The 50,721-nt window shown below is 31.4% G+C and carries 47 protein-coding genes (1 of these 47 cut by a window edge); 23 read left to right on the top strand and 24 right to left on the bottom strand.

The features are described from left to right. Positions 1-3,619, bottom strand: a 3,619-nt coding sequence (locus MHM83_RS09130; RefSeq protein WP_239179346.1) for a beta strand repeat-containing protein, incomplete at its 3' end; no start/stop codon positions are given. Between the two features lie 720 nt (positions 3,620-4,339). On the opposite strand from MHM83_RS09130, the gene MHM83_RS09125 reads away from it, so the two are divergent. The 9 genes from MHM83_RS09125 to MHM83_RS09085 all read left to right on the top strand — a co-directional run bounded on the left by MHM83_RS09125 (position 4,340) and on the right by MHM83_RS09085 (position 13,713). After that, complete coding sequence (locus MHM83_RS09125; RefSeq protein ID WP_239179344.1) at positions 4,340-4,786, top strand: protein-disulfide reductase DsbD domain-containing protein; 447 nt, start codon at positions 4,340-4,342, stop codon at positions 4,784-4,786. Between the two features lie 18 nt (positions 4,787-4,804). Then, entirely contained in the window at positions 4,805-6,802 is a 1,998-nt protein-coding gene (locus MHM83_RS09120) for a protein-disulfide reductase DsbD family protein (RefSeq protein ID WP_239179342.1), read from the top strand. Positions 6,803-7,343: 541 nt separating this feature from the next. Next, positions 7,344-7,781 (top strand): GNAT family N-acetyltransferase, encoded by a 438-nt coding sequence (locus tag MHM83_RS09115; RefSeq protein ID WP_083574767.1) that lies wholly within the window; start codon positions 7,344-7,346, stop codon positions 7,779-7,781. A gap of 1 nt (position 7,782) precedes the next feature. Next, positions 7,783-8,646: a sigma-70 family RNA polymerase sigma factor gene (locus MHM83_RS09110; protein WP_047788651.1), complete on the top strand. Its 864-nt coding sequence runs from the start codon at positions 7,783-7,785 to the stop codon at positions 8,644-8,646. A 57-nt stretch (positions 8,647-8,703) separates the two neighbouring features. Further along, complete coding sequence (rpsU, locus tag MHM83_RS09105) at positions 8,704-8,898, top strand: 30S ribosomal protein S21 (protein WP_073181894.1); 195 nt, start codon at positions 8,704-8,706, stop codon at positions 8,896-8,898. A 3-nt stretch (positions 8,899-8,901) separates the two neighbouring features. Beyond that, positions 8,902-10,335, top strand: a complete 1,434-nt coding sequence (locus MHM83_RS09100) for a sodium:solute symporter family protein (RefSeq protein ID WP_239179340.1) — start codon at positions 8,902-8,904, stop codon at positions 10,333-10,335. Beyond that, on the top strand, positions 10,323-11,459 hold the full coding sequence (locus MHM83_RS09095; RefSeq protein ID WP_239179338.1) for an amidohydrolase: 1,137 nt from the start codon (positions 10,323-10,325) through the stop codon (positions 11,457-11,459). Before MHM83_RS09100 ends, MHM83_RS09095 begins: the two co-directional genes overlap by 13 nt. After that, positions 11,459-12,613: an alanine racemase gene (gene alr / locus MHM83_RS09090; RefSeq protein ID WP_159493279.1), complete on the top strand. Its 1,155-nt coding sequence runs from the start codon at positions 11,459-11,461 to the stop codon at positions 12,611-12,613. Before MHM83_RS09095 ends, alr begins: the two co-directional genes overlap by 1 nt. 2 nt (positions 12,614-12,615) lie before the next feature. Beyond that, positions 12,616-13,713, top strand: coding sequence for an alanine racemase (locus tag MHM83_RS09085; RefSeq protein WP_047788646.1), 1,098 nt, complete (start codon positions 12,616-12,618; stop codon positions 13,711-13,713). Between the two features lie 18 nt (positions 13,714-13,731). On the opposite strand, the gene MHM83_RS09080 is transcribed toward MHM83_RS09085, so the two are convergent. After that, a complete protein-coding gene (locus MHM83_RS09080; RefSeq protein WP_125064429.1) occupies positions 13,732-15,072 on the bottom strand; it encodes a S28 family serine protease in 1,341 nt (446 codons plus the stop codon). A gap of 97 nt (positions 15,073-15,169) precedes the next feature. On the opposite strand from MHM83_RS09080, the gene MHM83_RS09075 reads away from it, so the two are divergent. Together MHM83_RS09075 and MHM83_RS09070 are read left to right on the top strand one after the other, a co-directional pair. Further along, on the top strand, positions 15,170-16,123 hold the full coding sequence (locus tag MHM83_RS09075) for an ornithine cyclodeaminase family protein (protein ID WP_047788645.1): 954 nt from the start codon (positions 15,170-15,172) through the stop codon (positions 16,121-16,123). Next, positions 16,123-17,196 carry a proline racemase family protein gene (locus MHM83_RS09070; RefSeq protein ID WP_047788644.1) on the top strand — a complete coding sequence of 358 codons (1,074 nt, stop codon included), beginning with the start codon at positions 16,123-16,125 and terminating at the stop codon, positions 17,194-17,196. The genes MHM83_RS09075 and MHM83_RS09070 overlap by 1 nt, the downstream gene beginning before the upstream one ends. A gap of 11 nt (positions 17,197-17,207) precedes the next feature. Here the strand turns inward: MHM83_RS09070 and MHM83_RS09065 are convergent, their stop codons facing one another. The 5 genes from MHM83_RS09065 to MHM83_RS09045 form a co-directional block, all read right to left on the bottom strand. Beyond that, complete coding sequence (locus MHM83_RS09065) at positions 17,208-18,995, bottom strand: aminopeptidase P family protein (RefSeq protein ID WP_239179336.1); 1,788 nt, start codon at positions 18,993-18,995, stop codon at positions 17,208-17,210. Positions 18,996-19,005: 10 nt separating this feature from the next. Continuing rightward, positions 19,006-20,250, bottom strand: a complete 1,245-nt coding sequence (locus tag MHM83_RS09060) for an NAD(P)/FAD-dependent oxidoreductase (RefSeq protein WP_239179334.1) — start codon at positions 20,248-20,250, stop codon at positions 19,006-19,008. Between the two features lie 59 nt (positions 20,251-20,309). Then, on the bottom strand, positions 20,310-21,317 hold the full coding sequence (locus MHM83_RS09055) for a 4-hydroxyproline epimerase (protein ID WP_239179332.1): 1,008 nt from the start codon (positions 21,315-21,317) through the stop codon (positions 20,310-20,312). 156 nt (positions 21,318-21,473) lie between these two features. Further along, on the bottom strand, positions 21,474-23,060 hold the full coding sequence (locus tag MHM83_RS09050) for an aldehyde dehydrogenase (NADP(+)) (RefSeq protein WP_239179330.1): 1,587 nt from the start codon (positions 23,058-23,060) through the stop codon (positions 21,474-21,476). A gap of 22 nt (positions 23,061-23,082) precedes the next feature. Next, complete coding sequence (locus MHM83_RS09045; protein ID WP_239179328.1) at positions 23,083-24,006, bottom strand: dihydrodipicolinate synthase family protein; 924 nt, start codon at positions 24,004-24,006, stop codon at positions 23,083-23,085. A gap of 155 nt (positions 24,007-24,161) precedes the next feature. On the opposite strand from MHM83_RS09045, the gene MHM83_RS09040 reads away from it, so the two are divergent. Both MHM83_RS09040 and MHM83_RS09035 read left to right on the top strand, forming a co-directional pair. Next, the gene (locus MHM83_RS09040; RefSeq protein WP_073181883.1) at positions 24,162-25,007 is read left to right on the top strand and encodes an AraC family transcriptional regulator; all 846 of its coding nucleotides are present in this window, start codon (positions 24,162-24,164) and stop codon (positions 25,005-25,007) included. Positions 25,008-25,102: 95 nt separating this feature from the next. Beyond that, the gene (locus tag MHM83_RS09035; protein WP_239179326.1) at positions 25,103-26,083 is read left to right on the top strand and encodes a PorP/SprF family type IX secretion system membrane protein; all 981 of its coding nucleotides are present in this window, start codon (positions 25,103-25,105) and stop codon (positions 26,081-26,083) included. Here the strand turns inward: MHM83_RS09035 and murI are convergent. From murI to MHM83_RS08995, 8 genes are all read right to left on the bottom strand, one after another. Then, positions 26,080-26,868: a glutamate racemase gene (gene murI, locus MHM83_RS09030; protein WP_239179324.1), complete on the bottom strand. Its 789-nt coding sequence runs from the start codon at positions 26,866-26,868 to the stop codon at positions 26,080-26,082. The genes MHM83_RS09035 and murI overlap by 4 nt on opposite strands. A 74-nt stretch (positions 26,869-26,942) precedes the next feature. Continuing rightward, positions 26,943-27,452, bottom strand: a complete 510-nt coding sequence (locus MHM83_RS09025; RefSeq protein WP_047788636.1) for an OmpH family outer membrane protein — start codon at positions 27,450-27,452, stop codon at positions 26,943-26,945. A gap of 37 nt (positions 27,453-27,489) precedes the next feature. Continuing rightward, positions 27,490-28,293: an OmpH family outer membrane protein gene (locus tag MHM83_RS09020; protein WP_047788635.1), complete on the bottom strand. Its 804-nt coding sequence runs from the start codon at positions 28,291-28,293 to the stop codon at positions 27,490-27,492. A 63-nt stretch (positions 28,294-28,356) separates the two neighbouring features. Next, a complete protein-coding gene (bamA, locus tag MHM83_RS09015) occupies positions 28,357-30,900 on the bottom strand; it encodes an outer membrane protein assembly factor BamA (RefSeq protein WP_239179322.1) in 2,544 nt (847 codons plus the stop codon). Further along, the gene (locus tag MHM83_RS09010) at positions 30,893-31,645 is read right to left on the bottom strand and encodes an isoprenyl transferase (RefSeq protein WP_167713082.1); all 753 of its coding nucleotides are present in this window, start codon (positions 31,643-31,645) and stop codon (positions 30,893-30,895) included. Before MHM83_RS09010 ends, bamA begins: the two co-directional genes overlap by 8 nt. A gap of 2 nt (positions 31,646-31,647) precedes the next feature. Further along, positions 31,648-32,328: a DUF6089 family protein gene (locus MHM83_RS09005; RefSeq protein ID WP_239179320.1), complete on the bottom strand. Its 681-nt coding sequence runs from the start codon at positions 32,326-32,328 to the stop codon at positions 31,648-31,650. A 104-nt stretch (positions 32,329-32,432) separates the two neighbouring features. Then, positions 32,433-33,329: an NAD kinase gene (locus MHM83_RS09000; protein ID WP_239179318.1), complete on the bottom strand. Its 897-nt coding sequence runs from the start codon at positions 33,327-33,329 to the stop codon at positions 32,433-32,435. A 31-nt stretch (positions 33,330-33,360) separates the two neighbouring features. Beyond that, positions 33,361-34,020, bottom strand: coding sequence for a CBS domain-containing protein (locus MHM83_RS08995; RefSeq protein WP_047788630.1), 660 nt, complete (start codon positions 34,018-34,020; stop codon positions 33,361-33,363). Positions 34,021-34,079: 59 nt separating this feature from the next. On the opposite strand from MHM83_RS08995, the gene MHM83_RS08990 reads away from it, so the two are divergent. Then, positions 34,080-34,793: a pyridoxine 5'-phosphate synthase gene (locus tag MHM83_RS08990; protein ID WP_073181874.1), complete on the top strand. Its 714-nt coding sequence runs from the start codon at positions 34,080-34,082 to the stop codon at positions 34,791-34,793. A 2-nt stretch (positions 34,794-34,795) separates the two neighbouring features. Further along, on the top strand, positions 34,796-35,563 hold the full coding sequence (locus tag MHM83_RS08985) for an alpha/beta fold hydrolase (RefSeq protein ID WP_239179316.1): 768 nt from the start codon (positions 34,796-34,798) through the stop codon (positions 35,561-35,563). 75 nt (positions 35,564-35,638) lie between these two features. Here MHM83_RS08985 and MHM83_RS08980 read toward each other — a convergent pair whose 3' ends face one another. After that, positions 35,639-35,896, bottom strand: coding sequence for a hypothetical protein (locus MHM83_RS08980; RefSeq protein WP_047788627.1), 258 nt, complete (start codon positions 35,894-35,896; stop codon positions 35,639-35,641). Positions 35,897-36,041: 145 nt separating this feature from the next. On the opposite strand from MHM83_RS08980, the gene MHM83_RS08975 reads away from it, so the two are divergent. Then, positions 36,042-36,413: a hypothetical protein gene (locus tag MHM83_RS08975; RefSeq protein ID WP_047788626.1), complete on the top strand. Its 372-nt coding sequence runs from the start codon at positions 36,042-36,044 to the stop codon at positions 36,411-36,413. Positions 36,414-36,422: 9 nt separating this feature from the next. Here the strand turns inward: MHM83_RS08975 and MHM83_RS08970 are convergent, their stop codons facing one another. The 4 genes from MHM83_RS08970 to MHM83_RS08955 form a co-directional block, all read right to left on the bottom strand. Then, positions 36,423-36,845 (bottom strand): TlpA family protein disulfide reductase, encoded by a 423-nt coding sequence (locus MHM83_RS08970; RefSeq protein ID WP_239179358.1) that lies wholly within the window; start codon positions 36,843-36,845, stop codon positions 36,423-36,425. A 53-nt stretch (positions 36,846-36,898) separates the two neighbouring features. Continuing rightward, positions 36,899-37,393, bottom strand: a complete 495-nt coding sequence (locus MHM83_RS08965; protein ID WP_053056652.1) for a DUF2867 domain-containing protein — start codon at positions 37,391-37,393, stop codon at positions 36,899-36,901. 122 nt (positions 37,394-37,515) lie between these two features. Next, entirely contained in the window at positions 37,516-38,094 is a 579-nt protein-coding gene (locus MHM83_RS08960) for an NAD(P)H-dependent oxidoreductase (protein WP_159614069.1), read from the bottom strand. 62 nt (positions 38,095-38,156) lie between these two features. Next, on the bottom strand, positions 38,157-38,723 hold the full coding sequence (locus tag MHM83_RS08955; protein WP_047788623.1) for a Crp/Fnr family transcriptional regulator: 567 nt from the start codon (positions 38,721-38,723) through the stop codon (positions 38,157-38,159). Between the two features lie 196 nt (positions 38,724-38,919). Here MHM83_RS08955 and MHM83_RS08950 point away from each other — a divergent pair, with 196 nt between their 5' ends. The 4 genes from MHM83_RS08950 (at position 38,920) to clpX (ending at position 42,793) form a co-directional block, all read left to right on the top strand. Then, on the top strand, positions 38,920-39,267 hold the full coding sequence (locus MHM83_RS08950) for a phage holin family protein (RefSeq protein ID WP_047788622.1): 348 nt from the start codon (positions 38,920-38,922) through the stop codon (positions 39,265-39,267). Positions 39,268-39,398: 131 nt separating this feature from the next. Next, on the top strand, positions 39,399-40,721 hold the full coding sequence (gene tig, locus MHM83_RS08945; RefSeq protein ID WP_047788621.1) for a trigger factor: 1,323 nt from the start codon (positions 39,399-39,401) through the stop codon (positions 40,719-40,721). A gap of 129 nt (positions 40,722-40,850) precedes the next feature. Continuing rightward, a complete protein-coding gene (gene clpP, locus MHM83_RS08940; RefSeq protein WP_047788620.1) occupies positions 40,851-41,510 on the top strand; it encodes an ATP-dependent Clp endopeptidase proteolytic subunit ClpP in 660 nt (219 codons plus the stop codon). A 44-nt stretch (positions 41,511-41,554) separates the two neighbouring features. Further along, on the top strand, positions 41,555-42,793 hold the full coding sequence (gene clpX, locus MHM83_RS08935) for an ATP-dependent Clp protease ATP-binding subunit ClpX (protein WP_047788619.1): 1,239 nt from the start codon (positions 41,555-41,557) through the stop codon (positions 42,791-42,793). Between the two features lie 73 nt (positions 42,794-42,866). Here the strand turns inward: clpX and MHM83_RS08930 are convergent, their stop codons facing one another. Continuing rightward, positions 42,867-43,784: a leucine-rich repeat domain-containing protein gene (locus MHM83_RS08930; RefSeq protein WP_239179313.1), complete on the bottom strand. Its 918-nt coding sequence runs from the start codon at positions 43,782-43,784 to the stop codon at positions 42,867-42,869. A gap of 137 nt (positions 43,785-43,921) precedes the next feature. Here MHM83_RS08930 and dnaG point away from each other — a divergent pair, with 137 nt between their 5' ends. Further along, positions 43,922-45,931 carry a DNA primase gene (gene dnaG / locus MHM83_RS08925; protein ID WP_239179311.1) on the top strand — a complete coding sequence of 670 codons (2,010 nt, stop codon included), beginning with the start codon at positions 43,922-43,924 and terminating at the stop codon, positions 45,929-45,931. Between the two features lie 47 nt (positions 45,932-45,978). Here dnaG and nadE read toward each other — a convergent pair whose 3' ends face one another. Continuing rightward, on the bottom strand, positions 45,979-46,767 hold the full coding sequence (gene nadE / locus MHM83_RS08920) for an NAD(+) synthase (RefSeq protein WP_047788616.1): 789 nt from the start codon (positions 46,765-46,767) through the stop codon (positions 45,979-45,981). A 92-nt stretch (positions 46,768-46,859) separates the two neighbouring features. Here nadE and gldB point away from each other — a divergent pair, with 92 nt between their 5' ends. Together gldB and gldC are read left to right on the top strand one after the other, a co-directional pair. Next, positions 46,860-47,822, top strand: a complete 963-nt coding sequence (gldB, locus tag MHM83_RS08915) for a gliding motility lipoprotein GldB (RefSeq protein ID WP_239179309.1) — start codon at positions 46,860-46,862, stop codon at positions 47,820-47,822. Next, the gene (gldC, locus tag MHM83_RS08910; RefSeq protein ID WP_047788614.1) at positions 47,822-48,160 is read left to right on the top strand and encodes a gliding motility protein GldC; all 339 of its coding nucleotides are present in this window, start codon (positions 47,822-47,824) and stop codon (positions 48,158-48,160) included. Before gldB ends, gldC begins: the two co-directional genes overlap by 1 nt. A 28-nt stretch (positions 48,161-48,188) precedes the next feature. Here gldC and folK read toward each other — a convergent pair whose 3' ends face one another. Further along, entirely contained in the window at positions 48,189-49,319 is a 1,131-nt protein-coding gene (gene folK, locus MHM83_RS08905; protein WP_239179307.1) for a 2-amino-4-hydroxy-6-hydroxymethyldihydropteridine diphosphokinase, read from the bottom strand. A gap of 276 nt (positions 49,320-49,595) precedes the next feature. Continuing rightward, on the bottom strand, positions 49,596-50,721 hold the 3' portion of the coding sequence (locus MHM83_RS08900; protein WP_047788612.1) for a polyribonucleotide nucleotidyltransferase. It continues 1,103 nt past the right edge of the window; the window shows 1,126 of its 2,229 coding nt (coding positions 1,104-2,229); its start codon lies off the right edge, out of view; it ends in the stop codon at positions 49,596-49,598.

Below are 50,721 nucleotides of genomic sequence, written 5' to 3'. Positions count from 1 at the left end.
CGGTATCAGTGGTAAAGTTATCGGTAGAACTTTCCCAACGGATGATATTTCCTGTCTGTCCACTTAGGGTCAATGTTGTTGAATTGGTTCCGGTACACACATTGGTACTTCCCGCAATGCTTCCTCCTACCGAAGTAGGATCTACAGTAATGGTTGCTGTAGCAGAAGTCGCTTCTGCACAGGCACCACTTTGTACGATTGCACGGTATTGCGTGGTGGTGGTAAGGTTGGTTGCTGTTAAGGTCGTGGTGGTATTGGCAATATCGGTATCAGTGGTAAAGTTATCGGTAGAACTTTCCCAACGGATGATATTTCCTGTCTGTCCACTTAGGGTCAGTGTTGTTGAATTGGTTCCGGTACACACATTGGTACTTCCCGCAATGCTTCCTCCCACCGAAGTAGGGATAATTGTAAGGGATGCTTCATCTGAAGCTAAAGTCTGACAGGTGTTAAGTGTACTTGTTACTATTAACCTATATTTATTATTGGAAGCTGTTATTGGTGGATTGGTTAAGGTTAATGCAGGGGTAGTTGCATTGCTATATATTCCTCCATTAGATATACTATTCCAAGCTCCGACACCTCCTACTTGCTCTAGCCATTGATATACCAATCCAGTTGTAGTACTTGTACTACCACTGTAATCCGGATTTGTTCCTGGGGCGGTTCCTGTATAAGTAGTTGTACTTAAAGAGCTTGCTGCGGCTGTAAAAGTAACATTGCTCCCTAAACATATAGTACTATCACTTGGTTGTGTGTCCATTTGTATTTGAGTAGCAACAATTTCATTACCTGTGGTCTCTTGTCCTTGATCACCTCCTATATCTGATGCTCCAGAAGCATTTACAAGGTTAGGAACTCCATTGCTATCGATACTTCCTTGAGCTGCTATATCTATTCTTCCATTTCCGTCTAACTGACCAGAAGAAACATTTTCACTTGCTTCTACTGCATCAAAGCACCCATCATTATCACTATCTAAATCTAAATGATTCGGAATTCCATCATTGTCGGAATCTAAAAAACCGCCACATATTAGAGCTAAGTTGATAGGAGATTTTGTATTTCCAGATTTTAGATCAAGTTTTAGCGATGTTGTGGTTGTTTTAATTTCCCAAGCTTCAGATGCTGAAATAGCACCTAAGGCATCAAAGTTCAAAATGCCACCAGAGTTAGAATTAATCATTAAATCACCATTTGGGTCGGCTACAGTAAATTCTCCTGTTGAAGTTAATTCCCAAGTATCCCCTGTATCAAAATTTCCAGTTATACCAATTTCATGTTTTAGAGAAACTGTTACTGGGGATGAAAAAGTAAAAGTTGCTGTTCCTCCTTGAGTGATTAAGATATCTCCATTAGCATTACCTTCGTCTACTGTACCTGTTGTAGTAATTGTTACATCTATTATTTTTTCTGTATCTTGATCAAAATAACTTCCAGAGGTTAAGGTAGTTCCAATTCCTGTTAAATCTAATGGGGTTCCTGCGCAAGCTAATGATTCTTCTGTGTCTAATATTCCATCATTATCATCATCTAAATCTAGCCTATCGGCTATTCCATCACCATCAGGGTCTGTCCCTGATCCATTAATAGTAATTACTAAATTAGCTGTATCAGAAGACACTCCGTCGGAAATTTCATAAAAAAATGTATCTGTTAATGTTTGACCTACGAGTAAGCCTGCTACTGCTGGGTTTGATGTATCAACAATATATTCATAACTTCCATCTGGATTCATTATTATTGACCCGTAAGTTCCAGGGTATAAAATATTTAAATTTCCGGCATTTAGGTTACCTAATGTAGTACCAAGTCTTATGGTGGTAACAGAGCCAGAACCTTGCCAGTAAATATCTGAAACACCAGCAATTTGTCCAAGAGGGTCAGGATCTGTAACATTAGGTCCATAATTATAGCTTAATCTTAATTGATTAATTGGCTGTTCAAAAAAAACATTGATATTTCCTGTAGCATCACTAGGTATTGCGCTACCTATTCCATAAAAAGTATTACTTCCTGAGTTAATTACTCCACCTGTTGTAACAAATTTATAAGTTGAATTTATACCATCTAAATTACCTTCAATTTTTATTTGATCTTGCCAAGAACTTCCTTGTGAAAAATCAATATCTGTTAGTAAGAAACCTAAATTAAAAACAGGTTGATCAAAATCTATAACTAAAACAGTGTCATCAGTTGGGTTAGTTGTTCCGTCTATATTATATATTAAATAACCTGTATGACCTCCGTTGGTAGTATAATCTACTGTTTGGTTAAAGGATGTACCAAATCCTCCAGGGTCTAAAGTAGTAAAAGAAAGCCCCACGCCACCAATAGTTTTTGTTTTTCCATTTACTGTTTCTCCATTTGTAAAATTGCTTTCCCAAACTAAAGTAGATAAGCCTCGATCTACGGTATCAGAGCCCCCAGTTCCAGGATCGGTTATTACATTACCTGTGGCACTTGCATCGATAAAAGCAGTTAAAGAATCTGTGTTATCTATTGCGTCAGGGGCTTCATCTACTCCGTTAATTGTTATGGTTAATATACCATAATCTTTTATACCAATGGCATCAGCTACAGTATAAGAAATAATATCATCTAAACTCTCTCCGTTTCTTAAACCTGTAACAGAAGCATTTGTTTCATCTACATCATAAGTATAAGTACCATTTGCTTGTATTGTAATGTCTCCATATAAAGTAGTATAAGTGTTGTTAACAGCTGAAGGATAGACGTCTACTTCTGTTACCGATATGGCAGTAGAGCCAGAGTCATTAGTAAGAACATTACCTGTAATAGTTCCAGTAGAATTAGCAAGAATACTATCAGCTTCATCTACAACTGTTGGGGGAGTAGTGTAGATTCTTATAATGGTTTGTGCTGTGGTAGAATCTCCATTTGTATCAAAAATGGTAACATCCATTGTGCGTACCCCATCTGTATATGGGCTTTGCAAGTCTCCATAAAACAAGGTGGATAAAAACGTTTCAAACTCAGAATTAGAGATAGGATTTCCAGAGGTTTCTACAATATTAAATGTTGTGTTTGTTAGTTGTGTAATTTGTATTGTTGAACTCCCTATAGTATAGGTAAATGGACCAGATACCGGTAATTGTAACCATAATAAATCAAAACCACCGCCATTATTAATAGCTAACAATTCACCAAAAGGAGTATCAACAATTCCAGAAAAACTTATTGTTGCACTTAAAACACCTGTATCTGTTGTTACTTTTGGATCTACAGTTACAGGGAAAATGTTTGATGTTGTTGGCTGTAGTTGGAAATCATAATTATTTCCTGGTGTTATAGAGTTTAAATCTAAAGTTGGTGTAGCCATCATCATCATACTAAAAGTAGATGAAAAGGATCTTTGATTTAAATTACTATTAGTTATTTTTTTTGTTAAAAAAGAACTACTTATAGGGTTAACTATATTGTTTGATGAGGATAATTTTGTGTCTTGAGGTGGTTTATAGGATAAGGTTTTGTTGAGATTACTTCTTTTTAATTCTTCTTTTATGATTACTTGCGCACTGAGGCTAATAGTAAATGTTAAGAAAATTATATATAATATGCTTTTATATACACTATAGTGAGGGTGTTTATTTTTCATATAAAGCTTTTTTTGTTTAGATGGATTATAGTGCAAATACTTGTTTGTGTTTTTTGCGCTAGAATGTGTGATATTCTTTAATTTAAGACTAAAAAAATAGGATACACTTCATCAACTCGTTAGAGTTTGATAATCAAGTTAAAATTAAATGGGAAACTATAAAAGAACATCTTTAAATATAGTTAACCGTATTAATGATTATGTGGAAAGTGTTATAGTTCTTATATTATAAAACATACTCTTAAACCTGTAATTAAAAGTTTTAAGAAACTTAATTGAAGGAAATGCTCTCCACATTTTTGAGAGAGTGATGGATTGGAGTTTAACTACTCCTTTTTTTCTATTGATAGAAATATGTAGTTTGTTGAGAAGAATTATAAATTCTAATATAAAATCTACACTAAACTTTTTAAAATAAAAGTGTTTCATATTTGGGGGACTTAAATTTAGTTTATGATAAATACTGTTACTTCATCTACTTTTTTGTTTTTAATTGTAGAAAGAATTTAAAGGTGTGATTTTAAAAAATGACTCAAAAAATCACTATAAATATATAAAAAATAAATTAACATTTTTTTATGTTTTTTAAGATAATTTTATAATTAACAGTTCCTTGTCACGGATAGAAAATAAAATTGAATAAGAATGTTAATTATTATTTAATTATTCTTCTATGAATATAAAACACGTTATTTTTACGAGTTCAATACTTATTTAAAAATGAAAAAAATATATCTAATACTACTATTATTTACTTGCTCCTTTACGTTTTCCCAAGTGCACGATCCAGTAAAGTGGAGTACTTCAGTAAAAAAGATATCAGATAAAGAAGCAGAGTTAGTAGCTACCGCAACAATTCAAAAAGATTGGCATTTGTATTCGCAAGAGATTCCAAAAGGAGGGCCAATTCCAACCTTATTTACTTTTGAGGGAGATACTAAATACTTGAAAAAAGGAAATACTAAAGAAGAAGCAGGACATGTAGTGGACGATCCAATCTTTGATATGAAAATTAAATATTTCGATACTAAAGCTACTTTTACTCAGAGAATCCGTTTAAAAACTACAGAAAAGTTTACAGTTAAAGGAGTGGTAGAGTATATGGTGTGTACAGGAATGAACTGTTTACCTCCAAAAGAAGTAGAATTAACTTTTAATGTAAATTAATCCCTTTCCCCAAATAAGATGAAAAAAATACTAGCATTTTTGCTTTGTTTTACTGTTGGGTTTTCGGCAATGAGCCAAATTCACAATCCAATAGCATGGAAAACGAGTGTAGAGAAAATTTCTGAAACAACATATGACTTAGTAAGTACTGCGACAATACAAGGAAGTTGGCATTTGTATGCACAACAAGTTCCTAGTGGAGGGCCTATTCCAACAACTTTTACGTATGATGATGATGGAGGAAAAATTAAAATTGTAGGAAATACTACAGAACCAGAAGGAGAAATTAAGTTTACCACACTTTTTGGTGAAGAAGGAATGAATATTAAATCCTTTGCAGACAAAGCAGTTTTTAAGCAGAAAGTAGAGTTGATTGATGCTAGTTTAACTCAAATAAACGCATTTGTAGAGTTTATTGCCTGTACAGATGAGATGTGCTTGCCTCCAAAAGAAGTAGATTTGGTGTTTGATTTAACTAAAGCGACAGCAGTTAAAGTTTCTTCAGATAACGTTAAAGAAACAAAAACAACAGATAAAGAAGTTTCAAAAGAAAGTGAAAAGGAAGAAAAGAAAGGTTTATGGGGAATTTTCTTCATTGCTTTTTTATCTGGGTTTGCAGCATTGTTAACTCCGTGTGTATTTCCTATGATACCGATGACAGTAAGCTTTTTCACAAAACAAAGCAAAAGTAAATCAGCAGGAATTCGAAATGCAATTATCTACGGAATATCTATTATAGGGATTTATGTATTATTAGGGTCGGTAGTAACTGCTGTTTTTGGAGCTGATGCTTTGAACGCATTATCAACGAACGTATGGTTTAATATAGTTTTCTTCTTAATCTTAGTGATTTTTGCTGTGTCTTTCTTAGGAGCTTTTGAAATTACTTTACCAAGTTCATGGGCAACTAAGGTAGATTCTCAAGCTGATAGAGGAGGGTTAATTGGAATTTTTTTTATGGCGTTAGCCTTGGCAATTGTATCCTTTTCGTGTACAGGACCAATCGTAGGTACTTTGTTAGTAGAAGCAGCTTCTAAAGGAGGAATAGCTCCTATTGTTGGAATGTTAGGGTTCTCTTCAGCTATTGCACTACCATTTGCCTTATTTGCAGCTTTTCCAGGATGGTTAAATTCATTGCCAAAATCAGGAGGATGGTTAAATACGGTAAAAGTAGTTTTAGGGTTCTTGGAATTAGCCTTAGCATTTAAATTCTTATCAAATGCCGATTTAGTATTACAGTTACACTTATTAGAAAGAGAAGTATTTATTGCAATTTGGATAGCTATTTTTGGAGCTTTAGCTTTTTATCTATTTGGAAAAATACAATTACCACACGATAGTCCAATCAGTCATATTTCTGTAGGAAGATTAAGTTTAGGGTTGATTGTATTATCTTTTACCATTTATATGGTTCCAGGGTTATGGGGAGCACCGTTGAATTTAATCAGTGCATTTCCACCGCCACAACATTATAGTGAGTCACCTTACGGAGTAGGGTTTACAAAACAAGCAGTAGTAAGTTCAGGTAATCAGGGAAGTGGACATGAGAGTTTGCCAGAAGGAGCACATTTAATGCCACCACATGATATTATGTCGTTTCATGATTATGATAAAGGATTGGCTTATGCTAAAAAAGTAGGAAAGCCAGTAATGTTAGATTTTACAGGACATGCTTGTGTAAATTGTAGAAAAATGGAACAAAACGTTTGGGTGAAACCAAAGGTTTTAGACGTGTTGAAAAACAAAGTAGTTTTAATCTCTTTGTATGTAGATGATAAAAGACCATTAGAAGAAGACGAGGTGGTAGAATCAAAGTTAAACCCAGGAAAAAAATTAAAATATATTGGTCAAAAATGGAGTGAAATGCAAACTATTAAGTATAAAGCAAACTCACAACCATTTTATGTATTAATGAATCATGATGAATCAAATATAATAGACCCTATAGCATACACACCAGATGTAGATGAATATTATAACTGGCTTGAAAATGGGATTACTAATTTCAAAAAGTAATTAGAAATTATATCATAATTAAAAGGCACTTCAGATTTTTCTGAAGTGTTTTTTTGTTTAATTATATTGTGCTATAAACCTAGAAAACATTGTAAAGGGTTCTTTTACAGTAGCTGTTTTGAAATTATCTATAAAATTCGTACCTTTGTACGATATGGTAGATACTACACACGAGAAAAAAAATCAACGAGTTTTTACATTCAACTACCTTGTGTTCCGTAATCAATCGGACAAGTTTATCCCACCAGGGTTCTAATTTAAGTTTACAATAACTCCTCCTTTGTGAGAAGTTTCTCTAATATATTTAAAAACACTTTGTAGAACTATTTACCAGTTAAAAAATGGATTTATAAAATGTTTTTTTTGACCTTACGAGTATCTGTTTATAGATAATCGTACACTTTTCTAAAAAGTATTCTGCATTAAAAGACAAATACCAAAATAAATAGGTTTTGTATTTATTGCTATTTAAGTTTCAGTAGAAAAAACTAAAGAAACTTACAGTTATTACATACCTATTCTTTTTTATAAAAATCAAATTATGACAATAAAAACTTACGATGCATTTAATCGTATAACCCCTCTAGAAATAGAAAGAGTAACTAACTTTTTATATAAACATCTTGAAAAATATGGAGATGAAAAATCAGCAATTCGTAAAGCAATAGACTATGCAGCAAAAGAGCGAACAGGATTAGGTGGATATGTTTTTACGATAGAAGATAAAGGTGAAATTATAGGTGCAGTGGTAATAAATAAAACTGGAATGGATGAGTATATCCCAGAAAACATTTTAGTCTACATAGCCACTCATAATGAATATAGAGGGAAAGGAGTAGGAAGAAAAATAATGACACATGCTATAGAAAACTGTAAAGGAGATATTGCTTTACATGTAGAAAAAGATAATCCAGCAAAGTTTTTGTACGAAAAGCTAGGATTTACCACTCCGTATTTAGAAATGAGACTAAAGAGATAATATGAGACAGTTAAAAATAACAAAACAAGTTACCAATAGAGAATCAAAATCTATTGAGAAGTACTTACAAGAAATTGGTAAGATTGATTTGATTACTGCAGATGAAGAGGTTGAGTTAGCTCAAAAAATCAAAACAGGTGACCAAAGAGCATTAGAAACTTTGGTAAATGCTAACTTACGTTTTGTAGTGTCGGTGGCAAAACAATATCAAAATCAAGGATTACGCCTTTCTGACTTAATTAATGAAGGAAATATAGGTTTGGTTAAAGCAGCAAGACGTTTTGATGAAACGCGTGGATTTAAGTTTATATCGTATGCCGTTTGGTGGATACGCCAGTCTATTTTACAAGCTTTAGCAGAACAATCTCGTGTGGTTCGTTTACCGTTGAATAAAATAGGAAGCATTAGTAAAATTAATAAAGCAGTTTCTAAGCTTGAACAAAGTAATGAACGAATGCCAACTCCAGAAGAAATAGCTAAAGTTTTAGATATGACTGTTTCAGATGTAAAACAGTCAATGAAAAACTCTGGAAGACATATTTCTATGGATGCACCTTTAAAAGAAGGAGAAACATCAAATTTATACGATGTAATGAAAGCTTCAGAAGCTCCTAAACCAGATAAAGATTTAATGCAAGAATCTTTACAGTTGGAAATTAGTAGAAGTTTAGAAACATTATCTCCAAGAGAATCTGATATCATAAAGCTATTTTATGGTTTAGAAGATTACCGCCCTATGAGTTTAACTGAAATAGGAGAAACTTTTGACTTAACAAGGGAGCGCGTACGCCAAATTAAAGAAAAAGGACTTAGAAGACTCAAACAAAGATCGAGAACTAAAGTGTTACAAACTTATTTAGGCTAGTTTCGACTTTGTTTAATCCATAAAAAACAGAAATAATAATTTTAAAAAGATCTAAATATGTTAATAATACAAGTAAAAGAAGGTGAAAATATCGATAGAGCGATTAAACGCTACAGAAGAAAATATAGAAATACAAAAGTTTTACAAGAAATAAGAGATAGAAAAGAGTACACAAAACCATCTGTAAGCAGAAGGGAGCAATTAAAAAAGGCTCAGTATAAAGAGCAGTTTTTATTAGAGCAGGAAAAATAAGATATGGATATACATTTTATTGATCTATTAATATTTGTGTTATATCTAGTTTTTATGCTTGGAGTAGGAGTATACTTCATGAATAAAAACAAATCAAAAGACGATTACTATGTAGGGGGAAGAAACATGTCAGCAGGTCATATAGGGTTATCTGTTGTTGCAACTGATGTTGGAGGGGGGTTTTCTATTGGCTTAGGAGGTCTTGGTTTTTTAATGGGACTCTCCGGTAGCTGGATGCTTTTTACAGGGTTATTAGGTGCTTGGATAAGCGCCGTTTTTTTAATCCCTAAAGTATATCCAATAGCAAAAAAACATCATTTTCTAACGTTTCCAGAGTCATTAGCTTTTCACTACAATGCAAAAGTCGCTCTAATGGCAGGAATTATTTCGTTAATAGGGTACATAGGTTTTACAAGCTCACAAATTTTAGCAGGAGCAAAACTAGCATCCGCTACATTTCCTTCTATATCTATTACTAATGCAGTTTTAATTATGGGAGTCATTGCAGTGGTGTATACAGTTATTGGAGGAATAAAAGCTGTGATTTATACAGATACCATTCAGTGGATAATTCTAATGATAGGGCTAATAGGAATTGGAATTCCTATCGGTTATGCTGAAATAGGAGGATGGAGTGGAATTAAAGAAATATTACCAGCCAGTTTTTTATCACTAACCAATGTTTCGTTTATTGATATGTTTAACTGGATAATCACAATAGTACCCATTTGGTTTGTTGGAATGACTTTATACCAACGAATTTATGCATGTAAAGATGAAAAAACTGCAAAAAAAGCATGGAAAATAGCGGGACTTTTTGAATATCCAATAATGGCATTTATGGGGGTTGCCTTAGGGTTATTTTCAAGAGTAGCCTATGAGCAAGGAATGTTCGCTAGTATAGGATATGCCCCAGGAGTAGAATTGGATGCAGAATTGGGACTTCCATTGTTGCTAAGAAGTATTTTACCAGTGGGTTTAATGGGGTTAATGATGTCGGCTTATTTTTCGGCAATCATGTCTACAGCCGATAGTTGTTTAATGGCAGCTTCAGGAAACTTAACAACAGATATTTTTGGGTATTTCAAGAAAAGTATCAGTATAAAAAACTCACAATTAATAACTTTTTTAATAGGTGGCTTAGCTATTGTATTGGCAACAAAAATGCAAAATGTATTAGAGTTAATGCTGTATTCGTATGCCTTTATGGTATCAGGGTTGTTAGTTCCTGTTTTAGGAATATTATTACTGAGAAAACCATCACCAATTGCTGCTTTTTATGCAATGATTTCAGGAGGATTGACCACTTTACTATTAATTATTTTAGAGGTAAAATTACCTTTTGGTTTGGATGCAAATTTCTTCGGAATTACATTATCAGCTATTGTATTTTCAATAATTCAGTTAATTAATAATCCAAAATCATGGAAAGCCTAAAGGATACTTTAGAGAAGGTAAGAAAAGAATTACATAAGTTTCCTGAAGTTTCTGAAGAAGAATATGAAACTAAAAAAAGAATACAAACTTTTTTAGAGGAACACACATTTTGTGAGATACAACCAGTGGCTAAAACAGGTTTGTTAGCAATCTTCAATGGAAAAAAAGAAGGGAAAACAGTTATGCTAAGGGCTGATATTGATGCGTTGCCTATTCAAGAAATAAATAGTTTCGAACATAAATCTGTAAATGAAGGAGTCTCTCACAAATGCGGACATGATGGGCATACAACTATTTTACTTGGAGTAGCAAAGCTTCTTACGGAAAAACCGTTGTCTAAAGGAAAAGTAGTATTACTTTTTCAACCTTCAGAAGAAAATGGAAGAGGAGCGCAGTCTATTTTAGAAGATACTTATTTTAAACAACTTAATATAGATTATGTTTTTGCGCTACATAATTTACCAGGTTTTACCAAACAAGAAATAATTGTAAAAGAACATGAGTTTACTAGCAATGTAAAAAGTGCTATAATTACTTTGGAAGGAAAAACAGCACATGCAGCAGAGCCAGAAAAAGGCTACAACCCAGCTAATGCAATTGCTGAAATTCTTCATTTTGTAAGACAAGAAACAAAAAATATACCAGAAGATTCTGATTTCTTTTTAGCTACTCCCATATACGTAACAATGGGAGAAAAAGCCTATGGAGTATCAGCAGGATATGGAGAAGTACATCTTACATTAAGAAGTTGGAGTACGCGTTTAATGAAAGAAAAACAGAATAACCTCGAACAATTACTTCAAAAGCTTCAAGAAAAAGAAAAGTTAAGTATTAATACTTCTTGGTTTGAAGAGTTTTACGCAAATAAAAATAACAAAGAAGCTGTTGAGTATATAAAAAAGGCAGCGGAACAACTAAATTTATCAATTAACGAAATAAATACCCCATTTAAATGGGGCGAAGATTTCGGGTTGTTTACACAACAATATAAAGGAGCTATGTTTGGGATAGGAGCTGGGAAAAACACTCCTGCACTACATAATCCAGATTATGATTTTCCTGATGATGTAACAGTAACAGGAGCACAATTATTTTATAATATTTTAAAAGAAGTTCAACAATAATGACTCATACATCTTATTTAGAATTATCTGAATCAGCAATAAAAAATAACATCAATTTTATACGTGAAATAATAGGAGATACTACTATTTTTTCATCTGTAGTAAAAGGAAATGCTTACGGTCATGGAATTAAAACCTATTGTATGTTGGCATACAAATACGGAGTAAGACATTTTAGCGTTTCTGATGCGAATGAGGCTTTTGATATAAAAAAAACACTACCTTATGAAGATGTAACCATTATGATAATGGGAATGATTGAAAATAGCCAGTTACCATGGGCAATTGAAAATGAGATAGAGTTTTTTGTTTTTGAAGAAAATAGACTACAAAAAGCGATAGAAGCAGCAAAAAAAGTAAAAAGAAGAGCTAAAATTCATTTAGAAATCGAAACAGGAATGAACAGAACAGGCTTTGTTCCAAAAGAAACAACAAAAGTTCTTAAATATATTGAGACACATAAAGAGTTTGTTGATGTTAAAGGAATTTGTTCTCATTTAGCAGGAGCAGAAAGTATATCAAATTACAAGAGAATAACCGATCAAAAGAAAAAATTTAAAAATGTAAGAAAGAGAGTAAAAGAACTTGATTTATTCAATCCAAATTACCATTTAGCAAGTTCAGCAGCTACAATTAGATACCCAACAACAAGGTTAGATTTGGTAAGAGTTGGTATCTTACAGTTTGGATTTTTTCCAACAAAAGAGATATTGGTTCATTATTTAACCAAAGAAAAAATTGTAGAAAATCCGTTAAAAAGAATCATATCTTGGAAAACAGAAGTTATGGATGTTAAAACGATAAAGGCTGGTCAGTTTATTGGCTATGGTACATCATACTTTACAAACCAAGAAACCAAAATAGCAATTATACCAGTTGGATATTCTTCAGGATATAGCCGTTCTCTTAGTAATAAAGGAAAAGTTTTAATAAGAGGACAACGACATAAAATAGTAGGAACCATTAATATGAATATGATGGCAGTAGATATAACACATGCCGATACTATTGAAAAAGGAGATGAAGTTGTATTAATTGGAAGTCAAGGTGATGTTGAAATAACTGTTTCATCATTCAATGATTCAATACAAATAATTAATTATGAATTATTAACACGACTTCCTGAGAATTTACCAAGAATAATAACAAAATAATTATGGCAGAATTAATTATATATTCTGAAAGAATAAAAGATAACATAAAAAAACTAAGTAACTTCTTTGAAAAAAATCATATCGAATGGAGCTTGGTAACAAAAGTTTTCTCGGGAGATAAAACATTTTTAAAAGCAATTTTAACTCCGGATGTAACTGAAAAAATAAACTCGATTGGAGATTCTAGATTAACAAGCTTAAGAAACTTAAGAGAGGTGAATCCAGATTTACGTACTATTTACATAAAACCCCCAGCAAATATTTATGCAGATGATGTGGTAGAGTACGCAGATATTTCTTTAAACAGCTCTTTATCTACTATAGAGTCACTTAATGAAGCAGCGAAGAAGAAAAATAAAATTCATAAAATTATTATTATGATTGAAATGGGTGAGTTAAGAGAAGGAGTAAAAAGAGATGATATTTTAGGGTTTTATGAAAAAGTATTCAATCTACCGAATATTGAAGTAATAGGTATAGGTTCAAATTTAGGATGTATGTACGGAGTAGAGCCTACTTATGATAAGCTATTGCAATTATCATTATATAAAGAATTAATATCGGCTAAATTTAATAAGGATTTAAAATATGTGTCAGGCGGTACATCAATTACGTTACCATTGGTGGAAAATGGAGTCGCTCCTAAAGATATAAACCATTTTAGAATTGGAGAAGCTGCATTCTTTGGAGTAAGTCCGTTAGAGAATAAGCAGTTTAAAGATTTGCATACAGAAACATTTGAGTTTTATGCTAATGTAATAGAGTTGGAAAAGAAAAAAATAGTTCCCGATGGCATTATAAGTGAAGCAAGTATTGGACATACATCTACTTATGATGAAAACGATGTACAAGAAACATCGTACAAGGCAATTTTAGATTTTGGTTTATTAGATGTAGATAAAAATGATATTGAAGTTGAGGATAAAAGTATATCTTTTGTGGGAATTACTTCTGATATGTTAGTAATTGATGTTGGGTTGAATAAAAATGAAGCAGGAGATACAAAATATAAAGTAGGTGATAAAGTAAAGTTTACACTTAGCTATATGGGGGTAGCAAGATTGTTAAGTTCTAAATTTATAGATAAAGTTTATGTATAAAACAAAGATATCTACCCTCTACTTTTTTAGGGGGTAGATAGTAATGGTATTACCTAACCATGCTTGTAATTTATCATACATGATTTTTTGTTTTTCGTCAGAAAAATGTCTTATTCTAGTAGCATGATTTGCATTAGGTAATACCATTTTTAAGGCATCAACCTCTTTTTTAGGTATAGGAGCACAAGCGTACCAAGGATCATTTTCGCCGTAAATGTATAAAATTCGATTCCCTTTATTTTCTACATAATTGCGCACTTTTTTTATATAATTTGGGTTGTAGCTTATATCAATATTTTTAGGAGCGAAACGCTTATTAGAACTACTGGTAACCACTTGAAGCAAATCTTTAACAGGTGTTAAGTCATATCCATAATACCCTAATTCTGTCATATGTTGATAAAAGGAAGGAAGGTAATAGTTATATCCCCAATCACTATAAACAGTAATATCAGAGTTCTTTATTAAAAAGTTAAATAATACGTTGATATCATCATTGTTCTCAGGTATTTTATCACACTTGCCATCTCCCCATTGCCAAAAAGAAAAAGGAAATTCTAATACAGCATATTCTAAAACTTCATTAAAAGGAACTTCATTAAAAGTAATCTCATTAGTCGTAGCATATTCTTTTAGTAATGGAATTATATCGCTTCTTTTATGTAAAATAGCACGTTGAAATGTTTTAATTCTATCTCTACAAGTTTCATTCTTAATAGTATTTATGAAATCGTTAGTTCTAATATCTTCTGTACCGTTTATTAAAGGAGCTACGTAAGGCACAGTTACATCAATATCATTAGGAAAATTATATTTATAAATTAATGCAGTTTCTCCTCCTTTACTAATACCCGTAGAAATCCATTTATTCTTGTACAAAGATTTTAACTTCTCAACAATAAAGTGATAATCGTTTGTGGCATTATCATTTGTTAGATATTTCCAAGGAATTTCATCAGGTCTAGATTTTCCGTACATTCTGTATTCTACAATAACTTGATTACCCTTAAAAATCTTGCTTAATTCGGTAGTTCTATTATGGGAAGCATACCCATCTGTAACCAAAATAGTAGGGTTATTATAGTCACTATGTGATATGTAAATATATTGCTTAAAAGTACCTTCTTCCGGATGTTTATGATCCAAAAATTGATTTAAAATAACTTGATAAGACTCTATAAAATGATCTTCAGTTTTTATAGTATTAATTTTAGCATTAGGAAAAACTTCTTGTAGTTTACTTTTAAAAGATTTATTATTATTTGTGTTACATGAAAGTAAAACAGTAATAATAAAAGTAAAAAGAAAAGTAGGAATTAACTTCATAAAATAATTTTGTATAAAATTATAGGCTTTCATTTTTTTAAATTGATACTATTTTATCTAACAGTGTGCAAATATTAAGTAGTTTAAGGGTAGATTCTATCGCAAGATTTTAAAAAACGTACATTTAGCTATGGAACAAATTGTACAAATTAATAATCAGTTTATAGAAAGTAATACATCTTTTCAAGAGTTAATAAATGAACTTAAAAAAGCATTTTCGGACAACAAGGTACAAGTACCTTTAAGGCACCATCATGATTTTACAAATCCTAAAGCAACTCAAGATTCAACCTTACTTTTAATGCCTGCTTGGAACCCAGGAAAAACAGCAGGAATAAAAATAGTTACCGTTAGTCCAGAGAATCATCAATTTAACTTACCAGCTATTCATGGAACATATATTTTGTTAAATTCTGTAAACGGAACTATTAAAGCAATTTTAGATGCTAAAAGCTTAACAGCAAAAAGAACCGCGGCTGCTTCTGCTTTAGCATCTTCTTTTTTATCAAGAAAGAACGCAGATTCATTATTAATGATAGGTACAGGAGCTTTAGCTACTAATTTAATAAAAGCGCATTGTACAGTTAGACCAATAAAAAAGGTATATGTTTGGGGAAGAAACTATGAAAAAGCGAAAAAAATAGCAAAGCAGTGTAATAGTAATATTGTAAAAGTAGTACCAGTAGAGACAATAGAAGAAAAAATAAAGGAAGTAGCGATTATATCTTCAGCAACATTATCTAAAATGCCATTAATTAATGGTGATTTATTACAAAAAGGGCAACATATAGATCTTGTAGGAGCTTACAAAAAAGACATGAGAGAAGCTGACAACTCAGCTATACTTAAATCAACAGTTTTTGTGGATACTTTTCAAGGAGGGCTTAAAGAGAGTGGAGATATTGTAATTCCATTAAACCAAGGGATAATAGAAGAAAAAGATATTAAAGCAGATTTATTTAGGCTGTGTGCTAATAACATTTTAGCTAGGACATCAGAAGAAGAAATTACACTTTTTAAATCAGTAGGTCATGCTTTAGAAGATTTAATAGCGGCAAATTATTATTATAAACAATACATATAATGAATAGGAGTAAAACATATAAAAATATTATACAAAAAACAACATTTACTATTCCCAAAGATTGGATACAGATAGAAACTATCGACATGCATACTGGGGGAGAACCGTTACGAGTAATAATAAAAGGATTTCCAGACTTAGAAGGGAAATCAGTTTTAGATTATAGACGATTTTGTAAAGAAAATTATGATTATTTACGAACAGCTTTAATGTTTGAACCAAGAGGACATGCAGATATGTATGGATGTATTTTATTGCCTCCAAATGATGATGAAGGAGATTTTGGTATTATTTTTTTGCATAATGAAGGGTACTCAACTATGTGTGGTCATGCCATTATTGCAATCTCTACTCTTGCAATACACATGAAATGGATAGAGGTTGTAGAAGGAGAGAATATATTGAAAATAGATGCCCCTTGTGGTAGAATTGTTTCTTATACAGAGGTGAAAAACAATGAAGTAATAGGTGTAAAATTTCATTGTGTACCTAGTTTTGTTGTTGGCTTAGACCGTACAGTAAATGTAAAAGGGCTAGGAGAAGTTACATATGATTTAGCTTATGGTGGAGCTTTTTATGCATATGTAGACATGTGTAAAAATAATTTTGATTTTGATTTATCTGCAAAAAACTATAGAAATTTAATAAACGCAGGAATGGCTATTAAAAATGAAGTAATGTTGCAAGACAAAGAAATTTTACATCCTTTTGAGGATGATTTAAGCTTTTTATACGGAACTATATTTATTGATAATACTAAACAAATGTCTGGTAATGATAGTAAAAATGTATGTGTTTTTGCAGAAGGAGAAGTAGATAGATGCCCTACAGGATCAGGTGTTTCAGGGCGAATGGCAATTCACAAAGCAAGAAAAGAAATAGATTTTAATCAAGTAATGAGTATTGAAAGTATTACAGGTTCTACTTTCAAAGGTTCTGTAATCTCCGAAGAAAATTATGGAGCATTTAAAGCTGTAATTCCTCAAGTTGAGGGAACCGCATATATAACAGCCGTACAAACTTTTATAATAGACCCAAAAGATCCAATGAAAAAAGGGTTTATACTTCGATAAACCCCAAAATATTAATTAATTTTTGTGCATTTTTTAGCTAGCCAAATATTTTCTTCTTTAGTTAAGAAAGGAGAAAGTGTTTGGTAAACTTTACTATGGTAAGCATTTAACCAGTTTTTTTCATCAATAGTAAGTAAGTTTGCATTAATTAATGTGGTATCAATATAGCATAGTGTTAGTGGTTCAAACTCTAAAAAAATACCAAAACTAGAAGTCTTTTGTATTTTTGAAAGAACTATATTTTCTATCCTAATACCGAATTCTCCAGAAATATATAATCCTGGTTCAATAGTTGTTAGTTGGTTTTCAAAATGTGAACTTGTACCTCTTTCAGTTACTGTAGTGCTAGCAAATCCTTGGTCAGGTTCGTGTACCATACCAAAACTACCAATACCATGTCCTGTTCCATGTGGGTAATCTAATCCATTTTTCCATAATGGAGCTCTAGCAAAAGCATCTAATTGTACTCCTGTTGTTCCTCTAGGAAAAACAAGTTGTTCAAGTCCAATATAACCTTTTAGAACAGCTGTGTATGCTGTTGTTATTTTTTTACAAGGTGTGCCTCCAAGCCAAATAGTTCTGGTAATATCAGTAGTTCCATCTTCATATTGGGCACCACTATCTAATAATAAAATATTTTCATTTTTTACAAGCAAACAATTGTCTTTAGTAGGAGTGTAGTGAATGATGGCTCCATTTTTTTTATAGCCTACAATTGTAGCAAATGACTCACCTTTATATAAATTTTGTTGTTGCCTAAAATAATTAAGTTTTTGTCCTATTTCATATTCAGAAACAACATTTTTACAGAGTTTTTTTTCAAGCCAAATAAAAAACTTAGTTAAAGCAACTCCATCTTTAATCATACACTTTTTGGAACCTTCAATCTCAGTAATATTTTTAACTGATTTAAGAGTTTTAGCATAAGATTTTTCAGAAATAAGGGTTCCTTTTAAATTAACAAAAGACTCATAATTTAAAGTAGAAAAGTCAACAATGGTTTTTTTATTATAAGTTATTTCAGACAGATAAGTTATGACTTCATCATAGTTTTTTATAAAAACATTATTAGCGTCAAAATCATTAATAACTGGGGGTGTAAATCTCTTTTTATCACAAAAAAAATAAATATCTTGTTTACCTATAAGAGCATAAGCTGTAACCAAAGGGGTATAGTCGACATCACTAGAACGAATGTTAAATAACCAGGCAATCTCATCTAATGATGAGAAGAAATAAAAATCTACATTTTTATCTTTTAACCTTTCCTGAATTTTTCTAATTTTAGATAAAGTTGAAGCTCCACTGTATTTAATTGAATGATGGTAAATAGGTGTATTAGGTAAACTAGGCCTATTTATCCATATATTTTTTGCAAAATTAGGTTGATTTTTAAGTTGTATGTTTTTTAAAGTTGTATGTGATGTTAAATAATTTATTTGTGATATGGAAAACAACCTAAAGTCTAAGCCAATACAAGTTTCTGTATTCAGTAAATTACATAACCAAGCTACATGTTCTGGAGCATGAGGAATAGATTGTTTATGTAGTTGTACTTCAGAAGTTTTGCACTCTTCTTCAAACTGTAAAAAATATCGAGAATCAGTCCATAAAGCAGCTCTATCTTTTGTGACAATTAGAGTTCCAGCAGACCCTGTGAAACCAGAAAAGTATTCACGAAGTTTCCAATGATCAGCCACATATTCCGATTGATGAGGGTCAGTTGATGGAATTATAAAAGCATCAATCTTTTGAATAGACATGAAGTCACGTAAAGCTTTTAATCTTTCATTAACCATAATAGCTTTTTTAAGAAAAACGTTCAATGTTAAACGGTTTTATATCTAAACTTGTTTTTTTATTACTTATGATTTCAGAAACTAATTTACCCGTTGCTGGACCTAGACTCCATCCCATCATCGCATGACCAGTAGCTACTGTCACATTTTTAATTTTTGAGAGTTTACCAATATATGGTAACCCATCTGGAGAGCAAGGTCTGAGTCCGCTCTCTACATTATTAATGTCTTTTTTTGTAATTTGTAAATTGTCGTAATATTGTTTAGCGGCTTGAGTAATTGTATGTACTCTTTTTAGGTTTATTTTATTGTTAATACCAGCAATTTCCATGGTGCCACCAAAACGAGTAAAACCATTCATAGGTGTTACAGCTACTTTTGCCTCAGTTAATATAGCAGGAATTGTAATACCCGTATTCTCTTTTACATTAACCCGATAGCCTTTACCTGCTTGAATAGGAATATTAATACCAAGTTTTTTAGCTATTCTTTGTGTCCATGAGCCAGTTGCTAATATAAATTCATCTGCAGTAATTGTATCATTAAGAGTATTGATATATTGTATTTTATTGTTTTTGATATGAAAATCAGTAACCTGTTCGTTAGCTAAAAAAGTTACATTATTTTGTGTTAAATATAGCTTTAACTGGTTCATGTACTCATTAGGTGTCATGTGAGCATCTGAATGATAGTAGATAGAACCTTTAATATTTAGTTTAATATTAGGCTCTAATTTTTGAGTTTGTTCTTTAGTTAAATGTTCTACTTTTAACCCTTCTTTTATGCCTAATTTTCCTATATTCCACTCTTCTTCCCCCATTTTATCAGTTTTATAATGCATTAATAAACCTTTATGTTGATAATGAAAATCAAAATCATTAGAAGTTTTAATTTCCTCATAAAGCTCTTTACTAAATACATTAATATTTTTGATAATAGGAATAGAAGTTGCAACTTTTTTATGTGTAGCAGATTTTTTAAATAACCATGCCCATTGAAAAAAGTCATGATCTAACTGAGGTTTAATAGAAAAAGGACTTGTAGAGCTAAACATCCATTTAATACCTTTATTAATAATGCCTGGTGCGGCTAGTGAAATAATATGACTAGGTGTTATAATACCTGCATTAACATAGGAAGCACCCGAAGAAAAGTTAGATTTATCTATAACAGTTACCTTATGACCTTCTTTTAGAAGGAAATACGCAGTAGATAAACCTATAATTCCTCCACCAATTATAATACAATCTTTCAATAATGTAACGTTTTAATTGTTTATTAATTGTTTTTTACCAATAACCTAAAATTAATGATTTAAATAACTTGAAAACCATAAGCATATGGGTCATCTTTATCATCTATTATAATGTTATTATACCCATATACTTTTGCCCATCCTTGTATACTGGGAATAATAGCTGGTTTACCGTTTAAAGTTGTTTCTTTTTCTACACGACCAATAAACTTACTACCTATAAAGCTCTCATGTATAAAGTCTTCTTCAATTTGTAATTTTCCCTTTGTAAATAATTGAGCTAATCTAGCAGATGTACCAGTACCACAAGGGCTTCTGTCAATTGCTTTATCACCATAAAATACAGCATTTCTTCCTGATGAGCTTGGGTTTATTGGATCACCTGTCCATAGCATATGTGTAACGTCTCTAATAGTTTTATTCTCTGGATGAATAAACATGTCAGGATATTTTTCATTTATTCGATTTCGAACAACTTGAGAGTATTGAATAATTTTAGATGCTGTAAAATTGTGTACACCCGAAAAGTTTTTTTGAGGATCTACAATTGCATAATAATTTCCACCATAAGCTACATCGAAAGTAATTTCTCCTAAATCTGGACAATCTACTGTGAGTTCTTCAGCTGCTAAATAACTTTTTACATTTGTCAAACGAACCCAATCTACTTTTTTTCCGGTTTGCTGATATTCAATTTCAATTAAGCCAGCAGGAGCTTCCATTCTAATCTTTCCTGGAACTTTAGGTGTAACTAAGCCTTCTTCAATTGCTATAGTGATTGTTCCAATTGTTCCGTGACCACACATGGGTAAACATCCAGAAGTTTCAATAAATAAAATAGCAAAATCATTTTTTGGGTTGTGAGGAGGGAACAAGATTGAGCCACTCATCATATCATGACCACGAGGTTCAAACATTAAACCTTTACGAATCCAATCATACTCTCTAAGGAAGTGTTGACGTTTTTCGCTCATGTTGGCTCCTATTAAGTTAGGACCACCTCCTGCAACAACTCTCACAGGATTACCACAAGTGTGTGCATCTACACAAAAAAAAGTTTTTTTCATCTTAAATTGAATTGCCAGCTTGTATTCTGTAGTAGAAAAAACCCTTCAAATTTTTCTATTTTGGAAAGACGAAGCTGGCTTTATTTCAATTTCTTTAGATGCTCCAAAAGTAAGGTTTTGAACTTACAGGTTTTCTAAAGAAATTATTAAATTTTATTATACTATTTTCTCTTTTGTTAGTGTACCGTTAACAGAACGTAAAATATATAAAGGGTTTTCGTTTTTTAGTTCTTGAGGAAGCAGATAATTAGGCCAGTCTTGATAGCTAAATGGACGTACCCAACGTTTAATAGAGTTTATTCCTACTGCTGTGAATCTGCTGTCTGTTGATGCTGGGTATGGACCTCCATGAACCATTGATGGACAAACTTCTACACCAGTAGGAACACCGTTAAAAATAATTCTTCCAACCCTGTTTTGTAAAGCTGAAACTATAGTAGGGTAGTCAGCTACTTCATTATCATCTGAAATAACTGTTCCTGTAAGTTGCCCTTCTAAGCTCAAAATTATTTCTTCTAACTGTTTTTCGTTTTTACATTGAACCACAATAGAATATGGGCCAAATACTTCTTGGTGTAAAGTAGGATTGTCTAAAAATGTTTTTCCTTTAACAGTTGTAACTATTTGAGAAGCATAGTTGGCTTGTGTTTCCTCTTTATAGTTAGTAACTACAGTTAATCCTTCTTGAGCAATAGCTTTAGATTTGTTACTCTCGTATGCTCCAACAATGTTTGGATGTAGCATACAAGTTGGATTGATTTCTACAATTTTTTTAGCTAAAGAATTAATAAAATGATCTAAACCATCGCTTTCTATTCCTAAGATCAATCCAGGATTCGTACAAAATTGTCCTGTACCTAACGTAATAGAATTAGCATAAGTACTTGCTATGCTTTTACTTCTATTTTGTAATGCTTTTGGAAGCATAATAACTGGGTTAATACTTCCCATTTCAGCAAATACAGGAATCGGCTCCTCTCGTTTTGCAGCTAAATCTAATAAAGCTCTTCCTCCGCGGATACTACCTGTAAAGCCAACAGCTTTTACTTTAGGGTGAGCTACTAATTGCTGACCTACTTCAATACCACTAGAGTTTAAGTTAGAAAAAACACCATTAGGCATTTCAGTTTTTTCAGCAGCTTTAATAATTGCTGAAGCTATAAGTTCACCCGTACCTGCATGCATTGGGTGCGACTTAACTATCACAGGACAACCAGCGGCTAAAGCAGCTGCAGTATCTCCACCTGCTGTAGAATAGGCAAGAGGAAAATTACTTGCGCCAAAAACAACTACAGGACCTAAAGGAATATTCATTTTACGTAAATCTGATTTAGGACTTGGTTCTCTATCAGGAATTGCAGTGTCGATAGTAGCCTCTACCCATGAGCCCTCTTCAACTAAATCAGCGAAAGAGCGTAATTGAAATACAGTTCTTCCTCGTTCTCCTTTTGCACGACCTTCTGGTAATCCAGATTCAGCACAATATGTTTGTATCAATTTAGTACCTAAGGCTAAAATTTCATCAGCAATAGCATTTAAAAATTCAGCTTTTCTATTACCAGAAATAGTTTGGTATTCTTTAAACGCTGTTGTAGCTAAATCGACAGCATTATTAATCTCTTCTGGAGTCGCTTCGGTAAAAATATATTCATTTTCCTGGTTTAATTCAGGGTTAAATGTTTTGTAAGTTGTACTTCCTAAATTCGATAACTGATTTCCTATATAGTTTTTTCCTGTAATCATATTTAAATTGACAAAGAGTTAATTAGTGAGTAGCTAAAGTTTTATAATTGGGTAAAGTTGGTCTGTTTTTTAAGCCTGTTTCTATTACGCTTAAAACGTGTTTACGCTCTTCACCAATTAATGGTAGCCTTGGTGCTCTTACGTTTTCACTACCGATACCTGTAGCTACTTCTGCTAGTTTAATGTTTTGCACTAATTTAGGGTTTATATCTAATTCCAACAACGGTAAAAACCAACGATAAATTTCTAAAGCTTCTTGTATACGCCCCGCTTTTTGTAGTTCATAAATAGCTACTGTTTCTTTAGGAAAAGCACAAACAAGACCAGCAATCCAACCATCTGCACCCATTAATAAACTTTCCAAAGCTATTGTGTCTACACCAGTCATTATCTTTAATCGATTACCAAAACGGTTCTTAATTCTAGTTACATTAGAAATGTCTCTTGTAGACTCTTTTACAGCTTCAATATTATCATGTTTTAATAATTCTTCAAACATATCTAGTGTAACCTCAATCTTATAATCAACAGGATTGTTATAAACCATAATTGGAAGTGAAGTGTTTTTTGCTACAGCTTTAAAGTATTCTACTGTTTCTCTGTCTCCAGACTTGTATCTCATGGGAGGAAGCATCATTAAACCCTTTGCCCCATCTTCTTCAGCTTTTTGAGCTGCTTCTATGGCTGCTTTTGTAGTTTGTTCAGCTATGTTAATTAATACAGGCACTTTATTATTAACAAGCTTTACGGTAGTTTGGGTTAATATCCTTTTTTCATCATCAGATAAAGTACTAGCTTCTCCTAGCGTACCGCCTAATACTATGCCGTGTACACCAGCATCTAATTGTGCTTTTATGTTCACTTCAAACATGTTTAAGTCTAGGGCATCATCATTTGTAAACTTTGTAGTTACTGCTGGCATTACACCGTTCCAATTTATACTCATTTTAGTATTGTTTTTTTGGCAAAGTTATAAGTGAAGAAGTGACTGTCTTAGCTTCAAATTACCTAATACTGGTATAATATTACCTTATTAATTATTTTGATTAGTATTTGTTAGTAGTATTTGCATATTTTTGAATACTAATAGTAGTTTTATTAATGAAAGTTTTACCCTTTAAAATACCAAAAACTCATAATATTGGTTTGATCTATCAGGAGGATAAAGAACAATTCTTTTATGATAAATTCCATCAGCATGAGGAAATACAATTATGTGTAATAGTGAAGGGAGAGGGAACTTTAATTGTTGGTGATACTGTTAATAAATATTCATCTGGAGATGTCTTAGTTATAGGAGGTAATTTACCACATGTTTTTAAAAGTGATGCTTCCGTTATTAAAGAGTCTTTTATGATTTCCCTTTTTTTTACAAAAGAATCTTTTGGGAAGAGTTTCTTCCAGTTAGATGACTTTAAAGAATTAATTCCTTTTTTTGAAAAATCTATATCAGGATTTAAACTCTTAAATAACAAAAAAAAAGTTATAAGAATTTTATTAAGTTTACAAAAATCAAGTAATCTTAATCGTTTCATAGGTTTACTAAGAGTTTTAAAAATTTTAGTTGATTCTGATACAATAGAGCTTGCTAGCTTTATCTACCCTAAAAGATATACAGATAATGAAGGAAAAAGAATGCGTGATGTAATGGATTTTACAATAAATAATTTTGAAAAAAATATAGATTTATATGAAATAGCAGAAAAAGCAAATATGACTCCCAATGCTTTCTGCAGATATTTCAAACAAAGAACAAATAAAACGTACTTTACTTTTTTAAATGAATTGCGTGTAGAGAATGCTTGTAAATTATTAGTGTCAGACAAAAGCCTTCCAATTAGCTCAATAGCATATAAATCAGGATTCAATAATTTATCTAATTTTAATAGAAAATTTAAAGAAGTTAAAGGAATAAGCCCTTCAATTTTTAGACATAAAAACATATAAATAGTTTTTTGAATAATAGTTATTTTGTTTCTTAAAATTTAACAAAAAAAGCAATATTTCTTAGTTATATTTGTCTTTTTGTTTTTTAAAAAATTATGAAGAAGATAATTGTTTCTGTTTTTTTTTTATTATTAAATTTAGTTTATAATGTTTCAGCACAGGAAACATTACCAATTTATGCTGATTATTTGTCAGATAATGTATATTTATTACATCCTGCAGCTGCAGGTATAGGAGATTGTGGGAAAATAAGATTAACAGCACGTCAACAATGGTTAGGGGTAGATGATGCTCCTGCTTTACAAACAGCAAGTTTTCATACAAAGTTAGGAGAATACTCTAACACAGGAGTTGGAGTAATTCTTTTTAATGATAAAAATGGATATCATTCACAAAAGGGAGTTCAAGGTACCTATGCTTATCATATAGATATGGGAAATGAAAACCTTTTTAATCAGTTATCTTTTGGATTGTCTTTTTCTGTGGTTCAGAATGAAAGAGATCAAAGGGCTTTTATAAACGATCCTACAGTAAGTCAGGTTATAGAAAGTGATTTTTATTTTAATGCTGATTTCGGAATGGCATATCATAAAAATGGGCTGTCATCTTATTTTACCATAAAAAATATTTTCTTATCAGCAAAAAACAATTTAAACCCAGATTTTGAATCATATAATCTTAGAAATTATATTCTTGGAGGAGGATACTTTTTTGGTGATAAAGAAAAGTTACAATTTGAGCCCTCATTAATGTTTCAATACAAAGAACAGACTAAAGAAAAAATAGCAGACATAAATTTTAAAGTATACAAAACACTAAATACAACTCAAATATGGGCTGCCTTATCTTATAGAAAGAGCTTTGGAGGAAATGTCTTTGGAGACTCACAATACGTAACTCCAATAGTTGGAGTTAATTATAAAAAATGGATGTTTGCTTATACTTATACACAGCAAACAGGTGATGTAGTATTTTCAAATGGAGGTTTTCATCAATTATCATTAGGTGTAAATCTATTCTGTACTAAAAGAAGAGCAGCTGCGTGTCCTAATATTAATGGAAGTTTTACGTATTAAAAATTTAAGAATTTTATTGTACTATTTTTATAGTCTTTCAACATTGATTTTAAAACATCAGCCTCTTTGTTAATATAAAATGTGTTTTCGGTAACTTCATTACTATTATTTAGTAAATTTTGTTGAAGTAAAACATTTTTAACTTGTCTGGCTACAGCTTCGCCAGAGTCAATAATCTTTACATTTTTACCCGTAATTTTTTGTATTTGAGGTAATAAATAAGGATAGTGAGTACAGCCTAAAACAATATAGTCACATTTTTTATCTAGCATTGGTGTTAGGTACTTTTTTAATAATAAAGTCATTTTATTAGAATAGATGTTTCCATTTTCTATAAGTTCAACTAATCCTTCTCCTACTTGTTCAATAATATTAATTTGATCATTTAAACTTGAGGTTGTTTTTTCAAACAAAGCACTATTTAAGGTTCCCTTAGTAGCCAATATACCAATAGTACCCGTTTGAGTTTGTAATGAAGCTGGTTTTATAGCAGGTTCTATACCAATAAAAGGTATTTTATAATTAGCTCTTAGATATTCAATGGCATTAGTAGTAGCTGTATTACAAGCAACAACTATAATTTTGGCTCCTTTATCAATTAAAAATTCAGTATTTTTTATTGATAAATTAACTATTTCTTGTGTTGATTTTTGACCATATGGAGCATTTTTACTATCTGATAAATAAATAGTGTTTTCTTTTGGCAGTAGCTGATGGGTTTCTTTCCAAATAGATGTACCTCCAATACCAGAATCAAAAATACCAATAGGTTGTTGTGTAATCATTTTCATACGTATAACAAAAATAAAAATCCTGCTGTTTAAACAGCAGGATTTTTATATAAATATATGTATTCTTTTTAGAATCCTAATTTAGCTCTTACAGCATCATAAATATCTTCTCCTTTGTCGTAAACGATTAAACCTTTACCTGGTGCAGCATCGAAAACGTATATAATTCCTTTTTCAGAAGCAACAGCTTTAATAGCATCTTCAGCTTTCTTTAAAATAGGAATAGTTTTTTCTTGATATTTCTTTTGCATTTCTTTACCAGCAGCTTGTTCAGCTTGGCTAATTCTTAATCTTTCTTGTTGAACTTCAACAGCTCTTTTTTGGTTTACCTCTTGTGTTTGACTTTTACCTTCAGCTTCATATTTCTTCATTTTAGCCTCAAGTTTCTTATACATTGTTTCAATGTCATCACGGTATGTTTTGTTTAGCTTTTCTAGTTCTGCTTTCATAGCTTTTGTAGCAGGCATTTCAGCTAATAATTTATCAGTGTTAATATGTGCAGTTTTCTGTGCATTCGCCACACCACCTAATCCAACCGTAAAAATTGCAACTAATAATAACGTTTTTAAATGTTTCATCTTTGTTTAATTTAATTAATGTTATTTTATTCTTGATTTATTTGTTCTGTTTTGTTTCCTCTTCTTTTTTCTTTCTAGCTTCTTCTTGTGCTTTTAATAAGGCTTTCCTCTTTTCTTGTAAAAGTTTTCTTTTATTAGCTCTTTCTTCTAAACGTTGTTTTCTTTTTTCTTCTATTTGTTTAATTTTAGCAAGTCTATCAGCTTCTTTTTTCTTTTTTAATTCTTCTCTTTTAGCTATTTTTTCTTTTTGTTCGTCACTTAAATTATCATTTTTAAGTAATGACTTTTTAGCTTCAATTTTATCCTTTTTAGCTTGCCTTCTTTGATCGATATTAATCATTTGTACAACAAGGTCGCTAATATCGTGTTTTTTGTTGGAATATAGCATAACTAAATCGCTAGATTTATCAAAAACAAAATCGTATTTTTTTCTAGAAGCAATCGTTTGTACAGCATTGTATACTTGGTCTTGCACGGGTTTTACTAATTGCTTTCTTAAATTGTACATGTCACCGTTTGGACCAAAATATAAAGACTCTAACCTTCTTAAAGATTCTTGTTTAATGGTGATGTCTTCTTCACGCTCTTCAATTAAATCTTTAGTTAAAATGGCTTTTTCGTTAGTTAAATCAACTTTCAAAACTTCAATAGCACGAGCCTCTTTATCTAGTTTAGATTTCCATTTTTCTACTTTAGCATCTAAAGAGTTTTGTGCTTCTAAATATGCTGGGATACTTTGAAGAATATACTCCATATCAATGTAAGCTATACGTTGATTTTTTTGGGCAGCGGTTATACTTGCTATAAGTAAAAGAACGATTGATAAAATACTTTTTTTCATCTTTGATATAATGTGTTTAGAAAAAACCGTGCCAAAACCTAGACGCATTATGAATGCATGATTTTAGAACTGTCTTCCAATTATAAAATGGGTTTGCCAACCAGATTTTTCGGTTAAGCCAGGTAAAGGATCAAAACCATGAGCGAAATCAATACCTAATAATCCAAATGCAGGCATAAATATACGAACACCTACTCCAGCTGAACGCTTTAACTTAAACGGATTAAATTCGCTAAAATTGTCATAAGAATTACCTGCTTCTAAAAAGCCTACAGTGTAAATCGATGCAGTAGGCTTATCTGTAATAGAATAACGCAGTTCTAATTGAAATTTGTTATAAATAGCCCCACCATCAATAGAAGAGATACGGTTGTTCTCATATCCTCTTAATCCAATTGTTTCACGACCATCTAATTGACCTTGTGCAATACCGTCTCCTCCCACAAAGTATCTTTCAACTGGCGTTAAGCCTAATTCATCATTGTAAGAACCTAAATAACCTACTTCGAAATTAGACATTAATACTAACTTGTTAGCTAAGGCTGTATACCACTTACCTTTAGCAGAAATTTTATAGTATTCTAACCATCTGTATTTATCAGCTAAATAAGCTTGTCTTTCATCAGAAGTTGGGTTCGTAGGCTCAGTGTAGTCTTTTCCATTAACTAATGAATAAGGGAAAGTAGCTTTAGCTTTTAAAGTAAATTCAGAACCGTAAGTAGGGAAAATTAAACTAGGACCTGCAGAATTACGGCTAAGTGCTACTGTATATGCTAAGTTGTTTAAATCTCCTTGGCTAAGAATATTATTAGAAGAACCTACACGATAACCATAGTTTTGTAATTCTATTCTTTGATAACTAATGTTTTGAGAAAGAGTAAAATAATCATCAGGCCATTTTAAACGTTTACCTAAACCTATAGATGCACCAATTATACTAAGACTTTCATCTTTATTTACATCGTTCGTAGTAAAATCATAACGATATTGATTTGAAAAATATACAGAGAAAGATAAAGATTGAGGTGTTTTACCGCCTAACCATGGCTCTGTAAAAGAAAAACTATAGGTATTGTAAGTTCTACTTGCTTGTAAACGAAGAGAAAGTTTTTGACCATCTCCCATAGGTAGTGGCTTATAAGCATCTTTATTAAAGATGTTTCTAACTGAGAAATTGTTAAAAGAAAGACCTAAAGTACCTATAAAGGAACCACCACCATAACCTCCTTGTAACTCAATTTGACTTCCTCCTTTTTCAACAACAGAAAAATCAATATCAGCAGTTTTATTCTGATAATCAGGTTTAACATCTGGTGTTACATTAGTGTCGAAGAAACCTAATTGCCCAATTTCACGAATAGACCTAATAATATTTTCACGGCTAAATAAATCTCCCGGCTTAACACGTAATTCTCTATAAATTACATGGTCGTTTGTTTTATCGTTACCCGTTACTGTTACCTTTTTTATTGTTGCAGGTTCATCTTCTCTAATACGAACTTCAACAGTAATGGAGTCATTTTCTACTTTAGTTTCTACAGCGTTTACTTGAGAGAATAAGAAACCATTATTATGATAGAGAGTTTGTATGTCTTGAGAAGTAGGTGTACCATCTCCAGAGATACGCTCTTTTAAAACCTTTCCATTGTAAATATCTCCTTTGTCTATTCGGAGGATGTTACTTAACTGTTCATCTGTATATTGTTTATTACCAATAAAAACAATTTCATCAAAACGGTATTGACGGCCTTCTTCAACTTCAATTTCAAGATTAATGGTATTGTCATCATTCCAAACAACTTTGTCAGATAAAATCCTAGCATCACGATATCCGTTTTCGCTGTATTTTTCAAGAATACTTTTTAAATCTTCTTTATAATCATCTAAAATATATTTAGAAGCTTTCCAAAAACGACCAAAAATTTTACGTTTGGTGTTTTTCATGGCACCACGCAAAGTAGCGTTAGACATGGCTTTATTGCCAGTAAAATTAATTTCTTTAATCTTTATACGATTACCCCTATCGATAAAAATAGACATGCTAACAGTGTTAACATCAGAAGTGTCTTTTTTAGTATCTAATGAAACCTTTGTTTTTAAGAAACCTTTATCTGTATATTTCTTTTTAATAAAGTTGCGAGTGGTAACAATAAGGTTGTCTGTGACCATTACCCCTTTTTTTAATTCTGTTTCTTTTTTTATCTCTTTAATTTGTGATTTTTTTATCCCAGAAATGGTAACTCCAGTTAATTGAGGTAACTCAGTTACATCAAATTGAAGATATACTGTTTCACCATCGCGTTTAGATAAATAAACATCTACTTCACTAAATTGTTTACTTTCATATAGCTTTTTAATGGCACTTGTAAGTTTGTCTCCTGGTAATTTAATTGGTTGTCCTTCAACTAAACCAGTATATACTCTTACTGTTTGTTCGCTAAATTTTTGTAAGCCAGTTACAGTTATACCTCCTAAAATATACTCTTTTCCTTTTTCGTAGGAAATAATATTTGTGACAGTACTGTCTTTAGGAGTTGTGTCTTGCGCTTGAGTACTCACCACAAATAGGGTGATAAAAAATACTAGTAAATACGAATATTTATTCATTTGTTTCAATCTGTTCACTGGTTTTTCCAAATCTTCTTTCTCTATTTTGATAATCAATTATTGCGTTATAAAGATGTTGTTTTCTGTAATCAGGCCATAGTACATCAGTAAAATATAACTCAGCATAAGCCATTTGCCACAGTAAATAATTGCTTATTCTTTGTTCCCCACTTGTACGTATCATTAAATCAACATCGGGCAAATTAAACGTATATAAATGATTATTTATAATTTTCTCGTTAATTTTTTCAATTTCTATCTCGTTATTAACAACTTTTTTTGATATGTTTTTGATAGCATTAACAATTTCCTCTCTTGAACCGTAGCTTAAAGCAAAGGTTAAAGTAATTTTAGTATTGTTTTTAGTTGCATCAATAACCTTACTCAATACTTTTTGGGCATTGCTTGGTAAATTTGTTAAGTTACCAATAGCATTGACTTTTACATTTTTACGTTGAAATTCGGGGAGTTCTTTTTTTAGAGTAGTTACCAATAAACTCATTAAAGCATCTACTTCTAGTTTTGGGCGATTCCAGTTCTCGGTTGAAAAGGCATACAGGGTTAAAAATTTAACACCAAGCTCAGAAGCAGTATCAGCTGTTTCTCTAATAGCTGTTAAAGCATTTCTATGTCCAAAAACACGTTGCATACCTTTACCTTTTGCCCATCTACCGTTACCATCCATAATAATGGCTATATGGTTTGGTACTTTTTGTAAATTAATACGCTGTAGTTTTTCTTCCATAATTATTGTGCTATTCCACCAAAGCAAGGTGGTCTTCCAAAGGTATATACAATAGAAACTCCTGAGAATACATACCAGTCATTTCCATTACCCCCAAAATCTAGTGAGTTTATTTTATCTGTTGTAAAGTCTAAATCGTCTACGAATGTGAATCGTATACCTGTTTCAAAAGCAATGGCAAAATTATCGGTTAATCTTCCTTTTAATCCAATACCTACAGGAATAGTATATGAAAATTTGTTTTTTAAGAGAACTGTATTACTTGATGAAGTTGGTTCTGGACTTTTGTAATTAAAAGCAGCAATTTCAGCTAATATATAAGGTGTAAATGAAGTTCTGTAATCGCTGATGTTATAATCAAAGAAATTAAATTCTACTCCAGCTGCAAATTCATGAATGGTGTTTGAAAAGCTAATACCTCTGTTTTGGCGAAAAGCATTATCAGCATTGTTATCATTACCAGAAATAGGCATGTAAGTATATGTTCCTCTTAAGGCAATTCTTGGGTTTAGGTTATACTTGTATATAAGACCACCAGCAAACTCATTAGGGTGTATGTAATTGGTACTACCAATATCACCAACATAGTTAGAACCACCGGCAAAGAAACCAATTTCGTGTGTTTGTGATTGTAAAGGTGTTACTACACAAGCCAATAATATTAATAAAATAAGTCCTCTCATTGTAAAATAGCGTGCAAATATAGGGAATTGAATTTGCTTTAAAAAGTTAATAATCTGTCTTTTTGATTAACTTTTTTTTTATGGTTTTATTGTAATCATTATCGTTATAAGGATTCATTTCGTATGTCTTCTCCCCATAAAAGTTTTCCGCGCAAGGTATTTAAATAAGATTGATTCTTTGGTAAAATACTTTTTATGGTAAATGGTGCTTTTTGTATTTTTATTTCAGTTTCTAAGGAAACAGTGGTAATGCGTGAATCTAGAGAGATTAAAAAATCTTTTTCTCTAGCACTTACTTCTAAAAGAATATCAGTATTATCTGGAATAACCATTGGACGCGCATTTAAATTATGTGGTGCAATGGGAGTAATAACAAAGCTTTTTGAATTAGGTAAAATAACAGGACCATCACAACTAAGTGAATATCCTGTAGAACCTGTTGGTGTTGCTATAATTAATCCATCAGCCCAATAATTTGTTAAATATTCTTCGTTCAATGAGGTTTTAATTCCAATCATAGAAGTTGTGTTTCTTCTAGCAATAGTAACCTCATTAAGAGCAAAGTTAAGTTCAGAAAAATCTTCAGTTGTAGGAGAAGTTTCTATTTGTAATAAAGATCGTTCTTGAAGTGTATATTCTTTTTTAAGCATTAAGTTAATTGCTTCTTCAATTTGATCTTTTTGTATGGTGGCCAAAAAACCTAAACGCCCCGTATTAATACCCATAATAGGAATATCTAAATCTCTAATGTAGGTTACAGCTCTCAAAATAGTACCATCTCCACCTATGGTAAACATTACATCAAAAGTGTTTGATAAGTCATTAAAATGTGCGTAGGTAGGATACTTTTTATTTAGTGAATTCTTTTCAAGAAATAAATTATAGAATTGTTGTTCAAAAAAAACAACAATATTATGTTTTTCTAAGATAGTTAAAAGAATTTTAACCTCTTTATCTGCAAGTGTAGTATATGCTTGACCGTAAATAGCGACTTTTTTCACTGTTAAAATTTTGTGTTGGTTATTGAAAAAATTACATATCCAAGTACTTTCTTAAATAAGCAGCTCTATCTTTAAGTTCTTCTAAATAAAAATCATCTTCGTGTTGTGTAATAACGTTGTAACCGTACCTACGAAATGTTTGAATAATTTCATTTATTTCTTCTGAAACAACTTTAAGGGTTACTTCAATGCTATTTATGTTTTCTGAAGAAATATATGCACCTAATAATTTACCGTTATTGGCTTCAACTATTTGAGCTACTTGCCCCATAGAATAATCTGTTTTGTTCTTGTCAATAATTAAAGTATCACTTTCATTATGTAAAAAAGGGCTGTTAGCAAAAGCATCTAAAATATCACTCAATTCATAATAGCCTACATAATGCAGGTTTTTATCTATAACAGGAATTAAATTCGAGTCGTTATCAGCAAATAAAGTAATTAAATCGAGTAGTGTAGCATTTTCATTTGTGTAAAAATGATCTAGTAAATAAGAGTATTCACTCAGTGTACGATTTTTATTTTCAATAGTTTGAATATCACTTTCAGGTAAACAACCTATTAATCTGTCGTTTTCAACAACAGGAATATGAGTTATAGGTAAATCATTACACAGCTTTTGAGCACTTTTCACTGTGTCGTTTAGCGTAAGTGCTTTAATTTCTTTTAATATAAAATCATTGATTTTCATTACTACGAATATAGTTTAAAATGTTTGAATGCGTTACCTTTGTCCTATAATTTTACAACATGACAAAGTTAAGTGTTAATATTAATAAAATAGCTACACTTCGTAATTCTAGAGGTGGCAATGTGCCTAATTTACTAAAAGTAGCAACTGACATACAAAGTTTTGGGGCCGAAGGAATCACAATTCATCCAAGGCCAGATGAACGTCATATTCGTTACCAAGATGCTTATGATTTAAAATCAATTGTAACAACTGAATATAATATTGAAGGAAATCCAATTGATAAATTTAAACAAATGGTGTTAGAAATTAAACCAACACAAGTAACGTTGGTGCCTGATAGCGTTGATCAACTTACATCTAACGCTGGTTGGGATACTATAACACATCAATCGTATTTAAAAGATGTGATTGCTGAGTTTAAAGAAGCAGGAATTAGAGCATCAATTTTTATTGATACAAATTTAAAGTTAATTGAAGCTGCTGCTAAAACAGGAGCCGATAGAGTTGAGTTGTATACAGAGGAGTTTGCCACGCAGTACGAAAAAGGAAACAAAGAAGCGGTAAAACCATACGCGGAAGCTGCAATTTTAGCAAATGAATTAGGTTTAGGGGTTAATGCAGGTCATGATTTAAGCTTAGATAATATTCAATTTTTTAAACAAAATATTCCTCATTTGGCTGAAGTGTCTATAGGGCATGCGTTAATATCTGAAAGTTTATATTTAGGCTTAGAAAATGTTGTGAATATGTATTTACATCGTTTGCAATAATTATGGAAGTATTACATTCAAAAATCATTGGAGAAGGATTCCCGTTACTTATTTTGCATGGATACTTTGGTATGGGAGACAATTGGAAGTCGCATGCCAATAAATTTGCAGAAGATGGTTTTGAGGTGCACTTAATAGATCAGCGTAATCATGGGCGAAGTTTTCATTCGGACGCTTTTGATTATGAGTTAATGGTAGGAGATTTGTATAATTACATTCAATATCATAATCTTAAAAAAGTAGATTTGTTAGGGCATTCTATGGGAGGAAAAACAGTAATGTTATTTGCAACCGAATACCCTGAGTTAGTAAATAAACTAATTGTAGCTGATATTTCTCCAAGAATGTATCCGCCACATCATCACGAAATTTTAGCGGCGTTAAACTCCGTAGATTTTTCGGTGCAAACTTCACGTAAGTTAGTAGATGAAAAATTAGCTGAGTTAATTCCAGAAAAAGGAATCCGTCAATTTTTAGCAAAGAATGTGTACAGAAAAACGAAAGACGAATTAGGGTTTCGTTTTAATTTAAAGTCGTTAACAGAAAATAATAGTGAAGTAGGTGTTGCGTTGCCGTCTTTTACAGTTTTTGAAGGAAAAACGTTGTTTTTGCGTGGATCGAATTCAGGATATATATCAAAAGAAGATGAGCCATTAATTCAGGCACATTTTCCAAAAGCAGTGATAAAAACAATACCCAATGCTGGACACTGGCTGCATGCTGAAAATCCAGAATATTTTTATAAAGAAGCTGTAACTTTTTTAAAATAAAAAGCGAGGAGGAATTTATTAATCCCTAGTCCCTCGCTTAAAATAATCGCCCCCCGGCGAAAAACAAAAAAATTATTAAGGGAAATCACTGTTTATCTCGTCAATTAAATAGTTGATATTGTCATCAATTATTTGTTGGTTTTTCATGTAGTTGTAAAAAACATTTACTATAGCTTTTTCAACAATTAAGTTTTTCCTTTTACCTGAGTATACTTTTTGTATGGTTTCTAAAGAGAAATCATGACCGTTTTTACTCAAGTAGTTTTTTACCTTGTCGCGGTATTTAGGTGGCTTAATTTTTTCTAATTCTTTTCGTTGTGTAGCAGTTATCATAAAAACTCAAGTTGTTTTTTAGAAGTTGATAGCACTTTTTAATTTATATTTGTACGTATTGTGTACTTATTACGAAGTAAAAATACAAACAAAAATCTAAACACGAAAACAAAATTAAATAAATTTTAGAAAAAAGTTATTTTTAATGAGCGACTTTGTAGATGAAACATATAAAAGGGTAGAGGAGGTGATTAACTATAAAAGGTTAAATATAAGGTCTTTTGAAGAAATCATTGATGTTTCTAACAACTCTATTGGAACGGCAATACGAAGAAAATCATCATTTAAAAGTAATGTTTTAAACAAAATTCTACATTCTTTTCCTGAAATAAACCCAACTTGGTTATTAACAGGTAAAGAAGAAATGCTTTTGTCAGTAACAAACGAACCTTCTTCAATATATAAAATCAAAGATATTAATAGTCGTTTAAAAGATAGTTTGTTGTATTTGTTACAAGAAGATAAAGAAGTTAAAGAGGCAATAGCCAGTCAAGTAGCGAAGGTGTTAAAAGAATAACTAGCTAATCTAATTACTTGTTTTGGTTAAACTTTCTAAGGCGTAATATAATCTATTTTGAGCATTATCTTGCGATCCAAAGATAGATCTATACACTTCACCATTAGGGGTCATTAGTACCCATTGAGGTGTTCCTTCCGAATTAAAAAAATCATACATTTTGTGGTTGTTATCTATATAAATAGGGAACGGGAGTTCGTTTATAGTAAAAATACTCAAGATATCATCCCTAGTAACATTGTTATTGCTAAAGTTACTATGAATACCAATAACTTCAATATACTTGTATGTTTGTTTAAACTTATAGGCTAGTGGAATGGCTCTACCAGTGCAACCTAAACAAGCATTGTTGTAAAACAACAATAATAGAATTTTGTTAGCATACTTTTCAAGTAAGTTAACTTCGTTTTGATTAAAATCGGTTACTTTTATTGAGGTTATAGGTTTAATAGAGTTATTTTTTAATAGCTCAAAAGTACAAAAAGTTAATTGTTTAATTTATAAGCATTTTTAACCATTCTCTTAACAACTAACCTATGAAAAGGTTTTATAAGCTTCATGTATACTTCACCTTTTTTATTATTGTATTCAACTAACGTAATAACTTTGATGTTATAAAAAGGATCGTGATTGTTGTGTACGATTGCTCTAAAATTTAAATGAGTGTCATTAGCACCTAATACAACTTCATTACTTGATATAGAAAAAATTTTAAAGAAACTTACATATCCGCCAACATCAAACCGCTCGTTATAATCATCAGGGTAGTTGTTTTTTAAATTAAAAAAAGCAGCAATTTTATTACGTAATTTAAATAAAAAGTCTACCCAAACTGGAGGTTTATTAAAAATTAAATTTACAATTTCTTCTATTGTGTTTGTATGATTAGTGGTAGAGAATGTGTCATGAAAATTTATTGTAGGAAGTAGTTTTTTAATGTCTTTATTTAAAAGAGTTTTATCTTCTTTAACTTTTTTCATATTACTAATCTCATAAAAATATGAATGTAAATATATAAATAGAAATTGTAGAATTTTAGTATATAGCTATTTAAATTTTAACATAAACTAGTATTTTTTTAACCAAAAAAAAGAAAGTTGAGTTATTGTTTGTTTTTACCTAAAGTATATACTTTACGTAACCATAAGTTTCTTTGTTTAGGAGTTGAATCTTTTATTACTGAAAAGAAAGTAGTTTTTACAGGAGTTATACCGCAAAATTCTAAGGTTCCCTTTTTAAACTGTCTAATAGCGGGTCTTTTCATAAAAAGATAATCATACCAGCTTGGGGTGTCAGAAGTAATGATAAGTCGAGCAGTTTTACCTTTTAAAAGTTTTTTAGGAAAAGGTTTTCCTTCAATAGGTTGAAAAGTTATTCCAGGTAAAAAAGCTCTATCAATAAAACCTTTCATTATAGCAGGGTAACCAGCCCACCAAATAGGAAAAAACCATACAATATGATCTGCTTTTTTAATTTTAGTTAAAGCTTCTTGTAAATCAAGTTCAAGTTCCGTTCTTTTTCGGTAACCAAATTTAAGGTTGGGATTAAAGTTTAAGTCAGTGATGGTAATTTCTTCAATAATAGCATCGGTTTCCAAAACGCCTCTTTTATAAGAAGCTGCCAGTGCATGGTTAAAACTTTCTTTATCAGGATGTCCGTTTATTAATAAAATATGCTTCATAATATAGTTAAGATTATAAAGCAAAGTACGGGTGGTTTTATAAGCTTAAAAAGGACAATTGTCTAATAAAAAACCGATTTTCTAATTCGGCTTAAATGTCGTTGTGTAATTCCTAAATAAGAAGCTAGGTACTGTAATGGAATGGTTTTTAGGTAGTTTGGGTGCGTTTCTAACAGTTTTTTGTAACGGTTTTCAGCGCTTTCATTTTGCAAAACAAATATTCTGTTTTCAAGATTTATATATTCTTGTTCAGCAAATATTTTAAAAAGGCGTAGCCAATTGGTACTTGAGTTTTCTAGTGCTACAAATTGTTCTTTGGTAATGATGTATAGTTCAGCGTTGGTTAACGCTTGAATATTTTCATTAGTTTTTGTTTGAGAAATAAAAGACGAGTAAGCAGTAACAAATGAGTTTTCTGATAAAAAACAATAAGTAGCTTCTTTTTCGTCAGACGAATGATAAAACGACCTAAAAATACCAGAAGTTATAAAAGCTACTTCTTTGCAAGTGTTACCTTCTTGAATAAAAAAATCACCTTTGTTAAGTTTTTTATACCTAACTAAATTTACAAAGTTGTCTATTTCTTCTTCGGAAAGAATATTATAAGAGGCCAAGTGTTTTTTGAGCATTTTATTGTTTTAATTAAAAATAAGACGAAGTTAAAATAAAAATCCATCAAAAATTAAAACAAAGCTTTAAACCTGTCAAAACAGCAGGTTTCTGTTTTGGTATGGTTATGGTAAAGTATATGAAGTGTTACGAATTAATAGTTTCAGTGAAAAAGAGTAAATTTATAATTCATAACCAATTAAATAAAAAAGAAATATGAAAACATTTTTAAAAGTATTGTTAACGGCATTAGCAGTAATAGTATTGGCAAATATTTTACCAGGAGTAACGGTAGCTAGTTATACAACTGCAGTAATTGTAGCAGTAGTAATTGCGTTGTTAAACCTATTTGTACGTCCGTTGTTAGTATTTTTTACACTACCAGCAACCATCGTTACATTAGGGTTATTCTTATTTGTGATTAATGCAGTAATTATATTATTGGCAGATAAATTAGTGTCAGGGTTTGCAGTTAGCGGATTTTTTACAGCACTCTTGTTCAGTGTGTTGCTGTCAATTTTCAGATCGTTAATGTTTTCACTATTAAAAGAAGGAGACGAATAAGTAACCTAAAACATTAAAAACTAGAAAATAAGGGAGGTAAAAAAGATAATATTCTTATAGCTAAAAGTCTTGGTTATCAATAAATAAAGTAGTAATTTTGCACCCGATTTTTTAAGAAACAGATTTTTAAGATGAATATAACAAAAGAAAACGTAGATGCATTAAATGCAGTTGTAAAAGTTGATATTGTTGCAGAAGATTATCAAGATAAAGTAACAAAAGTATTAAACGATTACCGTAAAACAGCTAACATTCCTGGTTTTAGAAAAGGTCATGTACCAATGGGAATGGTAAAGAAGCAGTACGGAAAATCAGTAATGATTGATGAGGTAAACAAGCTTTTACAAGAGTCGTTAAACAAATTCTTAGTTGAAGAGAAGTTAGATATCTTAGGTAACCCATTACCAAGAGTTCAAGAAGATTTCAATTGGGATGCAGATAAATTCTCTTTTGAATTCGAATTAGGATTAGCTCCTGAGTTCGACGTAAACTTACAACCAAAAAACAAAGTAACTCAATATAACATTGTTGCTACAGACGAGTTAATCGAAAAAGAAGTTGAAAACATCCAATCTCGTTACGGTAAAATGTCTGCTAAAGACGAAGTTGCTGAACAAACTAATGTAACTGGTACTTTTGTAAACGAAGAGAAAGAAATCAACAAAAAATCTACAATTTCTGTAAAAGATATTAAAGGAAAAACAAACTTAAAGAAGTTTGTAGGTGCTAAAGTTGGAGACGTTTTAGAATTAAAAACTAAAAACTTATTTGAAGACGAGCACAAGTTACAAGGGGCTTTAGGAGTATCTCACGAAGAGGTTCATGACTTAGATATTCCTGTAACATTTACTATTGAAGAAATTACTGAGATAGAACCAGCAGAATTAGATCAAGAGTTATTTGATAAGTTATTTGCTGATGGAAGTGTAAAAACTGTAACTGAATTAAAAGATAAAATTAAAGAAGACGCAGAAAAGCAATTCCAACAACAAGCAGATCAACAATTGTTAAACGCAATTACCGAGAACTTAGTGGATAACACAAAGTTTGATTTACCAGTTGAATTCTTACAAAAGTGGTTACAAACTGCAGGAGAAAAAGAATTAACTGCTGAAGAAGCTGTTGAAGAATATAACAAGTCTGAAAAAGGATTACGTTACCAATTAATCGAAGGAAAGATTATGAAAGATAACGACATCAAATTAGACTATGCAGAGTTAGTAGACTATGCAAAAGGATTTATTAGAGCTCAAATGGCTCAATTTGGAAACATGAATCCAGAAGAAAAAGAGTTAGATGATATCGCAGGAAGAATCTTACAAAATCAAGACGAAGCTCAAAAATTACAATCTCAATTAATAAGCCAAAAATTATTAGCTTTTTATAAAGAAAACATGAGCTTTGATACAAAAGAAGTTTCTTACGAAGATTTCATTAAAGAAGTATACAAGTAATAGTTAATTACTAAAATTATAAATAAAAACCTGAATGTACATTCAGGTTTTTTTAGCCATTAACAGTAACAAAATACTAAAGAAATAGTTCTTATATTTACATCTTTATAACCCAAAAACATTTTAAAAATGGATTACGGAAAAGAGTTCGAAAAATACGCAACAAAACACCACGGAATAAATAGTAATTACTTAGGAAAAATAACAAGTAGCTTAACTCCATATATTATGGAAGAACGCCAAATGAACATTACTCAAATGGATGTTTTTTCTCGTTTAATGATGGATAGAATTATTTTTTTAGGTACTGGAATTAATGACCAAGTAGCCAATGTAATTCAAGCACAATTATTGTTTTTAGAAAGTGTAGATGCATCAAAAGATATTTCAATCTATATTAATTCACCAGGAGGTGGTGTATATGCTGGTTTGGGTATTTACGATACTATGCAATTTATTAAACCAGATGTAGCAACAATTTGTACAGGTATGGCTGCTTCAATGGGAGCTGTATTAATGTGTGCAGGAGAAAAAGGAAAGCGTTCAGCGTTACCACACTCTCGTATTATGATTCATCAGCCACTAGGTGGAGCACAAGGACAAGCATCGGATATTGAAATCACAGCTCGTGAAATTTTAAAATTAAAAGATGAGTTGTACGAAATCATAGCTAAGCACTCAGGTCAAACAGTAGAAAAAGTAAACAAAGATTCTGATAGAGATTATTGGATGAAGGCCGACGAAGCAAAAGCATACGGTATGGTAGACGAAATTTTAACTAGAAAATAATAAACAAGCTAATAGCACTGAGCTATTGGCAATAAGCTGATAAGATGTCGAAAGAAGAAAATTTACAATGTTCCTTTTGCGGGCGTAAAAAACCAGAAACCGATTTATTAATTGCTGGTTTAGATGCACATATATGTGATAAATGTATAGAGCAAGCTTATGGAATTGTAGAAGAGGAAATAGCTGAAGCTAAAACAAGCGATTTATCAAAAGATTTAACCTTGAAAAAGCCAAGAGAAATCAAAGCTTTTTTAGATGAATATATTATAGGGCAAGATCAAACTAAAAGAGCTATGTCTGTAGCTGTATACAATCATTATAAAAGATTGTTACAAACTAGAGATGATGAAGATGAGGTAGAGATAGAAAAATCGAACATTGTTTTAGTAGGAGAAACTGGAACAGGAAAAACCTTAGTGGCTCGTACAATTGCTAAAATGCTAAATGTACCATTTTCTATAGTAGATGCAACTGTATTAACACAAGCAGGTTATGTAGGAGAAGACGTAGAAAGTATTTTAAGTCGTTTGTTACAAGCAGCAGATTACGATGTTGAAAAAGCAGAAAGAGGTATAGTATTTATTGATGAAATAGATAAAATAGCTCGTAAAGGAGACAATCCATCAATTACACGTGATGTTTCTGGAGAAGGTGTGCAGCAAGCTTTATTAAAGTTATTAGAAGGAGCAGTTGTAAATGTGGCTCCTAAAGGAGGAAGAAAGCATCCAGAACAAAAGTTTATTGAAGTAAATACTAAAGATATTTTATTTATTGCAGGAGGAGCATTTTCTGGAATCGATAGATTTATTAGTAAGCGTTTAAATATGCAAGCAGTTGGTTATAGTGCTTCGGTAGAAGAAGATAAAATTGACCACGATAACTTATTGCAATACATTACACCTCTAGATTTAAAGTCTTTTGGTTTAATACCAGAAATCATTGGTCGTTTACCAGTATTGAGTTATATGAATCCGTTAGATGAAAAAACACTTAGAGCTATTTTAACAGAGCCTAAGAACTCAATAATCAAACAGTATACAAAACTGTTTGCAATGGATGATGTAACGTTTGAAATGACTGAAGATGCATTGCAATTTATTGTTGATAAAGCAGTAGAGTATAAACTAGGAGCTCGAGGATTACGTTCGTTATGTGAAGCTATTTTAACCGATGCGATGTTCGATATGCCAAGTTCTGAAGAAAAAGAATTTAAGGTAACAAAAGAATATGCTGAATCTAAACTAACAAAATCGGCATTAAAAAAATTAAGAGCAGCATCTTAAAAATATTAACTGAAAGAAATAAAAAAAGCCATCAAATTTGATGGCTTTTTTAGTACGTTTGAAACTAAATATGTTATTCTGTTTTATGAAGCTTACTATATTGCTGTATCCATTTAGTAATCTCTTCGTCTTTAATATCATATTTGTACATAAGATCTTCTCTTATCTGCTTTAAGTATGTTTCGTTTAATACGCTTTTTTCATATTCAGAAACAACCAATTTTATAAAGCTTTTGGCATACTTTTGTACAGGTTTTTTTATTTCTTTAGGTTTGTTTTCAGTAGTTTCTACTTTATCTTCTTGTTCTACAACAATCTCTTCTTTTGCTACCTTGTTGTTATCAGAAACAGTACCATTACTGGTTGTATATGTAGTTTTTTCGTCTTTATACCATCCTTGAGGAATGTTAGCTAATTGCTTTTCACTAACAATTATAGTTTTAATTTTATTACCAGTAACATCCATACTTTCTAAGTTAGGGCAGTTTGAAACGTCTAACGTAGTAAGTTGATTGTAACTAGCGTATAAACTTTGAATGTTTGGGTTTTCACCAAGTATTAAAGATGTTAATTTGTTATAATCACAACTTATATAAGTTAAATTATGATTTTTGCTAACATCCAAACGTTCAATTTTATTTTCACTACAGTTTAAAAAACTAATAGAAGAGCTTTGTGATAAATCAATTTTAGTAATTTCATTGCCAAAACAATCTAAACGTCTTAAATTAGGAAAACTTTCTAAGCCTGTTAAGTCTTTAATTTTAGAATATACATTAGGTAAATCTTTATTAGTAACAGGATCATTAACATTTAAGTTGGTAACATACTCAGCATCACTAATTGTAATACTACCGTTCAAACCATTCGAGTCAATTTTTAAGTTAATTAAACATTCTTCTAAGCCAATATCAGGAATACGAATTGTTTCTTGTGAATATATGTTAAATGCAAAAAAAGTTGCAAAACAAGCTGAAGTAATTATTTTCATTAATTTGTATTTGGGGAAATTTTTGTCAAAATTATGTAATTATATGTTTTTAGCAAATTAAATTTGCCTAGAGTTTTGTAACAATAAAATAACTTTTAAAACTAGTAGTATATTTGTTTGCTGTATTTCTGTAGTATATGATAACCCAACAAACCATTGATAAAGTTTTTGAGAACGCTCGAGTAGAAGAGGTGATAGGAGAATTCGTTCAGTTAAAAAAATCAGGAAGTAACTTTAAAGGGTTAAGTCCGTTTACAGACGAACGTACTCCTTCGTTTATGGTATCACCTGTAAAACAAATATGGAAAGATTTTAGTACGGGAAAAGGAGGGAATGCAATTTCATTTTTAATGGAACACGAGCATTATACCTATCCAGAAGCAATAAGGTGGTTAGCTAAAAAATACAATATTGAAATTGAAGAAACCGAGCAGTCTGATGAACAAAAACAGCAGATGAATGAGCGAGAAAGTATGTTCCTGGTTTCAAAATTTGCCAAAGACTACTTTCATGATGTATTAATGAATACACAAAACGGAAGAGCAATTGGGCTGTCTTATTTCAAAGAGAGAGGATTTAGAGAAGATACTATTGAAAAGTTTGATTTAGGGTATTGTAAAGACGAATGGGATAATTTTACCAAAGCAGCGCTGGACAAAGGGTATGATTTAAAGTATCTAAAATCTACGGGGTTAACAATTGTAAAAGAAGGAGGAGCAGAAGATAGGAAGTTCGACCGATTCAAAGGGCGTGTGATGTTTCCTATTCACAGTATGTCTGGTCGTATTTTAGGTTTTGGAGGTAGAATACTTACCAACGATAAAAAGGCCGCAAAATACCTCAATTCTCCTGAGAGTGATATCTATCATAAAAGTAAAATTCTTTACGGTCTATACCAAGCTAAAAAAGAAATAGCGAAAGAAGATAACTGCTTTTTAGTAGAAGGATATACTGATGTAATTTCATTTCATCAATCAGGAATTGAAAATGTCGTAGCCTCTTCTGGTACAGCATTAACACCCGATCAAATTCGTTTGGTAAATCGATTAACACAGAATATAACTGTGCTTTTTGATGGTGATGCAGCTGGAATTAGAGCCTCAATTCGTGGAATAGATTTAATTCTTGAGCAAGGAATGAACGTTAGGGTAGTAGCTTTTCCAGAAGGTGAAGACCCTGATAGTTTTGCTAAAGCGCATTCGAATGCTGAATTAAAACAATATTTAGAAGAAAAATCACAAGACTTTATAGAGTTCAAAGTTTCTTTATTAATGAAAGAAGCAGCGAATGATCCTGTAAAAAAAGCAGGTTTAATTCGAGATATAGTTACAAGTATTTCTAAAATTCCTGATGGTATTCAACGGGAAGTGTATGTGCAAGAGTGTGCACGTATTATGGACATTTCCGAGAGAGTATTATTTAGTGAGTTAGCCCAGTTGTTAAAAAAAGGAGCAACAGCAACGAGAAAGAGTAGTGCAGGGCAAGACCCTAACCAACCACCTTCAGAATACTTTCAAGAGCAAGGACAAGCTTCAATGGAAGCAATAAAAGGAGGAAAAGGGAAGTTGCAACACAATATCAACCAATTAAATATTCTTGAAAAAGAGGTTATTAGAATATTGTTGTTATACGGAAATGAAGTTGTTGATTTTGTAAACTGGGTAGATGCAGTTGATGAAAGAGGGCGTCCATTTTTAGAAAAAGAAGAATATCAAAATACGGTTTCAAATGAGTTGTACTTGAACTTACAAGAAGATGAAATAGAGTTTACCAACGAAATATTTCGATTAACCTACTATGAGTTAATTCATCAATTAAATCAAGATGAAAAAATTAAAGTAGATCATTTGGTAATGCACGAAAATCCACAAATATCTAGTTTAGTAACTAATATTTTGATGGATGAAGAAAAATATAATCTAAGTGATTGGGAACGCAAAGAGGTTTTTGTAACAGAAACCGTTAAAATTCTTCCAAAGTTGGTAACTGATGCTATTTTAAACTTGCGTAGAGTCTTAATTGAAGAAAAAATTAAAGAAATCCTACAAGAAAGCCAAGAGCAAAAAGCAGTGCCTAATCTAGAAGAAATAGGTAATTATACAGGGTTGAAAAAACGTCTTTTTGAAAAATTAAACCGTGTAATCTAAATATCACTTACTAAGAATAAAATTAATAGAAAAGTAAAATTATTTTATTATTTAAATTCTTTAGGAATTTCACATATAGGAATTGGAATCATTTTATGCTGATTAATTCGGTTGAGACGTGTATAAATTTTATATACTTCTAACTCTCTACCAGAAAAGTCATCCACAGTTTTACCAGCATCTTGCATTTCCATTGCCCATTCTAACTCGTCGTATGAAGCTCCTATTTGGTCTTCGTCTGTTCTACTATCACCAAATAAACCATCAGTAGGTTGTGCTTTTTGAATAGAAGAAGGAACATCTAAATATGCGGCCAATTCATATACTTCTGATTTTACTAAGTCAGCAATAGGACTTAAATCTACACCGCCATCACCGTATTTGGTATAAAACCCAACACCAAAATCCTCCACTTTGTTTCCAGTTCCTGCAACTAATAAACCGTGCAACCCAGCAAAATAGTATAAGGTTGTCATACGTAAACGAGCACGAGTGTTTGCTAAAGCTAAATCAACTTTAGGAGAAGACTCTATTGGAGGAACCACCGTTTTAAAATCTTCAAAAGTAGAGGTTAAGTTTACCTCTGCTTCACTCACATTGCTAAAACGTTCTTTTAATTGTTTTATGTGTTCATTAGCTCTGTTTACCTGACTTTTAGCTTGATGAATAGGTAACTCAACACACAACGTAGGTAAACCAGTTTTAGCACACAAAGTAGAGGTAACTGCACTATCAATACCACCAGAAATTCCTACAACAAAACCATTCACTTTTGCATTAGTAGCGTAATCTTTTAACCAATTTATAATGTGTTCAGCAACCTTAGGAGTATTCATTTTTGTGATATTTTAAGAGTTTACAGTTAAGAGGTAAAAACTAATTTAGTAATTTCGACGTTGTAATTTAGAATGTAAATATACTAAAGTTCATGAGAAAAATTTTAGCACTAGTTGCCTTAGTTTTTATAAGTTTTTCATGTAAAAACGAAGAAAGTAATAAGTTAGATGTTGATGTATCTAATATTAGTGTAAATGTCAATTTAGAACGTTTTGATGTTGACTTTTATACAACTAAAACAAACGAGCTTACTAAGACAAAAGAAAAGTACTCGATGCTTTTCCCTCCACAACCTGATAGTGTTTGGATAAATAAGATTAATAATAAAGATGAGCAAGAATTATTTACTGAAACTCAAAAGGTTTTTTCTGATGTCGAAGAAGAAAAGGAGCAGTTAATATCATTATTTAAACATGTAAAATATTATAATCCAAGGTTTGTTAGTCCGAAAGTGATTACCATGCTAACAAATATTGATTATAATAACAGAATTGTATATACAGATAGTTTGTTGTTGGTTTCTTTAGATGCTTATTTAGGTGAAAAACATGAGTTTTATAATGATTATCCAGCTTATGTAAAACAAAATAATACTAAAAAGCACATCGTAGTTGACGTTGCCAAGGCTATAGTAGGTAAACAAATGCTACCTAGTATGGCAAGGAGTTTCATAGATAAAATGATTTATCGAGGAAAAAAAATGTATTTGCTAGATGCTTATTTACCTAACGTAGCCGATGCTGTAAAAATAGGGTATTCACAAAAAAAACTAGAGTGGGCAGAGAGTAATGAAGAACAAATATGGATGTATTTTATAGAAAAAGATTTGTTGTACAGTACTAGTAAAGATGTAGATAAACGCTTTTTAGATTTAGCTCCTTTTTCTAAGTTTTATATGGAAGAAGATAGTCAATCTCCAGGGAGAATAGGAGAGTGGATTGGTTGGCAAATCGTACGTTCGTACATGCAAAAGAATGATGTATCTTTGCATCAATTATTACAAACGAGTGAAGAGGAGATTTTCAAAAACTCAAGATATAAACCAAAAAGATAATGGCGATAGAACATACATCAAAAATAACATTTAAAGTAGGGTTAGACGAAAATAGAATTCCAGAAGAAATTACTTGGAATGCAGAAGACGGAGGTATAAAAGATGAAGCTTCAAAAGCAATTATGCTATCTGTTTGGGACCATAAACAAAAAGATACGTTACGTATGGATTTATGGACTAAAGATATGCCTGTAGATGAAATGAAGCAGTTTTTTCATCAAACCTTAGTGTCTATGGCAAACTCTTTTGAAAGAGCTACAAATGATGAAAAAATGAGTGCTACCATGCGCGATTTTTGCGACTACTTTGCTGAAAAGCTAGAGTTAATTCAGAAATAAAAAAAGCAGCTTTAAAAGCTGCTTTTTTTTATGCGTTGTAATTTTTTATCTTATTAATAATTGTTTCATAATCATTAGAGTCGTTTACAAAATCTAAATCAGAAACATCAACAATTAGAATATTTAAATCAGGTTGTGTTTTAATGAAATTACTGTAACCATCATGGATTTTTTGTAAATAACTTGCTTCTATATTTTGTTCGTAATCGCGCCCGCGTTTTTTAATGTTTTCTAATAAACGCTCAGTATTTTGATATAAGTACACATATAAATCAGGCTTTGTGATTTCTTTGTACATTAAATCAAACATTTTTCTGTACAATTTATACTCATCACTATGTAAAGTAATTTGAGCAAAAATAAGTGATTTAAAAATGTAGTAATCTGAAACAATAAAATTTTTAAATAAATCGAACTGTGCTAAATCATCAGAAAGCTGTTGGTAACGATCTGCTAAAAAACTCATTTCTAAAGGAAAAGCATAGCGTTCATTGTCGTTATAAAACTTTGGTAAAAACGGATTGTCCGCAAAACGTTCTAAGACAATTTTTGCATTAAATTCATCAGACATCATATTGGCTAATGATGTTTTTCCGGCACCAATATTACCTTCAATAGCTATATAATTATACTTTTCGGTAATAGGAATTGGCCTTTCTAATTTTACATCTAACTTGATAATTTCAGAAGTGTCTGCGCAGTTTTCTAAACAAATGTATAAATGCTTTTTTTCAATTGGATGAATAACATTACGAGCAATTTGAACCAAAGGAACTAAAGCAAATTTACGATCTAACATTCTTGGATGTGGCACGATTAAGGTTTTAGAGAAGATAATCTCATCATCAAATAATAAAATATCTAAATCTATTAACCTATCAGAATATCCTTCGGTATTTTTTCGAGTTCTTCCAAGCTCTTTTTCTATAGAAAGTAATCTAAGTATTAACTGTTCTGGAGGTAAATACGTTGAAACTTTAATACAAGTATTGTAAAAATTATTACTGTCAAATCCCCATGAAGTCGTTTCGTATACAGATGCTACTTTTAATACAGCACCTACTTTATCTGCAATTAAGTTAATTGCTTTCTGAATGTTAGTTAGCTTATCTCCTTGGTTGGTTCCTATAGAAATGTATGTGATTCGTTGTATTTTCATGAATGGGATGCAAAGAAAACTAAAACTAAAAAAAGAAAGGCTAAAAAAAGATTTTATTTAAATAAATTTTTCAAAAAAAAAGTAGGGTATTTTATTTTTCACCTGTTGTAGTAATGGATTTCTTTATAGAGTAAGATTTTTATATGATTATTGGGGAATGATCTGAAATAACTCTAAAGTTAAAGGCTGCTAATTTTAGCAGCCTTTCTTTATTTAAAGAGGTGTATAAAAACAAAAAGCAACCTTATAAGGTTGCTTTTTTATATCTAAAGAATTTTATGATTCTTTTTTATCCTGTCTAGGTTTTCTATCGTCACGACGATTATCGCGATTACGATTATCTCTTCCTTTGTTGTTATCTCTAGGTGGTCTTGCTACATAACCTTCTGGTTTAGGTAATAAGGCTTTACGAGATACTTTTTCTTTACGTGTTTTTGGGTCAATTCCGAAGTATTTTACATCTAAAATATCTCCTAAATTAACAACGTCAGTTACATTGTTTGTACGTTCCCAAGCTAATTCGCTAACGTGTAGTAAAACTTCATTTCCTGGAGCTTCAGTATATTCTACAACAGCACCAAAATCTAGTAACTTCACTACTTTTACTTCATATACAGAACCTTTTTCGGGTTTAAACATCATTGAATCGATGCGAGCGATAACCTTATCAATTCCTTCTTGGTTTGTTCCTAAAATCTCAACGATTCCTTCTTCAGTAACAGGGTCTTCGTTAATAACAATCGTAGTTTCTGTTTCTTTTTGTAACTCTTGGATGTGTTTTCCACCCGGACCAATGAATGCTCCAATTAAGTCGTTAGGAATTACTCTATTTACCATTTTAGGTGCATGAGATTTAACATCGTCATTTGGAGTAGCGATAGTATCCGTTAATTTTTCTAAGATATGTAAACGACCATCACGAGCTTGTTTTAAAGCTTTTACTAAGATTTCATATGACAATCCTTTAATCTTAATATCCATTTGACAAGCTGTAATACCATCAGCAGTACCAGTTACTTTAAAGTCCATGTCTCCTAAGTGATCTTCATCTCCTAAAATATCAGATAAAACTGCATAACGATCACCATCAGAAATTAACCCCATTGCAATACCAGAAACTGGTTTTTTCATTTGAACCCCTGCGTCCATCAGTGCCATTGTACCCGAACAAACAGTAGCCATTGAAGAAGAACCATTAGATTCTAATACTTCAGATACTATACGAACTGTATAAGGGCAATCTTCAGGAATCATTCCTTTTAAAGCTCTTTGAGCTAGGTTACCATGACCAATTTCACGGCGAGAAGTTCCTCTTAAAGGGCGTGCTTCTCCAGTTGAAAAAGGAGGGAAGTTATAGTGTAAGTAGAATTTCTCTTCTCCTTGCATTGTTGGAGAATCTACC

It is taken from the genome of Tenacibaculum sp. Mcav3-52 (genome assembly GCF_022347665.1).
Taxonomy (GTDB): Bacteria; Bacteroidota; Bacteroidia; order Flavobacteriales; family Flavobacteriaceae; genus Polaribacter; species Polaribacter mesophilus.
Note: the sequence above shows the minus strand (reverse complement) of the source record. Positions and strands in the feature narration are given on the sequence as shown.

Excerpts from the sequence above, each read along its gene's own strand:
- MHM83_RS09125 (WP_239179344.1), top strand. The coding sequence starts at position 4,340 with ATGAAAAAAATATATCTAATACTACTATTATTTACTTGCTCCTTTACG.
- MHM83_RS09120 (WP_239179342.1), top strand. The coding sequence starts at position 4,805 with ATGAAAAAAATACTAGCATTTTTGCTTTGTTTTACTGTTGGGTTTTCG.
- MHM83_RS09115 (WP_083574767.1), top strand. The coding sequence starts at position 7,344 with ATGACAATAAAAACTTACGATGCATTTAATCGTATAACCCCTCTAGAA.
- MHM83_RS09110 (WP_047788651.1), top strand. The coding sequence starts at position 7,783 with ATGAGACAGTTAAAAATAACAAAACAAGTTACCAATAGAGAATCAAAA.
- rpsU (WP_073181894.1), top strand. The coding sequence starts at position 8,704 with ATGTTAATAATACAAGTAAAAGAAGGTGAAAATATCGATAGAGCGATT.
- MHM83_RS09100 (WP_239179340.1), top strand. The coding sequence starts at position 8,902 with ATGGATATACATTTTATTGATCTATTAATATTTGTGTTATATCTAGTT.
- MHM83_RS09095 (WP_239179338.1), top strand. The coding sequence starts at position 10,323 with ATGGAAAGCCTAAAGGATACTTTAGAGAAGGTAAGAAAAGAATTACAT.
- alr (WP_159493279.1), top strand. The coding sequence starts at position 11,459 with ATGACTCATACATCTTATTTAGAATTATCTGAATCAGCAATAAAAAAT.
- MHM83_RS09085 (WP_047788646.1), top strand. The coding sequence starts at position 12,616 with ATGGCAGAATTAATTATATATTCTGAAAGAATAAAAGATAACATAAAA.
- MHM83_RS09080 (WP_125064429.1), bottom strand. The coding sequence starts at position 15,072 with ATGAAAGCCTATAATTTTATACAAAATTATTTTATGAAGTTAATTCCT.
- MHM83_RS09075 (WP_047788645.1), top strand. The coding sequence starts at position 15,170 with ATGGAACAAATTGTACAAATTAATAATCAGTTTATAGAAAGTAATACA.
- MHM83_RS09070 (WP_047788644.1), top strand. The coding sequence starts at position 16,123 with ATGAATAGGAGTAAAACATATAAAAATATTATACAAAAAACAACATTT.
- MHM83_RS09065 (WP_239179336.1), bottom strand. The coding sequence starts at position 18,995 with ATGGTTAATGAAAGATTAAAAGCTTTACGTGACTTCATGTCTATTCAA.
- MHM83_RS09055 (WP_239179332.1), bottom strand. The coding sequence starts at position 21,317 with ATGAAAAAAACTTTTTTTTGTGTAGATGCACACACTTGTGGTAATCCT.
- MHM83_RS09050 (WP_239179330.1), bottom strand. The coding sequence starts at position 23,060 with ATGATTACAGGAAAAAACTATATAGGAAATCAGTTATCGAATTTAGGA.
- MHM83_RS09045 (WP_239179328.1), bottom strand. The coding sequence starts at position 24,006 with ATGAGTATAAATTGGAACGGTGTAATGCCAGCAGTAACTACAAAGTTT.
- MHM83_RS09040 (WP_073181883.1), top strand. The coding sequence starts at position 24,162 with ATGAAAGTTTTACCCTTTAAAATACCAAAAACTCATAATATTGGTTTG.
- MHM83_RS09035 (WP_239179326.1), top strand. The coding sequence starts at position 25,103 with ATGAAGAAGATAATTGTTTCTGTTTTTTTTTTATTATTAAATTTAGTT.
- murI (WP_239179324.1), bottom strand. The coding sequence starts at position 26,868 with ATGATTACACAACAACCTATTGGTATTTTTGATTCTGGTATTGGAGGT.
- MHM83_RS09025 (WP_047788636.1), bottom strand. The coding sequence starts at position 27,452 with ATGAAACATTTAAAAACGTTATTATTAGTTGCAATTTTTACGGTTGGA.
- MHM83_RS09020 (WP_047788635.1), bottom strand. The coding sequence starts at position 28,293 with ATGAAAAAAAGTATTTTATCAATCGTTCTTTTACTTATAGCAAGTATA.
- bamA (WP_239179322.1), bottom strand. The coding sequence starts at position 30,900 with ATGAATAAATATTCGTATTTACTAGTATTTTTTATCACCCTATTTGTG.
- MHM83_RS09010 (WP_167713082.1), bottom strand. The coding sequence starts at position 31,645 with ATGGAAGAAAAACTACAGCGTATTAATTTACAAAAAGTACCAAACCAT.
- MHM83_RS09005 (WP_239179320.1), bottom strand. The coding sequence starts at position 32,328 with ATGAGAGGACTTATTTTATTAATATTATTGGCTTGTGTAGTAACACCT.
- MHM83_RS08995 (WP_047788630.1), bottom strand. The coding sequence starts at position 34,020 with ATGAAAATCAATGATTTTATATTAAAAGAAATTAAAGCACTTACGCTA.
- MHM83_RS08990 (WP_073181874.1), top strand. The coding sequence starts at position 34,080 with ATGACAAAGTTAAGTGTTAATATTAATAAAATAGCTACACTTCGTAAT.
- MHM83_RS08985 (WP_239179316.1), top strand. The coding sequence starts at position 34,796 with ATGGAAGTATTACATTCAAAAATCATTGGAGAAGGATTCCCGTTACTT.
- MHM83_RS08980 (WP_047788627.1), bottom strand. The coding sequence starts at position 35,896 with ATGATAACTGCTACACAACGAAAAGAATTAGAAAAAATTAAGCCACCT.
- MHM83_RS08975 (WP_047788626.1), top strand. The coding sequence starts at position 36,042 with ATGAGCGACTTTGTAGATGAAACATATAAAAGGGTAGAGGAGGTGATT.
- MHM83_RS08965 (WP_053056652.1), bottom strand. The coding sequence starts at position 37,393 with ATGAAAAAAGTTAAAGAAGATAAAACTCTTTTAAATAAAGACATTAAA.
- MHM83_RS08960 (WP_159614069.1), bottom strand. The coding sequence starts at position 38,094 with ATGAAGCATATTTTATTAATAAACGGACATCCTGATAAAGAAAGTTTT.
- MHM83_RS08955 (WP_047788623.1), bottom strand. The coding sequence starts at position 38,723 with ATGCTCAAAAAACACTTGGCCTCTTATAATATTCTTTCCGAAGAAGAA.
- MHM83_RS08950 (WP_047788622.1), top strand. The coding sequence starts at position 38,920 with ATGAAAACATTTTTAAAAGTATTGTTAACGGCATTAGCAGTAATAGTA.
- tig (WP_047788621.1), top strand. The coding sequence starts at position 39,399 with ATGAATATAACAAAAGAAAACGTAGATGCATTAAATGCAGTTGTAAAA.
- clpP (WP_047788620.1), top strand. The coding sequence starts at position 40,851 with ATGGATTACGGAAAAGAGTTCGAAAAATACGCAACAAAACACCACGGA.
- clpX (WP_047788619.1), top strand. The coding sequence starts at position 41,555 with ATGTCGAAAGAAGAAAATTTACAATGTTCCTTTTGCGGGCGTAAAAAA.
- MHM83_RS08930 (WP_239179313.1), bottom strand. The coding sequence starts at position 43,784 with ATGAAAATAATTACTTCAGCTTGTTTTGCAACTTTTTTTGCATTTAAC.
- dnaG (WP_239179311.1), top strand. The coding sequence starts at position 43,922 with ATGATAACCCAACAAACCATTGATAAAGTTTTTGAGAACGCTCGAGTA.
- nadE (WP_047788616.1), bottom strand. The coding sequence starts at position 46,767 with ATGAATACTCCTAAGGTTGCTGAACACATTATAAATTGGTTAAAAGAT.
- gldB (WP_239179309.1), top strand. The coding sequence starts at position 46,860 with ATGAGAAAAATTTTAGCACTAGTTGCCTTAGTTTTTATAAGTTTTTCA.
- gldC (WP_047788614.1), top strand. The coding sequence starts at position 47,822 with ATGGCGATAGAACATACATCAAAAATAACATTTAAAGTAGGGTTAGAC.
- folK (WP_239179307.1), bottom strand. The coding sequence starts at position 49,319 with ATGAAAATACAACGAATCACATACATTTCTATAGGAACCAACCAAGGA.